The 57,262-nt window shown below is 46.9% G+C and carries 59 protein-coding genes and 2 tRNA genes (2 of these 61 only partly in view); 36 read left to right on the forward strand and 25 right to left on the reverse strand.

The genetic code is table 11. From position 1 onward, the window contains the following. The 3 genes from arcB to mtgA all read left to right on the forward strand — a co-directional run. Positions 1-1,341, forward strand: partial view of an aerobic respiration two-component sensor histidine kinase ArcB gene (gene arcB / locus JK154_RS14550; protein ID WP_211993281.1) — the 3' portion only. Its footprint begins 999 nt before the window's first position; 1,341 of the gene's 2,340 nt are visible here — the last part of the coding sequence; the start codon falls outside the window, past its left edge; it ends in the stop codon at positions 1,339-1,341. 218 nt (positions 1,342-1,559) lie between these two features. Further along, the gene (gene elbB, locus JK154_RS14555) at positions 1,560-2,213 is read left to right on the forward strand and encodes an isoprenoid biosynthesis glyoxalase ElbB (protein WP_211993282.1); all 654 of its coding nucleotides are present in this window, start codon (positions 1,560-1,562) and stop codon (positions 2,211-2,213) included. Then, positions 2,210-2,938, forward strand: coding sequence for a monofunctional biosynthetic peptidoglycan transglycosylase (mtgA, locus tag JK154_RS14560; RefSeq protein WP_211993283.1), 729 nt, complete (start codon positions 2,210-2,212; stop codon positions 2,936-2,938). Before elbB ends, mtgA begins: the two co-directional genes overlap by 4 nt. Before the next feature lie 18 nt (positions 2,939-2,956). On the opposite strand, the gene npr is transcribed toward mtgA, so the two are convergent. From npr to JK154_RS14615, 11 genes are all read right to left on the reverse strand, one after another. Next, the gene (gene npr / locus JK154_RS14565; RefSeq protein WP_211993284.1) at positions 2,957-3,229 is read right to left on the reverse strand and encodes a PTS phosphocarrier protein NPr; all 273 of its coding nucleotides are present in this window, start codon (positions 3,227-3,229) and stop codon (positions 2,957-2,959) included. Continuing rightward, a complete protein-coding gene (gene rapZ, locus JK154_RS14570; protein WP_211993285.1) occupies positions 3,226-4,080 on the reverse strand; it encodes an RNase adapter RapZ in 855 nt (284 codons plus the stop codon). The genes npr and rapZ overlap by 4 nt, the downstream gene beginning before the upstream one ends. A gap of 42 nt (positions 4,081-4,122) precedes the next feature. After that, a complete protein-coding gene (ptsN, locus tag JK154_RS14575) occupies positions 4,123-4,623 on the reverse strand; it encodes a PTS IIA-like nitrogen regulatory protein PtsN (protein WP_211993286.1) in 501 nt (166 codons plus the stop codon). 79 nt (positions 4,624-4,702) lie between these two features. Further along, positions 4,703-4,990, reverse strand: a complete 288-nt coding sequence (gene hpf, locus JK154_RS14580) for a ribosome hibernation promoting factor (RefSeq protein ID WP_211993287.1) — start codon at positions 4,988-4,990, stop codon at positions 4,703-4,705. Between the two features lie 22 nt (positions 4,991-5,012). After that, positions 5,013-6,449 carry an RNA polymerase factor sigma-54 gene (rpoN, locus tag JK154_RS14585; protein WP_211993288.1) on the reverse strand — a complete coding sequence of 479 codons (1,437 nt, stop codon included), beginning with the start codon at positions 6,447-6,449 and terminating at the stop codon, positions 5,013-5,015. Between the two features lie 294 nt (positions 6,450-6,743). After that, positions 6,744-7,469 carry an LPS export ABC transporter ATP-binding protein gene (gene lptB, locus JK154_RS14590; RefSeq protein ID WP_211993289.1) on the reverse strand — a complete coding sequence of 242 codons (726 nt, stop codon included), beginning with the start codon at positions 7,467-7,469 and terminating at the stop codon, positions 6,744-6,746. A gap of 6 nt (positions 7,470-7,475) precedes the next feature. After that, a complete protein-coding gene (gene lptA, locus JK154_RS14595) occupies positions 7,476-8,027 on the reverse strand; it encodes a lipopolysaccharide ABC transporter substrate-binding protein LptA (RefSeq protein WP_211993290.1) in 552 nt (183 codons plus the stop codon). After that, entirely contained in the window at positions 7,996-8,571 is a 576-nt protein-coding gene (gene lptC, locus JK154_RS14600) for an LPS export ABC transporter periplasmic protein LptC (RefSeq protein WP_211993291.1), read from the reverse strand. Before lptC ends, lptA begins: the two co-directional genes overlap by 32 nt. Beyond that, on the reverse strand, positions 8,568-9,134 hold the full coding sequence (gene kdsC / locus JK154_RS14605) for a 3-deoxy-manno-octulosonate-8-phosphatase KdsC (RefSeq protein ID WP_211993292.1): 567 nt from the start codon (positions 9,132-9,134) through the stop codon (positions 8,568-8,570). The genes lptC and kdsC overlap by 4 nt, the downstream gene beginning before the upstream one ends. Positions 9,135-9,150: 16 nt before the next feature. Further along, a complete protein-coding gene (gene kdsD, locus JK154_RS14610) occupies positions 9,151-10,137 on the reverse strand; it encodes an arabinose-5-phosphate isomerase KdsD (RefSeq protein WP_211993293.1) in 987 nt (328 codons plus the stop codon). 16 nt (positions 10,138-10,153) lie between these two features. After that, positions 10,154-11,131, reverse strand: a complete 978-nt coding sequence (locus JK154_RS14615; protein ID WP_211993294.1) for a calcium/sodium antiporter — start codon at positions 11,129-11,131, stop codon at positions 10,154-10,156. 226 nt (positions 11,132-11,357) lie between these two features. Between JK154_RS14615 and mlaF the strand changes: the two genes are divergently transcribed. The 7 genes from mlaF (at position 11,358) to murA (ending at position 16,166) form a co-directional block, all read left to right on the forward strand. Next, positions 11,358-12,173, forward strand: coding sequence for a phospholipid ABC transporter ATP-binding protein MlaF (gene mlaF / locus JK154_RS14620; protein WP_211993295.1), 816 nt, complete (start codon positions 11,358-11,360; stop codon positions 12,171-12,173). A gap of 7 nt (positions 12,174-12,180) precedes the next feature. Beyond that, positions 12,181-12,963, forward strand: a complete 783-nt coding sequence (gene mlaE, locus JK154_RS14625) for a lipid asymmetry maintenance ABC transporter permease subunit MlaE (RefSeq protein WP_211993296.1) — start codon at positions 12,181-12,183, stop codon at positions 12,961-12,963. Between the two features lie 4 nt (positions 12,964-12,967). Continuing rightward, a complete protein-coding gene (gene mlaD / locus JK154_RS14630; protein WP_211993297.1) occupies positions 12,968-13,519 on the forward strand; it encodes an outer membrane lipid asymmetry maintenance protein MlaD in 552 nt (183 codons plus the stop codon). A 17-nt stretch (positions 13,520-13,536) separates the two neighbouring features. Then, positions 13,537-14,166, forward strand: a complete 630-nt coding sequence (gene mlaC, locus JK154_RS14635) for a phospholipid-binding protein MlaC (protein WP_211993298.1) — start codon at positions 13,537-13,539, stop codon at positions 14,164-14,166. After that, positions 14,166-14,468 carry a lipid asymmetry maintenance protein MlaB gene (gene mlaB, locus JK154_RS14640; protein WP_211993299.1) on the forward strand — a complete coding sequence of 101 codons (303 nt, stop codon included), beginning with the start codon at positions 14,166-14,168 and terminating at the stop codon, positions 14,466-14,468. The genes mlaC and mlaB overlap by 1 nt, the downstream gene beginning before the upstream one ends. Before the next feature lie 127 nt (positions 14,469-14,595). Beyond that, positions 14,596-14,850, forward strand: a complete 255-nt coding sequence (gene ibaG / locus JK154_RS14645; RefSeq protein WP_211993300.1) for a BolA family iron metabolism protein IbaG — start codon at positions 14,596-14,598, stop codon at positions 14,848-14,850. A 53-nt stretch (positions 14,851-14,903) separates the two neighbouring features. Beyond that, positions 14,904-16,166, forward strand: a complete 1,263-nt coding sequence (gene murA, locus JK154_RS14650) for a UDP-N-acetylglucosamine 1-carboxyvinyltransferase (protein WP_211993301.1) — start codon at positions 14,904-14,906, stop codon at positions 16,164-16,166. Positions 16,167-16,843: 677 nt separating this feature from the next. Here murA and sfsB read toward each other — a convergent pair. Together sfsB and ispB are read right to left on the reverse strand one after the other, a co-directional pair. Beyond that, positions 16,844-17,173, reverse strand: a complete 330-nt coding sequence (sfsB, locus tag JK154_RS14655) for a DNA-binding transcriptional regulator SfsB (RefSeq protein ID WP_211993302.1) — start codon at positions 17,171-17,173, stop codon at positions 16,844-16,846. Between the two features lie 245 nt (positions 17,174-17,418). Beyond that, on the reverse strand, positions 17,419-18,390 hold the full coding sequence (ispB, locus tag JK154_RS14660; RefSeq protein ID WP_211993303.1) for an octaprenyl diphosphate synthase: 972 nt from the start codon (positions 18,388-18,390) through the stop codon (positions 17,419-17,421). A gap of 261 nt (positions 18,391-18,651) precedes the next feature. On the opposite strand from ispB, the gene rplU reads away from it, so the two are divergent. From rplU to cgtA, 4 genes are all read left to right on the forward strand, one after another. Beyond that, entirely contained in the window at positions 18,652-18,963 is a 312-nt protein-coding gene (gene rplU / locus JK154_RS14665) for a 50S ribosomal protein L21 (RefSeq protein WP_211993304.1), read from the forward strand. An 18-nt stretch (positions 18,964-18,981) separates the two neighbouring features. After that, positions 18,982-19,239: a 50S ribosomal protein L27 gene (rpmA, locus tag JK154_RS14670; protein WP_211993305.1), complete on the forward strand. Its 258-nt coding sequence runs from the start codon at positions 18,982-18,984 to the stop codon at positions 19,237-19,239. Positions 19,240-19,332: 93 nt separating this feature from the next. Then, positions 19,333-20,298 carry a DMT family transporter gene (locus JK154_RS14675; protein WP_211993306.1) on the forward strand — a complete coding sequence of 322 codons (966 nt, stop codon included), beginning with the start codon at positions 19,333-19,335 and terminating at the stop codon, positions 20,296-20,298. 16 nt (positions 20,299-20,314) lie between these two features. Next, positions 20,315-21,487, forward strand: coding sequence for an Obg family GTPase CgtA (gene cgtA / locus JK154_RS14680; protein ID WP_211993307.1), 1,173 nt, complete (start codon positions 20,315-20,317; stop codon positions 21,485-21,487). Positions 21,488-21,568: 81 nt separating this feature from the next. On the opposite strand, the gene pmrB is transcribed toward cgtA, so the two are convergent. From pmrB to dacB, 3 genes are read right to left on the reverse strand one after another with little or no spacing between them, the layout of a single operon-like run. Continuing rightward, positions 21,569-22,624: a two-component system sensor histidine kinase PmrB gene (pmrB, locus tag JK154_RS14685; protein ID WP_211993308.1), complete on the reverse strand. Its 1,056-nt coding sequence runs from the start codon at positions 22,622-22,624 to the stop codon at positions 21,569-21,571. After that, positions 22,621-23,283, reverse strand: a complete 663-nt coding sequence (gene pmrA / locus JK154_RS14690; protein ID WP_211993309.1) for a two-component system response regulator PmrA — start codon at positions 23,281-23,283, stop codon at positions 22,621-22,623. The genes pmrB and pmrA overlap by 4 nt, the downstream gene beginning before the upstream one ends. A 2-nt stretch (positions 23,284-23,285) precedes the next feature. Continuing rightward, complete coding sequence (gene dacB, locus JK154_RS14695; RefSeq protein ID WP_211993310.1) at positions 23,286-24,719, reverse strand: serine-type D-Ala-D-Ala carboxypeptidase; 1,434 nt, start codon at positions 24,717-24,719, stop codon at positions 23,286-23,288. A gap of 251 nt (positions 24,720-24,970) precedes the next feature. Between dacB and greA the strand changes: the two genes are divergently transcribed. Next, positions 24,971-25,447 (forward strand): transcription elongation factor GreA, encoded by a 477-nt coding sequence (gene greA, locus JK154_RS14700; protein ID WP_211993311.1) that lies wholly within the window; start codon positions 24,971-24,973, stop codon positions 25,445-25,447. 103 nt (positions 25,448-25,550) lie between these two features. Here greA and yhbY read toward each other — a convergent pair whose 3' ends face one another. Next, positions 25,551-25,844, reverse strand: coding sequence for a ribosome assembly RNA-binding protein YhbY (gene yhbY, locus JK154_RS14705; protein ID WP_211993312.1), 294 nt, complete (start codon positions 25,842-25,844; stop codon positions 25,551-25,553). Between the two features lie 127 nt (positions 25,845-25,971). Between yhbY and rlmE the strand changes: the two genes are divergently transcribed. The 18 genes from rlmE (at position 25,972) to mtr (ending at position 45,422) form a co-directional block, all read left to right on the forward strand. Continuing rightward, positions 25,972-26,601, forward strand: a complete 630-nt coding sequence (gene rlmE, locus JK154_RS14710) for a 23S rRNA (uridine(2552)-2'-O)-methyltransferase RlmE (protein ID WP_211993313.1) — start codon at positions 25,972-25,974, stop codon at positions 26,599-26,601. A 56-nt stretch (positions 26,602-26,657) separates the two neighbouring features. Continuing rightward, positions 26,658-28,586 carry an ATP-dependent zinc metalloprotease FtsH gene (gene ftsH, locus JK154_RS14715; RefSeq protein WP_211993314.1) on the forward strand — a complete coding sequence of 643 codons (1,929 nt, stop codon included), beginning with the start codon at positions 26,658-26,660 and terminating at the stop codon, positions 28,584-28,586. A gap of 252 nt (positions 28,587-28,838) precedes the next feature. Then, positions 28,839-29,687, forward strand: coding sequence for a dihydropteroate synthase (gene folP / locus JK154_RS14720; RefSeq protein ID WP_211993315.1), 849 nt, complete (start codon positions 28,839-28,841; stop codon positions 29,685-29,687). Next, a complete protein-coding gene (gene glmM, locus JK154_RS14725) occupies positions 29,680-31,017 on the forward strand; it encodes a phosphoglucosamine mutase (protein WP_211993316.1) in 1,338 nt (445 codons plus the stop codon). The genes folP and glmM overlap by 8 nt, the downstream gene beginning before the upstream one ends. 227 nt (positions 31,018-31,244) lie before the next feature. Then, positions 31,245-31,577: a preprotein translocase subunit SecG gene (gene secG / locus JK154_RS14730; protein WP_211993317.1), complete on the forward strand. Its 333-nt coding sequence runs from the start codon at positions 31,245-31,247 to the stop codon at positions 31,575-31,577. Positions 31,578-31,621: 44 nt separating this feature from the next. Beyond that, a tRNA-Leu gene (locus JK154_RS14735) sits at positions 31,622-31,708 on the forward strand. Positions 31,709-31,769: 61 nt separating this feature from the next. Next, positions 31,770-31,846, forward strand: a tRNA-Met gene (locus tag JK154_RS14740). A gap of 212 nt (positions 31,847-32,058) precedes the next feature. Next, positions 32,059-32,511: a ribosome maturation factor RimP gene (gene rimP, locus JK154_RS14745; RefSeq protein ID WP_211993318.1), complete on the forward strand. Its 453-nt coding sequence runs from the start codon at positions 32,059-32,061 to the stop codon at positions 32,509-32,511. Between the two features lie 27 nt (positions 32,512-32,538). After that, positions 32,539-34,026, forward strand: a complete 1,488-nt coding sequence (gene nusA / locus JK154_RS14750; RefSeq protein ID WP_211993319.1) for a transcription termination factor NusA — start codon at positions 32,539-32,541, stop codon at positions 34,024-34,026. A gap of 24 nt (positions 34,027-34,050) precedes the next feature. Next, entirely contained in the window at positions 34,051-36,738 is a 2,688-nt protein-coding gene (gene infB / locus JK154_RS14755; RefSeq protein ID WP_211993320.1) for a translation initiation factor IF-2, read from the forward strand. Between the two features lie 62 nt (positions 36,739-36,800). Continuing rightward, the gene (gene rbfA, locus JK154_RS14760) at positions 36,801-37,202 is read left to right on the forward strand and encodes a 30S ribosome-binding factor RbfA (RefSeq protein ID WP_211993321.1); all 402 of its coding nucleotides are present in this window, start codon (positions 36,801-36,803) and stop codon (positions 37,200-37,202) included. Continuing rightward, positions 37,202-38,146 carry a tRNA pseudouridine(55) synthase TruB gene (gene truB / locus JK154_RS14765; protein WP_211993322.1) on the forward strand — a complete coding sequence of 315 codons (945 nt, stop codon included), beginning with the start codon at positions 37,202-37,204 and terminating at the stop codon, positions 38,144-38,146. The genes rbfA and truB overlap by 1 nt, the downstream gene beginning before the upstream one ends. A 147-nt stretch (positions 38,147-38,293) precedes the next feature. Next, positions 38,294-38,563, forward strand: a complete 270-nt coding sequence (rpsO, locus tag JK154_RS14770) for a 30S ribosomal protein S15 (protein WP_211993323.1) — start codon at positions 38,294-38,296, stop codon at positions 38,561-38,563. A 241-nt stretch (positions 38,564-38,804) separates the two neighbouring features. Continuing rightward, positions 38,805-40,934, forward strand: coding sequence for a polyribonucleotide nucleotidyltransferase (pnp, locus tag JK154_RS14775; protein WP_211993324.1), 2,130 nt, complete (start codon positions 38,805-38,807; stop codon positions 40,932-40,934). 115 nt (positions 40,935-41,049) lie between these two features. Then, positions 41,050-41,934 (forward strand): lipoprotein NlpI, encoded by an 885-nt coding sequence (gene nlpI, locus JK154_RS14780; RefSeq protein ID WP_211993325.1) that lies wholly within the window; start codon positions 41,050-41,052, stop codon positions 41,932-41,934. A gap of 107 nt (positions 41,935-42,041) precedes the next feature. After that, positions 42,042-42,119: a protein YrbN gene (gene yrbN, locus JK154_RS14785; RefSeq protein ID WP_211993390.1), complete on the forward strand. Its 78-nt coding sequence runs from the start codon at positions 42,042-42,044 to the stop codon at positions 42,117-42,119. Next, positions 42,112-44,025, forward strand: a complete 1,914-nt coding sequence (locus JK154_RS14790; protein ID WP_211993326.1) for a DEAD/DEAH family ATP-dependent RNA helicase — start codon at positions 42,112-42,114, stop codon at positions 44,023-44,025. The genes yrbN and JK154_RS14790 overlap by 8 nt, the downstream gene beginning before the upstream one ends. Positions 44,026-44,180: 155 nt before the next feature. Further along, the gene (mtr, locus tag JK154_RS14795; protein WP_211993327.1) at positions 44,181-45,422 is read left to right on the forward strand and encodes a tryptophan permease; all 1,242 of its coding nucleotides are present in this window, start codon (positions 44,181-44,183) and stop codon (positions 45,420-45,422) included. A gap of 37 nt (positions 45,423-45,459) precedes the next feature. On the opposite strand, the gene JK154_RS14800 is transcribed toward mtr, so the two are convergent. The 3 genes from JK154_RS14800 to JK154_RS14810 form a co-directional block, all read right to left on the reverse strand. Further along, positions 45,460-46,464 carry a luciferase-like monooxygenase gene (locus JK154_RS14800; RefSeq protein WP_211993328.1) on the reverse strand — a complete coding sequence of 335 codons (1,005 nt, stop codon included), beginning with the start codon at positions 46,462-46,464 and terminating at the stop codon, positions 45,460-45,462. An 89-nt stretch (positions 46,465-46,553) separates the two neighbouring features. Further along, complete coding sequence (locus tag JK154_RS14805; RefSeq protein ID WP_211993329.1) at positions 46,554-47,438, reverse strand: U32 family peptidase; 885 nt, start codon at positions 47,436-47,438, stop codon at positions 46,554-46,556. Between the two features lie 8 nt (positions 47,439-47,446). Next, complete coding sequence (locus JK154_RS14810) at positions 47,447-48,442, reverse strand: peptidase U32 family protein (RefSeq protein WP_211993330.1); 996 nt, start codon at positions 48,440-48,442, stop codon at positions 47,447-47,449. Between the two features lie 275 nt (positions 48,443-48,717). Between JK154_RS14810 and JK154_RS14815 the strand changes: the two genes are divergently transcribed. Both JK154_RS14815 and JK154_RS14820 read left to right on the forward strand, forming a co-directional pair. After that, positions 48,718-49,242 (forward strand): SCP2 domain-containing protein, encoded by a 525-nt coding sequence (locus tag JK154_RS14815; protein ID WP_211993331.1) that lies wholly within the window; start codon positions 48,718-48,720, stop codon positions 49,240-49,242. Further along, on the forward strand, positions 49,236-49,736 hold the full coding sequence (locus tag JK154_RS14820; RefSeq protein ID WP_211993332.1) for an N-acetyltransferase: 501 nt from the start codon (positions 49,236-49,238) through the stop codon (positions 49,734-49,736). Before JK154_RS14815 ends, JK154_RS14820 begins: the two co-directional genes overlap by 7 nt. Here JK154_RS14820 and JK154_RS14825 read toward each other — a convergent pair. Continuing rightward, a complete protein-coding gene (locus JK154_RS14825) occupies positions 49,733-50,023 on the reverse strand; it encodes a GIY-YIG nuclease family protein (protein ID WP_211993333.1) in 291 nt (96 codons plus the stop codon). The two genes, JK154_RS14820 and JK154_RS14825, sit on opposite strands and share 4 nt — an antisense overlap. 53 nt (positions 50,024-50,076) lie before the next feature. Here JK154_RS14825 and JK154_RS14830 point away from each other — a divergent pair, with 53 nt between their 5' ends. Next, a complete protein-coding gene (locus JK154_RS14830) occupies positions 50,077-50,502 on the forward strand; it encodes a YhbP family protein (RefSeq protein ID WP_211993334.1) in 426 nt (141 codons plus the stop codon). Positions 50,503-50,640: 138 nt separating this feature from the next. On the opposite strand, the gene JK154_RS14835 is transcribed toward JK154_RS14830, so the two are convergent. The 4 genes from JK154_RS14835 to nrdD form a co-directional block, all read right to left on the reverse strand. Beyond that, on the reverse strand, positions 50,641-54,975 hold the full coding sequence (locus tag JK154_RS14835; RefSeq protein WP_211993335.1) for a hypothetical protein: 4,335 nt from the start codon (positions 54,973-54,975) through the stop codon (positions 50,641-50,643). A 320-nt stretch (positions 54,976-55,295) separates the two neighbouring features. Beyond that, positions 55,296-56,327 (reverse strand): AI-2E family transporter, encoded by a 1,032-nt coding sequence (locus JK154_RS14840; protein WP_211993336.1) that lies wholly within the window; start codon positions 56,325-56,327, stop codon positions 55,296-55,298. Between the two features lie 149 nt (positions 56,328-56,476). Next, the gene (gene nrdG, locus JK154_RS14845) at positions 56,477-56,941 is read right to left on the reverse strand and encodes an anaerobic ribonucleoside-triphosphate reductase-activating protein (RefSeq protein ID WP_211993337.1); all 465 of its coding nucleotides are present in this window, start codon (positions 56,939-56,941) and stop codon (positions 56,477-56,479) included. 7 nt (positions 56,942-56,948) lie between these two features. Next, positions 56,949-57,262 carry the 3' portion of an anaerobic ribonucleoside-triphosphate reductase gene (gene nrdD, locus JK154_RS14850; RefSeq protein WP_211993338.1) on the reverse strand. 1,822 nt of this gene lie beyond the right edge of the window, so only the last 314 of its 2,136 coding nucleotides appear in the window; its start codon lies beyond the right edge, outside the window; it ends in the stop codon at positions 56,949-56,951.

The raw sequence follows: 57,262 nt of genomic DNA on the forward strand, positions 1-57,262 counted from the left end.
ATTTTTAACGATATTATCGATATGGATAAGCTTGAACGGCATAAAGTGCAGCTGGACAATCAACCGATAGACTTCACCAGCTTTCTTGCGGAACTTGAGAACCTGTCTGGCCTTCAAGCCCAGCAAAAGGGACTCACGTTTGTTATGGAACCAACACCACCAATACCCTACAAAGTTATTACCGATGGTACGCGTTTGCGTCAAATCCTCTGGAATCTGATCAGTAATGCTGTGAAATTTACCCCGAAAGGTGGGCTGGTCACGGTGAGGGTTCACTATGAGTCAGAGCAGTGCCTCTGCTTTGAGGTCCAGGATTCTGGGATCGGTATTCCTGAGGAAGAGCAGGATAAAATTTTTGCCATGTATTATCAGGTCAAAGACAGTCATGGCGGGAAACCCGCTACAGGCACAGGGATTGGGCTTGCAGTATCGCGGCGGCTGGCAAGAAGTATGGGCGGCGATATTCAGGTGAAAAGCCTGCCTGGTGAAGGCTCGATATTTACGCTTAAAGTTCAGGCCCCGAGTGTGGCTGAAGAAGTGGAAGACACCCTGGATGATGATATGCCGCTACCCGCGTTGCATGTATTACTGGTAGAAGATATTGAACTAAATGTCGTGGTGGCGCGTTCGGTGTTAGAAAAACTGGGTAATAGTGTTGATATTGCCATGACCGGGAAAGAAGCTCTGGAAATGTTCTCTCCAGATGAGTATGACCTGGTCTTGCTGGATATTCAGTTGCCGGATATGACCGGTATGGATATCTCACGCGCTCTTAATCAGCGCTTTAAGAAAGAGTCGCTACCGCCATTGGTTGCACTCACCGCGAATGTTCTGAAAGATAAAAGAGAATATTTGGATGCGGGGATGGATGATGTTCTCAGTAAGCCACTGGCAGTTCCGGCATTGATGTCCATTATCAGGAAGTATTGGGACTCTTCGGACAGGGAAGACTCGCCTGTACTGATGAAAGTAGAAACAGAACAACAGCATGCACTACTCGATATTCCGATGCTGGAGCAATACCTTGAGTTAGTCGGTCCGAAGATCATCACCGACGGGGCTGCGATATTTGAAAAAATGATGCCGGGTTATCTGGATGTTCTCGATTCCAATATGACCGCCAGAGATAATAAAGGTGTGGTTGAAGAGGGGCATAAAATCAAAGGTGCAGCGGGATCGGTGGGACTGCGCCATCTGCAACAATTAGCACAACAGATTCAGTCACCGGATCTGCCAGCCTGGTCAGATAATGTTGGTGAATGGATAGAACAGCTCAGACATGAGTGGCAGCATGATGTAAATGTGCTACGAGCCTGGGTGTTTGCAGCCACGAAAAAATGACCCCGGCCTAGACCAGGGTGCGCGAATAGAGCGCCAACACCAGGGAAAACAACATGGTAGTTTATTCTGTGGCTGTAATGATGGGGTACAGCGGAAAATAACCCTTGTATCTCACCGTGTAATGATAGCAAAAATCAGGCGTATTGTTACGCATAGTTATGAATTATGTTACTTATTGTAAATAAAATATTAAAGTAAGCAGAGACGGGAAAGAACAGATGAAGAAAATCGGCGTAGTGTTGAGCGGTTGTGGTGTTTATGATGGCAGTGAAATTCATGAAGCGGTATTAACACTGCTGGCACTCGCTCATTCAGGTGCAGAGGCCGTTTGCTTTGCGCCAGATAAACCTCAGTCTGATGTTATTAATCATCTGAATGGTGAAACCGTTGAACAACAGCGCTCAGTATTGCAGGAGTCTGCGCGAATTACTCGAGGCGTAATTAAACCCTTACATGAAGCCAGCGCCGAGACACTGGATGGTTTGATCGTGCCGGGAGGTTTTGGCGCGGCTAAAAATCTCAGTACCTTTGCAAGCCAGGGCATTGACTGTACCGTGGACGATGACTTTTCCCGTTTAGTTCGTGATATGCATGCTCAGGGCAAACCATTGGGTTTTATGTGCATTGCACCGGTGATGTTGCCTAAAATTTTTGATGTGTCACTGCGTATCACCATTGGTACCGATCTGGATACCGCCGACTTGCTGGAAGAGATGGGAGCAGAGCATATTCCTTGCCCGGTTGATGACATTGTGGTTGATGAAGAACAAAAAGTGGTCACAACGCCGGCTTACATGCTGGCCACACGCATTGATGAAGCTGCATTGGGTATTAATAAGCTGGTCTCGCGAGTACTGGAATTAGCCGAATGACAAAGCGGCGCTTTACTCTGTTTGGGAGGTTAAAGCGCCTGTTCTGGCGTGGGATAGTGGCCATATGTGCGGTGTGGTTGTCTGGCATTGTTTTGTTTAGCCTGGTGCCTGTTCCCTTCTCCGCAGTGATGGTTGAACGACAGGTGAGTGCCTGGTTAGACGGTGATTTCAGCTATCGCGCCCATTCAGACTGGGTCAGTATGGATAACATCAGTCCATGGATGGGGTTGGCGGTGATTGCTGCCGAAGATCAAAAATTCCCTGACCACTGGGGGATTGACTTTGGTGCGATAAAAAAAGCGCTGGCTCATAATGAACGGAATGAAACGCATTTGCGGGGGGCTTCGACCATCTCGCAACAGACGGTAAAAAATCTATTGTTATGGGACGGGCGTAGTTGGGTCCGTAAAGTTCTTGAAGCGGGTTTAACATTGGTAACAGAAGCGGTCTGGAGTAAGCAGCGTATTTTGACCGTGTATTTGAATATCGCTGAATTTGGTGAAGGTATTTTTGGTGTCGAGGCGGCGGCACGACATTACTTCAACAAGTCTGCCCACCAGCTTACACCTGCCGAAGCGGCACTGTTAGCTGCTGTCTTGCCAAACCCGATACGCTTTAAGGCCAATGCTCCCTCTGGGTATATTCTCCAGCGCCAGCAGTGGATACTGCGGCAAATGCGTCAGCTGGGTGGGACATCATTTATGAGGCTGCATAATCTGGATTAAAATAATGATGAAGACTGACTAGTCTTCATCAAATCCGGCATTAAATAACGCTATCACGGCAGCCAGGGCTTGTTCTTCCTGTGGCCCACTGGCTTCAACTTCAAGCTGTCCCCCCTGAGAAGAGTCCAGCATGAGTAAAGCAATGACGCTACTGGCCTCGGCTTCCGTTCCCGCTTCATTACGGAGTAGAACTTCGGCATCGAAACTTTGTACCAGCTCGAATAGCTTCATGGCTGGACGGGCGTGCATGCCCAGTTTATTGGTTATCTTTACGGTCTGTCTGACACTCATGTTTTACGTTTTTCCAGAGTTCTGTGGCGCGACTGAACATTTTTACCCCGTGAGCGAAAATAGTCAGCGAGCTGCTCTGCAATATACACCGAACGGTGTTTACCCCCAGTACAACCAATAGCGACCGTCAGATAACTACGGTTGTTAGTTTCCAGCATGGGTAACCACAATTCGAGATAACTGCGAGTCTGGTAAATAAAATTATGTACTTCAGTATGGCGATCCAGGAATGCAGCAACAGGCCGATCAAGGCCTGTCATTGGCCGTAGTTTAGGATCCCAATGGGGGTTTGGCAGGAAACGCACATCAAAAACGTAATCCGCATCAATAGGGATCCCGTGTTTGAAACCAAAAGATTCAAAGACCATCGTTAACTCGCGTTCGCGTTTTCCCAGTAAGCGAGTACGCAGCATTTCAGCCAGTTCATGCACTGACATTTCAGAGGTGTCAATGATCAGGTCAGCACGAGATTTTAGAGGTTCGAGTAAATTGCTCTCTTCATCAATAGCACTTTCAAGAGAGAGATTTTTGCTGGACAACGGGTGCAGGCGACGCGTATCGCTATAACGACGGATTAGCGTGTTACGGTCCGCGTCTAAAAAGAGTAATTGTGGGGTAAAGGCATCCGGCAGATTACTCATTGCCTGGTCAAAAATTTCTGGTGATTCAGGCATATTACGCACATCAATGCTGATGGCTGCGGAGACTTCCCGGCCTGTCAGGGTTTTTGCCAAGTCAGGGAGTAGTACTACCGGCAGGTTATCAACACAATAAAAGCCCATATCCTCCAGCGCACGCAGAGCAACTGATTTCCCCGATCCTGAAGTACCGCTAACGATCATCAGTACCATATGCTCACTCTCCAGATTTAACTGTCTGATATATCAAAGATGCTAATCACTACTGGTTTCGACCGAACTGGCTGCGTTTTCAGTGATGATATTATAAATATCGCTGTCACTATTCGCTAACCGTAAGCGGCGACAGATATTTTTATCCGCCAGACGCTTGGCCACCAGGGATAGAATATGAAGATGTGTTTTCGTCTGTTCGGCTGGTACCAGTAGGGCGAATAACAGGTCTACGGGTTGGTTATCTATCGAGTCAAAAACGATGGGCGTTTCTAACTGAATGAAGACACCAACGGCCTTGGCTGCATCCTCTTCGATTTTGCCATGAGGGATAGCAATACCATTGCCAATACCAGTACTTCCCATGCGTTCACGGGTAAGAATTGCCTCAAATACAATTTGAGAGGGTAAACCGAGTTGCTTCGCTGCCAGTTCGCTGATGATTTCCAGCGCACGTTTTTTACTCTGGCAATGGACACCACTACGGGTACATTCCTGGTTAAGGACCGAGCTCAATTGCAAAATAGGATCGTTATTTGTCATAAGTTCACCTAAGCATTCTTATGCGAACGGCCCGTTACCGAAAGCAACGGGCCGATGGAGCACAGAGATGCCTGGATTATCAATGTTGTTTTAGTTTATCTTTATGTTTAGTTAACTGACGGGCTAATTTGTCGATCAGGCCATCAATCGCGGCGTACATCTCCTGGCCTTCTGCACTTGCGTGCAATTCCCCACCATTTACATGCAGCGTAGCATCCGCTATATGAGCTACCTTTTCTACCTTCAACACAATATAAACCTGGTTAATTCTCTCGAAGTATTGTTCCAGTTTGGCAAATTTTGTGTTCAAAAAATCACGTAATGCATCTGTGATTTCAACGTTTTGGCCGGTAATGTTTAGCTGCATATTGTTTTCCTTATCAATGGAGTCACACCAATTTTTTACGTTGGTTTGACGGTGGTATGGATAAAGACTCTCGATACTTCGCAACGGTGCGGCGAGCAACCATAATACCTTGATCAGACAGCAATGATGTAAGTTTACTGTCACTTAGCGGTTTAGCCGGGTTTTCTGCGGCAACCAGTTTCTTAACTAATGCCCTGATCGCTGTAGAAGACGCTTCGCCGCCCCCTTCTGTATTGACGTGGCTGGAGAAGAAATACTTAAGTTCAAAAATACCCCTGGGACTATGAAGGTATTTTTGAGTGGTGACACGAGAGATTGTCGACTCATGCATTTCAACAGCTTGAGCAATATCAGCCAATACCATTGGCTTCATGTACTCAGCGCCATATTCAAAAAACTCTTGCTGCTGCTCGACAATACAGCGACTGACACGCAGCAAGGTATCATTTCTACTTTCAAGGCTTTTTATCAGCCATCTCGCATCCTGTAAATGGCTGCGAATAAATTGTGAGTCACTATCGCTCCGGGCACTACTATTGCCCATGGCGGCATAGTGCTGGTTTATTTTCAGGCGAGGGATGCTCTCCGCATTGAGCTCTACCGTCCACTGTTGTTGGTGTTTGCGTACCAATACATCAGGGATAATATATTCAGGCTCGTCCATCTGCACTGATTGTCCGGGGCGCGGATCTAATGACTGAATTAATTCGATAGCACTTTTTAAAACATCTTCTTTCAACCGGGTGACTCGCATCAGATTGCGAAAATCATGGTTTGCTAACAGATCTAAATGACTGCCAATGATTTGTTGTGCTTCTGCCAGGAAGGGCGTCTCTTTTGTATACTGGGATAGCTGAACGAGTAGGCAGTCACGTAAATCACGAGCGGCTACACCGATGGGATCAAAGCGTTGAATGCGTTTCAGAACGGCTTCAACCTCTTCCAGACCAATTTCATGGTTACCTAAACTATCCAAAATGTCAGACAGTGAAACGGTGAGGTAGCCCGTGTCATCAACGGCATCAACAATCGCGGTGGCAATGGCGGTATCAGTATCGGAAAATGGCGTCAGATCCACCTGCCACATCAGATAATCCTGAAGTGACTGGGTTGTCTCCCCCTGATAAACCGGCAAATGCTCGTCGATATAGTCAGTTCCGGTACCGGAAGGGGTGCCAGCAGTGTAGATCTCGTCCCAGCTAGCATCCAGTGGCAGCTCTTCAGGCATCTCTTTTTTTTCAAGCGCCTCTCGGGTATCCAGGCTATCCGTTTCCACGGTGTCCTGAATATCAATCTCTTCGAGCAGGTCTGTTTGCTCAAGCAAAGGGTTACTTTCCAGTGCTTGCTGAAGTTCTTGTTGCAGTTCCAGCGTCGACAGCTGTAAAAGACGAATGGCCTGTTGTAGCTGCGGCGTCATCGCAAGCTGTTGGCTAAGCCGTAATTGCAAACCTTGCTTCATAATCAGTGCGAATATCCTTAGCTATATGTACAGGTCATCGCCCAAGCTGCCAGAAGGACTGGCATATCCACGCTCATTAGTGACTGAAGTACAGTCAGCTTTTGGGTATGGCTGCGTTCCACCTTATGCAACTTGAACGATTTTGCGTATACCCTAAACCGTTCTGCTCACCTTCGGCGCGAAATGAAGAACGCCGGCGATAATAGACAGGTTATGTGACTCGACGAACTGAATACAAGCAACACGTTGGCAGCATGACGTATGACGGGTATACATGAGTCATGCCTTATTCGGTTAGAGCCTGAATTCCTCTCCCAGGTAGACACGTTTAACCTGCTCATTTTCAAGAATTTCTGCAGGTGTGCCATGGGCAATCATGTGCCCCTGACTGACAATATAGGCCCGTTCACATACCGCCAATGTTTCACGCACATTATGGTCGGTTATCAGTACCCCGAGCCCACTGTCACGAAGGTGTTCAATAATACGTTTGATATCAAGTACAGAGATCGGGTCAACACCAGCAAAAGGCTCATCCAGTAAAATGAACTTTGGATTAGCAGCCAGGGCTCGTGCAATTTCAACACGACGGCGTTCGCCCCCAGACAGAGACTGCCCAAGGCTGTCACGCAGGTGCTGAATATGGAACTCTTCCATTAATTCGTTAGCCCGATCGTCACGCTGCTCTGGTGTTAAATCTTCGCGAATCTGCAATACCGCCATCAGATTATCAAAGACACTCAGACGACGGAAAATAGACGCTTCCTGTGGCAAGTAGCCAATGCCGCGACGCGCTCGTGCATGAAGCGGCAGTAAGCTGATATCTTCATCGTCAATAATAATATTGCCGGCATCGCGCGGCACGATACCCACGACCATATAGAAGGTTGTGGTTTTACCCGCCCCGTTAGGGCCGAGCAGACCAACAATCTCCCCGGAATTAACGGTCAGGCTGACATCTTCGACGACCCGACGTTTTTTGTAGGCTTTCGCAAGATTTTTTGCAATTAAGGTTGCCATAACGAATTAGTTACTCTTTTGCTGCGTCGACGGCTGACCCGTTTTATCTTGTAACTGGGAAGGAACAAGTACGGTGGTGACGCGTTTGCCTTTATCACTGAATGCCTGCATTTTCTGCTCTTTCACCAGATAGGTTATCTTGTCTCCTTTGACATTGCTATCAAGTTGCTCAAGATAAGCATTACCAGTCAGGGTGACAAAATCCTTAGCGAGTTCATAGTGAAGCTTGGCGGCCTGACCTTTAACGGGTTTACCGTTATCCTGCATCTGATAGAAGGTTGCAGGATTACCATAAGCATCAATAACTTCCTGCCCCTGGACACCAGCCGGGCGAGTGACCACGACTTTATCAGCATTGATTTTAATGGTGCCTTGCGTGGCAATCACGTTACCTGTGAAGGTCACGACATTGCCGTCCATATCCAGTGACTGCTGATCAGACTCTATATGAATCGGCTTATTGGTATCCCCCGTCAGTGCCCATGCCGAAAACGAGGAGGCGAAAAGCGTACTCATCAGTACAAGGCTAAGGCTGAGTTTGTTGCGTCTGGATTTCATAAGAGGTTTTAACCTTTTCAATCAGCTTGGCGGTTTTATGGCGTAAATTACCACGCATTTTCATTCCGCTGGAGTTAAAGCTGGTTCCATAAAGAGTCACCATGTCATCTGAGGAGATGTCCTGGGTGATTAAATTAATGCTTGCGTTATCGGTGGTAATCTTGCGTAACTGTGAGTCGGGTGTTAACGCATTGACTTCCACATTTCCATAAAGATAAAGCATACGATCATTGGTTAATTTTGCACGATCGGCACGGATCTCCCAGGTGGCCACTTTATTTTCATCATATTGTGTCATGACCGGTTTAGTGAACCATGAGAGAGACTCTGGTGCAAAATGTTCAACATTTTCCGTCACCAGTCGATAGTTCAGAGCACCATTAAGGTTATACACACGGGTCAAGGCATGCTCAGTGGTATAGGTTGGCTCATTGTTATCGACAATAACGGGCCCATCATTCTCTCTGTCAGCGACATTCATGCCAATTAACACAATGGCAACTATCGCAAGAAAAATAATAACCCAGCACTTGGTTCTACTCATATGGATAGCCCTTTGGCCTCGTCAAGCAGACCCTGTGACATCAAAATCAGGTCACACACTTCTCTCACCGCACCCCTTCCGCCATTAATCTGCGTTACGTAGTCTGCCTTAGGTAGCAAAAGAGGATGTGCATCAGCAACCGCAATACTGAATCCGACCTGCTCCATTACGGGCCAGTCAATGAGATCATCACCAATATAAGCGACTTGACTGGGTGTTACTGCCAGCTCTGAGAGTAACTGATGATAGGCAATTAGTTTATCGGACTGCCCCTGGAAAAGACGTGTAATTCCTAACGTGTTGCAGCGATCTTCCAGTAATTTTGCTTTGCGCCCGGTAATGATAGCCACTTCAATACCTGATGTGAGGATACAGCGTATACCATAGCCATCACGTACATTGAATGCTTTTAGCTCTTCGCCACTATTTCCCATATAGATAAGGCCATCTGACATTACCCCATCCACATCCAGAATCAGCAGGCGTATCTCGGCAGCTCGAGCCATAACCTGTGCGCTCACTGGCCCATAACAAGTATTCAGTAGCGCATCATCGTAATTCATCAATACAAATCCTTTATTAGACTACGCCTGCGCGTAGCATGTCATGCATATGTATTACGCCCAACAGATGGTCGCCGTCAGCAACCATAACCGAAGTGATATGACGGGACTCCATCAGGTTTAACGCGTCTACCGCCAGTGTACCAGGACGAACACGAATACCACCAGGTGTCATTACATCTGCAATACGCAGTGTATTGAGGTCGGCTCCCATATCGAATACCCGACGTAAATCACCATCAGTAAAAATACCTTCTATTTTCATCAGGTCATCACAGATGACGGTCATTCCCATATTTTTTCTGGTGATCTCTAGCAGGGCATCACGCAACGAGGCTTGTTTACTGACATGAGGGATATCCTCACCTGCGTGCATAATATCATTAACTCGCAATAACAGTTTACGCCCCAGAGCGCCACCTGGATGGGAAAGCGCGAAATCCTCGGCAGTAAAGCCACGGGCTTTTAACAGTGCCACCGCCAGTGCGTCACCCATCACCAGTGTGGCGGTAGTGCTTGACGTCGGGGCCAGTCCCAGTGGGCAAGCTTCCTGGGGTACATGAATACACAAGTGGATATCCGCCGCACGTCCCATGGCGCTGTCAGGCCGACCCGTCATGCAAATCAGTGGAACTTTCAGGCGTTTTAATACTGGAATCAAGGCCAGAATCTCATTGGATTCACCTGAATTGGATATTGCGATTACAATATCCTGAGGAGTCACCATCCCCAAATCACCATGGCTGGCTTCACCGGGATGCACAAAAAAAGCGGGTGTTCCGGTGCTGGCAAACGTCGCTGCCATTTTTTTACCAATATGGCCAGACTTACCCATCCCCATGACGACGACTTTGCCGGTGCAATAAAAGATTTTGTTGCAAACCTTTGAAAAATCGTCATTAATGTATTGATCCAACTGGGCCAGACTTTCACGTTCAATCTTGAGGACTTCTTTTCCTGCCTGTTGAAAGTCAAAATCCGTTGCTAAGTTTATCTGCAGCATAATTTTCTTTTCCGTTCTAGCTGATGACAGGCGGCGCAAAAAACCACAGCACCATAACCCATAGGACATACCCACATATTAACAGAGCACCAATCTGCTTGCCGACCTGACGGGGTTTACGCCAGCACAGTATGGCAAACACAGCACTTACTGTTAACATTAGCCAGTAATCCCGGGCAAAGGCGAGTGGATCAAAACTACCAGGTGCCACAAGTGCGGGGATCCCGAGAACAAAGACAATATTAAACACATTGGAACCGATGATATTACCGATCGCGATATCATTTTCACCTTTACGTACACCCGCTATGGTTGTGGCGAGCTCGGGAAGGCTGGTGCCAATGGCGATAATGGTCAGGCCGACGACCAAATCACTGATACCGAAATAATTGGCAAGAACAGTAGCGTTATCAATGACCATCTGAGTTGCAATTGGCATGGTCACTAAGGCGACACCTAACCATAAGAAAGCCACAGACAAGTTACCCTCTTGTGGTAGTTCTGAGGCTTGCTCGCGAGTCAGGCTATCAATACCTTCGCGTTCAGCAATACGCCCTATTTTAATGATAAATGCCAGATATAACACGGCTATTGCCAGCAGTAAGATGCCTTTTATTTGACTGAGTTCACCATCAAATAGAAACAGGCCAGCCAGCAAGCTGACTAACAACATTAAAGGTAGTTCTCGACGTAAAATATCGGAATGAACGGTAAAAGGGTGCAATATTGCTGCAAGGCCAAGGATCAGCATGATATTCGTGATATTTGATCCGATCGCTGTGCCAACAGCAAGATCAAGTTGTCCATGTAGTGCGGCAGCACTGGCGATAATGATTTCAGGAAGGGATGTTCCTATGCTGACTACCGTCATACCGATAATCAAAGGGGGGACGCCTATGCTGCGGCACAGTATGGCTGCCGAAAAAACCAAGCGATCGGCACCATAAACTACCAAAAGTAAGCCGATAATCAGTAAAGCCATCGCTAACAGCATGACAAATCCTTTATAAGGTATAGTCGCCAACCATGGACCAAGGAGGCATCTGCAATGCTTACACTGATCAGCATCACCTATTATTCCCAATTTTGACTTTATGCGATAGAAAAGTAAAACAAATGCCTGCTTTCGCTAACCTTGGCAGGTAATATTCTGTAAAAATAGTGGGTAGTGATGTCCTTTTCAGGCCATGCTTACTTCTAGACTTTAAAAAGGAAAGGCAATGAATCAGGCCGAGGCGAATCTTGTAGAGGTCCACGGGGTTAGTTTTAACCGTGGCAACCGACAGATTTTTGATGACATATCGCTGACTGTGCCTCGTGGTAAAATTACTGCGATTATGGGACCGTCTGGAATTGGGAAAACCACTCTGTTGCGTCTTATTGGTGGGCAAATTGCGCCAGATAGTGGCCAAATATTGTTTGATGGTGAAAATATTCCCACCATGTCACGGGCGCGACTATTCGCTGTACGTAAACGTATGAGTATGTTGTTCCAGTCGGGGGCATTGTTTACCGACCTGAATGTGTTTGAAAACGTGGCTTATCCATTACGTGAACATTTAAGACTGCCAGAACCTTTACTGCACAGTACGGTGATGATGAAACTGGAAGCTGTTGGTTTGCGGGGTGCCGCCCAATTAATGCCTTCTGAGCTTTCTGGTGGGATGGCCCGTCGTGCAGCCCTTGCGCGCGCTATCGCGCTCGAGCCTGATTTGGTGATGTTTGACGAGCCCTTCGCTGGGCAAGATCCAATAACGATGGGCGTGCTGGTTAAACTCATCTCTGAATTAAACAGCGCATTGGGTATCACCTGCGTAGTGGTCTCTCATGATGTACCGGAAGTTCTGAGTATCGCCGATTACGCTTATATCGTTGTTGATCGGCATATTGTTGCTCAAGGAAGTCCGGCCGAACTGCGGAGTAATCACGATCCACGAGTACGGCAATTTCTCGATGGTATTGCTGACGGGCCCGTACCATTCCGTTATCCTGCCGGTGACTATCAACAAGACCTTTTATTTGGAACAGGGAGTTAAGCTGCTCATGTTGCTAAATGTACTGGCATCTCTTGGGCGGCGAGGCCTCAAAACCTGCGCTGCTTTTGGACGAGCTGGGTTAATGTTATTCAATGCGTTAATAGGAAAGCCCGAATTTCGTAAACATGCCCCGTTACTGATGCGCCAGCTCTATTTTGTTGGTGTGCAGTCGATGCTGATTATTGTCGTTTCGGGCCTGTTTATTGGAATGGTTCTGGGGTTACAAGGCTATTTGGTACTGACAACATATGGTGCTGAATCCAGCCTGGGAATGCTGGTGGCCCTTTCCTTGTTGCGTGAACTTGGGCCTGTGGTTGCGGCACTGTTATTTGCCGGACGAGCTGGCTCCGCACTCACCGCAGAAATAGGTTTGATGCGAGCCACCGAACAGCTGTCCAGTATGGAAATGATGGCTGTTGACCCATTACGGCGAGTGGTGTCACCGCGTTTTTGGGCCGGAATCATCTCCTTACCACTACTGACACTTATTTTTGTGGCCGTTGGTGTTTGGGGGGGGGAACTGGTTGGTGTTAGCTGGAAAGGTATTGATACTGGTTTCTTCTGGTCTGCGATGCAAGATGCCGTATCCTGGCGCACGGACGTCGTTTACTGTGTGATTAAGAGCATTGTTTTCGCCATTACGGTAACTTGGATTGCACTGTTTAACGGGTATGATGCGATCCCCACTTCCGAAGGCATTAGCCGGGCAACGACACGTACGGTAGTGCACGCTTCACTGGCCGTTTTAGGCCTTGATTTTGTGCTAACAGCACTGATGTTTGGGAATTGAGTTCATGCAATCAAAAAAATTGGAAGTTTGGGTAGGTTTTTTCTTACTGGTGGCGCTGGCAGCGGTGATTTTTCTGTGTCTGAAAGTTGCCAATATCACCTCATTACGTAGTGAACCGACTTATAAGATATATGCAACATTTGACAACGTTGGTGGGTTAAAAGTGAGTTCGCCAGTACGGCTCGGTGGTGTGGTGATCGGTCGTGTGGATAGTATCCAGCTCGATCCCAAAACTTACCTGCCGCGTGTGACGCTGGATATTGAAAAACGCTACAACCAGATACCGGATACCAGTTCTCTGTCTATCCGTACCTCAGGTTTGTTGGGTGAGCAGTTCCTCGCATTAAATCTGGGCTTTGATGATCCAGAATTGGGTTCCAGCATTCTGAAAGATGGAGGAACCATTCAGGATACCAAATCGGCATTAGTTCTCGAAGACCTCATTGGACAGTTCTTGTATAAAAGCGGTAATGGTGGGAATGAATCTACTGGCCCGGACAGCAATGTGACTCCAGAGCACCATGACGTTGCCCCCCATGGGAATGCGGCGAATTAACTAAAGAGGAAAGTATTATGTTTAAGCGTCTCATAATGATTGCCATGCTGGCATTCACACCACTGGCTATGGCAGCGGACCAGACGAATCCTTATACGCTGATGAATGAAGCAGCGCAGAAAACGTTTGATCGTTTGAAAGTGGAACAACCTAAAATTCGTCAGGATCCTGATTACTTGCGCCAAATCGTCGCAGAAGAATTACTGCCTTATGTGCAAATCAAATATGCAGGTGCTTTGGTGTTAGGCCGTTATTACAAAGATGCCACCCCTGCCCAGCGTGAAGCTTACTTCAAGGCCTTTGGTGAGTACCTGAAGCAGGCTTATGGGCAGGCCCTGGCGCTTTATAATGGTCAGAGCTACCAGATAGCACCTGAGCAACCGCTAGGAAATGCCGACATTGTCGCTATTCGTGTCACGATTACTGACCCTAATGGCCGGCCTCCTATTCGCCTTGATTTCCAGTGGCGTAAAAACAGCCAGACTGGCAACTGGCAGGCGTATGACATGATCGCGGAAGGGGTTAGTATGATTACCACCAAACAAAGTGAGTGGAGCGATTTACTACGTACCAAGGGCATCGATGGTTTGACAGCCCAGTTGCAGGCTATTTCTCGCCAGCCTATAACCCTGGATGACAAAAAATAATGGCCGCGAGTTTAAGCTGGCAGCGCAATGCCCAGGTGTTAAGCCTGTCTGGTGAACTGAATAGCGAAAACCTGTCACCATTGTGGGAACAGCGCAAAGAAGTGGTTATGGGGGTCACGACATTTGACCTCAGTGCGTTAACCCGTGTGGATACGGCGGGCCTGGCGCTCTTGATTCACCTGGTCGCCGAGGCAAAAAAGCAGGGAAATGAGGTTGAGCTGTATCAGATTAGTGAGAATTTGCAGACGCTGGTACAGCTTTACAATTTACCTGAAAGCCTGATCCCACGCCGTACCGCGTAGTATTTTCATCACTTTATTATTAAAGTCCTTGAATACTTTTGTTCAAGGGCTTTTTTTGCTTATTTATGCCCGTCTCACTTTCCTCTAAGATGAGAACCCTTTTTCACTAATCGACGAATATATAGCCATGGAAAATCATGAAATCCAGGCCGTGCTGATGGATGCACTGCCCCTCGAAGAAGTTCACGTTTCTGGTGACGGTAGTCACTTCCAGGTGATAGCGGTGGGTGAGTTATTCGCCGAGTTAAGTCGCGTAAAAAAACAACAAGCAGTTTATGCCCCGTTAATGCCTTTCATTGCTGATAATCGTATGCATGCGGTTTCAATAAAGACTTATACTCCAGCAGAATGGGCTCGTGATCGTAAGCTCAGTGGTTTTTAATCCGTCAGCATAAGTTGATGGCCACTATTTTGATTTAAAAGAGAACAGTTGCAATGGATAAATTTCGTGTGCAGGGGCCTACCCAGCTCAGTGGAGAAGTGACCATTTCCGGGGCCAAAAATGCCGCGTTACCGATCCTCTTCGCCGCATTGTTAGCTGAAGAGCCTGTTGAAATTCAGAACGTACCCCATCTTAAAGATATTGATACCACAATGAAGTTACTTAGCCAGCTAGGTACTAAAGTGGAACGTAATGGCGCTATTTTTCTTGACGCCAGTAAGGTCAATATTTTCTGTGCCCCTTATGATCTGGTAAAGACCATGCGTGCCTCTATCTGGGCATTGGGGCCTTTAGTGGCACGTTTTGGACAGGGGCAGGTCTCCTTACCCGGAGGTTGTGCCATTGGTGCTCGGCCTGTAGATCTCCATATTTCGGGCCTTGAGCAGTTAGGTGCCGAAATTAAACTGGAAGAGGGCTATGTCAAAGCTTCCGTTGAAGGGCGTCTGAAAGGGGCACATATTGTAATGGATAAGGTGAGCGTTGGGGCCACTGTCACCATTATGAGTGCGGCAACTCTGGCGGAAGGAACGACGGTCATCGAGAATGCGGCCCGTGAACCTGAAATCGTCGATACTGCGAATTTCCTTAACACACTTGGGGCAAAAATCAGTGGTGCCGGGACTGACCGCATTACCATTGAAGGCGTCACCCGGTTAGGCGGGGGGGTCTATCGTGTATTGCCTGACCGTATTGAGACCGGGACCTTCCTGGTGGCTGCGGCAATTTCTGCGGGTAAAATTGTATGCCGCAATGCACAGCCTGATACGCTTGATGCTGTGCTGGCGAAGCTGCGTGAAGCGGGTGCAGACATTGAAACCGGTGATGACTGGATAAGCCTTGATATGCATGGCAAACGTCCAAAGTGTGTCAGTGTTCGCACGGCCCCACATCCAGGCTTCCCTACTGATATGCAGGCACAATTCACGTTGCTGAATCTGGTTGCGGAAGGGACTGGTGTCATCACTGAAACCATTTTTGAAAATCGTTTTATGCATGTGCCTGAACTGATTCGTATGGGGGCACACGCCGAGATTGAAAGTAATACCGTGATTTGTCGTGGTGTTGAAAAACTTTCTGGTGCCCAGGTGATGGCGACAGACTTACGCGCTTCAGCGAGTCTGGTGCTGGCCGGGTGCATTGCCGAAGGAACCACTATTGTTGATCGAATTTATCATATCGACCGTGGTTACGAATGCATTGAGGATAAACTCCAGGCCCTGGGTGCGAACATTGAGCGTATCAGCGGTAATGAATAATCCTGCATTGCAAGTTTGGGCTTGCCTGGACTGAATAATGGATATAGTAAAGAGGGGGAGTGTTTCACACTCCTCTTTTTTATGCCCGAACTGAGTATTATGCTGTTGTTATACACATTGATATTTTATTTTTATTGTCATCAGGGATGGGGCGTTCGTGAAAGGTGTTTTTATTCCCGGTTTAATTGCCTTTAAATATGTTTCTGATAACAGTATCGCGCTTACAGTTAATCATTAGTATGAGTGCTATGCATTTTATGACAGCGTAATATCTTCACAATGGATATATTGCATCTTGCTGTTTTTAAAGTTATTTTAATCTTCCTGAGTACATTTCGTGGCTGGATTCTGATACTGACTTTTTCAGTAATCAACATGTGATTATTTTTGTTAGTAAGTACAATATTATTATATTAATAAACAGACCAATAATAACTGACAGCTGTCTGCTGTGAATATATCCTATGAATAGGAACGATTTTTTATTTTCCTTATTTTTATAACATATAGTGATATATGTCCTGATTAAGGATAAATCATCGTGCATAAAAATATAATATTACCCAATCGCTTAGGGGGATAACAAAAGCATTGTTATCCCCCCTTAATGGGCGCATCGCACCGGCCTGTGACTGTTTAGCTTAAGGCTAGTAAATTGCGTTATTGTGCTGACTGACTCAGCGTGGTGTGTCGTCTTCGCGGGCTATTTCGCTGACGTTTTGGGCGTTCAGCATACTGAGAGTACGAACTTTGCGAATGTGCAGCGTTCTGTCAATAAACTCATTGGTTCGTGAGTCATGGTAGCGTGATGGCCAGATAAGCCATGGCCTGATCCCCAGTACATCGGCGATAATCAATTCACCTTTGGGCCAGGGGCGCGTTAGCGTATTGGCGAGTGTTGATGAGCTTAGTCCTGCTTTACGTGACTCAGCGGCCAGTGATGTCCCTTTTTTCCTTAAACCAGCCACAATATCTGCCGGGTGCCAGTCCACATGTTGACTTGTCATAACTTCTCCCTGTGAGTATCACTATACTTAAATATTGCCAAATAACGATGGCTGTCAGGGACAGTTATAACACGAAAACATCCAAATGCTTTTTGTAAATATCTGGAGTGATTAAATCTGTGGCATTTCACGCAAATTGCTATGCAATCGATGAAAATAAAGGGTGTTAGCGACGAAGATTGTAATAATTGAATTATTTATTGGAAGCTTTAACGCGCCATGAGGCGCGTTAAAGCGAGCAGGAATTAGTGGTCTCGTTGCACTGACATATGAGCCAGGGCAATCAATGCTTCACGGTAGGGGGTATCAGGAATAACAGCCAGGGCAGCAATCGCTTTGTCTGCTTCTTCTTCTGCACGCCGCTGTGTCCACTCCAGAGAGCCACAGGTTGCCATGGCCTCCAGTACAGGCTGCAGCAAATGCCGCCCGTTACCCTGTTCAATCGCCTCTCGGATCAGCTGAGATTGTTCAGGTGTACCATGACGCATTGCGTGGAGTAGCGGCAGTGTTGGTTTGCCCTCATTGAGGTCATCACCAATACTTTTTCCCAGTGTCTGTCCATCTGAGCTGTAGTCCAGTAAGTCATCAATTAACTGGAAAGCGGTCCCAAGATAACGCCCATAGTCCTGCAACGCCTTTTCTTGCTCTTCATTGGCACCTGCCAGGATGCCGGAACACTGGGATGCTGCTTCAAACAGTCGCGCCGTTTTACTGTAAATAACCCGTAAATAGCTCTCTTCGGTGATATCCGGATCATTGCAGTTCATGAGCTGTAAGACCTCACCTTCAGCAATGACATTAACCGCCTCGGACATCACCTCCAGAACTTTAAGGGACCCAAGCTTGGTCATCATCTGAAAGGCGCGGGTATAGATGAAATCCCCCACAAGCACACTGGCAGCATTACCAAAAGCCGCATTCGCGGTGGCCTTACCACGACGCATATCTGATTCGTCAACAACATCGTCATGTAGCAGTGTCGCAGTGTGTATAAACTCAATCAGTGCAGCTATGTTGATATGGGCTTTACCCTGGTAGCCCAGTGCTCGTGCCGCAATCACAGCAATCATTGGACGGATACGCTTACCGCCACCACTCACAATGTAGTAACCCAATTGATTAATCAGCGAAACGTCTGAGTTCAGCTGTTCCAGGATTGACGCATTTACGTCCGCCATATCTTGCGCGGCTAATTCGTTAATTTTTTCTAGGTTCATCGCAAAAGTCTGGTTTTCGTCCTATTTATTCCGTAATTATACGGCATAACAAGAGGGTGTAGGTGAGATACTGTAGTACAGATTGTACTTAAAATACGAGACAGATAAATGGGGTGGCACAGATTGTACTTTTTTTCTCTGTGGAATAAACAATCGCACTTGTCAAAGCGCCGGGATTTGCGTAATATTCGCGCCCTATTGTGAATATTTATAGCGCAGCCTGAATTCAATGTAAGGCGAGTGCGGAAAGCGGAGTTTTATATGTACGCGGTTTTCCAAAGTGGTGGTAAACAACACCGAGTAAGCGAAGGTCAGACCGTTCGCCTGGAAAAGCTAGACATCGCAACTGGCGAAGCTGTTGAGTTCGCAGAAGTTCTGATGATCGTAAACGGTGAAGAAGTCAAAATCGGCGTTCCTTTCGTTGATGGCGGCGTAATCAAAGCTGAAGTTGTTGCTCATGGTCGTGGCGAGAAAGTTAAAATCGTTAAGTTTCGTCGTCGTAAACACTACCGTAAGCAACAAGGCCATCGTCAGTGGTTCACTGATGTGAAAATCACTGGCATCAGCGCTTAATACAGAGGAGCAGATTAAATGGCACATAAAAAGGCTGGCGGCTCAACTCGTAACGGTCGCGATTCCGAAGCTAAACGTCTGGGCGTAAAACGTTTTGGCGGTGAAGCAGTATTAGCGGGCAGCATCATTGTTCGTCAACGTGGTACTAAATTCCACGCGGGCAGCAACGTAGGTTGTGGTCGTGACCACACTCTGTTCGCACTGGCTGACGGTAAAGTTAAGTTCGAAGTTAAAGGCCCGAAAAACCGCAAATATATCAGCATCGTTGCTGAGTAAGTTTCTCGCGTCCTGATAACGGATGTAAGCCCCGCAATACATTGCGGGGCTTTTTACATTCTGCATCCGAAAAATCATACAGGTATAACGAGCATGAAACAGCAGGCTGGGGTTGGCATTGTTTTAGCGTTAATTACAGCGATGTGTTGGGGTAGTTTACCGATAGCGATGAAGCAAGTGCTGGAAGTAATGGAACCCCCGACGGTCGTTTTTTATCGTTTTTCGATGGCGAGCATCGCGTTGGGCATCATCCTTGCGTTGCGTAAACAACTACCTCCTGTTCGTCTGTTTCGTAAGCCTCGCTGGCTGGTTATTCTGGTCCTTGCGACCGGTGGGTTACTTGGTAACTTCCTGTTGTTTAGTTCTTCTTTGCAATACCTTAGCCCAACAGCCTCCCAGGTAATTGGTCAGTTGTCCCCCGTTGGCATGATGGTGGCCAGCGTGGTGATTCTGAAAGAGAAAATGCGTGGGACGCAGATTGCTGGTGCGGTGATGTTGTTGTGCGGGCTGATTATGTTTTTTAATAACAGCCTGATAGAGATCTTCACCCGCATGACAGATTATACGCTGGGTGTCATCTTAGGTGTTCTTGCCGCGACGGTATGGGTGACCTACGGCGTTGCACAGAAAGTATTATTACGGCGTCTGGCCTCACAACAGATCCTCCTTTTGTTGTATATTTTATGTTCGGTGGCATTATTGCCGCTGGCGAAGCTGGATACCCTGTTCTTATTGAGCGACTGGCAGCTTGCGTGTTTATTTTTTTGTGGTTTGAATACCATTGTGGGTTATGGCGCGCTGGCAGAGGCGATGGCGCGCTGGCAGGCATCACAGGTTAGTGCTCTGATTACACTGACACCCCTGTTTACCCTGCTTTTTTCAGACCTGTTATCCCAGGGCTGGCCCGATTATTTTGCCATGCCTCAGCTTAACCTTTTAGGTTACGTTGGAGCGTTTGTCGTGGTGGCTGGTGCGATGTATTCCGCTATTGGTCACCGCCTTTGGGGACGCCGGCAGAGAGTCGAAGTTATGACCCCAGGACAACGTTCGGACGAATGATTTACGGAGAAGTAAAATGAAGTTTGTTGATGAAGCAACCATCCTGGTGGTAGCAGGTGACGGCGGTAATGGCTGTGTGAGCTTCCGTCGTGAAAAATATATCCCAAGGGGCGGACCTGACGGCGGTGATGGTGGTGATGGCGGTGATGTCTGGCTTGAGGCTGATGAAAACCTGAATACCCTGATTGATTACCGTTTTGAAAAATCATTCCGCGCTGAACGTGGACAAAATGGTCAAAGCCGTGACTGTACTGGTAAGCGTGGTAAAGATGTCACGGTAAAAGTGCCTGTAGGAACTCGTATCATCGATCAAGGCACCGGCGAAACCATGGGTGACATGACCTTGCATGGCCAGAGACTCATGGTGGGTAAAGGAGGCTGGCACGGGTTAGGTAACGCCCGCTTTAAGTCGTCTGTTAACCGTTCACCGCGTCAAAAAACCATGGGGACTCCTGGTGACCAGCGCGAGTTACAGCTGGAGCTGATGCTGTTAGCGGATGTTGGCATGCTGGGAATGCCAAATGCCGGTAAATCCACTTTTATTCGTGCGGTCTCTGCCGCTAAACCGAAAGTGGCTGACTATCCATTTACCACCCTGGTTCCTTCGCTGGGTGTGGTTCGCATGGATCACGAGAAGAGCTTTGTCGTCGCCGATATTCCAGGCCTGATTGAAGGTGCAGCTGACGGTGCAGGTTTAGGGATCCGTTTTCTTAAACACCTCGAACGTTGCCGTGTACTGCTTCATCTGATTGATATTGACCCTATTGATGGTTCTGATCCTGTAGAGAACGCACGGGTTATTATCGGTGAGCTGGAAAAATACAGCACGGATCTGGCGGCCAAACCTCGCTGGCTGGTCTTTAACAAAATCGACTTGATGGACAAAGCAGAAGCTGAAGAGAAAGCTAAAGCGATTGCTGAAGCATTAGGATGGGATGAAAAATATTATCTTATCTCTGCAGCAAGTCAGGTCGGGGTGAAAGACCTCTGCTGGGACGTTATGGCGTTTATTATCGCTAACCCTATCGTGTCTGCAAGTATCACTCAGCAACCTGAAAAAGTTGAGTTCATGTGGGACGATTACCATCGTCAGCAGCTCGACGAGATGGAAGCTGAAGCCGAAGATGACTGGGACGATGACTGGGATGAAGACGACGACGAAGGTGTCGAAATCATTTATCAGAAATAGTCGTCTGGATGAGAAGGGCCGGTTGAACCGGCCTTTTTATCTTTGGTAACGCGAATACGCAGGCATTTTTACTCCGCCGGCTTAAATCTTGCCCGGGAACCAACAGCTGGCTAGCAGGCCGCCACTTTGCTGGCAGTTATCCAGTGTCAGCGAGCCCTGATGTAAATGGATAATACGCTGAACGATATTAAGCCCTAGTCCACTGCCACCATAACGCCTGTCGAGACGCCGGAAAGGCTCTGTCAGATTCTGACGGTGCTGTTCGGCAATACCTGGCCCCTGATCGCTGATCCTGAGCACCACGCCTTCTGCTTGTTCTGATAACGACAGTTGAATAACGCTCTGTTCCGGGCCGTAACGGCAGGCATTCTCTAACAGGTTGCGAAGCATCAGACGTAGCAGTATCGCGTCTCCCTGTGTGTTACAGGCGCTTTTAGCGGGCCAGCTGATAGTTTGCTGGCGCTGAACCGCGAGCTCATCCATTTCCATCCGCAGTGGGCTAATAATATCGTCGCTCCAGTTCAGCGTCTGATAATGGCCACTGACTAAAGCTTGTCCGGCTCTGGCCAGCATGAGCAGTTGTTCAATGGTATGCATCAGTTGGTCTGTTCGCTGTAACAGCATTGGTGCTTGCATCACGCCCTGGTTTACCATCAGCTCCAGATGCAGTTTTATACCCGCAAGAGGGGTTCGTAGTTCATGGGCTGCATCAGCCGTAAACAGGCGCTCTTGTTGCAGTTGGTTGTCCAGTCGCGCCAGCAGCTGATTAAGCCCGCTGGTTACCGCGACAATCTCTTCCATCCGGGAAAACTCAGGGACAGGGGAAAGATTACTCGGTGAACGATGTGCCAAACTGGTTCGTAGATTTTCCAGTGGGCGAGTGATCCAAGTGATAGCCCAGAAAGAAAAAAAGAGAATACAGCTGACCATAACCGCGGAGGGAATAAGCAAAGAAGCGATGGCTTCGCGGATCTCTGTTTTGATCCTCGCATCACTCACTGAATTTGACAGTGCCTGGTTAACTAAAAAAGCGATTTGTTCCTGACTTTCATGCCACAACCACAGGATGCTGGCGATTTGAAAAAACAGTAGAATAAATGCCAGTATCGCAATCAGCCGCCAGCGCATGCTGTTCATGGCTGGCTTTCCAGACGGTAACCAATTCCCCGTATTGTTTTGATTCTCTCTTTACCCAGTTTCCGTCGCAGATTGTGAATATGTACCTCGAGCGTGTTGGAACCGGGATCGTCCTGCCAGCTATAGATATCTTGTTGCAGGGTTTCACGATGGACCGTTTGTCCCAGACGCATCATTAAACGGGTGAGGATTGAAAACTCTTTTGGTGTAATGTCGACAGCTTGATTATCCAGCACCACTTGTTGTGTCTGAAGATTGAGTGTCAGCCCATTATCTTGTAACAGGTTGTCACTTTGCCCTTGATGACGGCGAATGAGTGCCCTGGCACGCGCCTGCAGTTCGATTAAAGCAAAAGGCTTGACCAGATAGTCGTCAGCGCCGGAGTCCAGCCCATTTACGCGATCTTCGAGTGCATCTCGTGCCGTCAAGATTAAGACCGGGCTTTTGATGCCTTGCTGGCGCCAGTGACGAAGCAGAGTGGCACCATCCTGGTCCGGCAAACCTAAATCAAGAATGACCAGGCTGTATTCCGCGCTGCGAATAAACAGGTTAGCCTGGGCCGCCGTTGCGGCGAGATCCAGGACGTAGCCTTCGTGGGCGAGAGCAATAGCCAAGCCTTCTTGTAATAACAGGTCATCTTCGACGATCAACAATTTCATCGTTAATTATTCTGATAAATGTCTTTATAGAGTCGGCTTTCAAAGCGAACCAGAGGTATCCGGCGGTTACGCTGGTCTGCTGGTTCAACAGCATAGCCTGAAAGGTACTGTACGAATGCCAGTTTATTGCCACTAGCACTAGTAATAAAACCCGCCATATTGTACACCCCTTGTAAGGAGCCTGTTTTCGCTGAGACTTTCCCATCCACACCGGCCTGGTGCAGGCCCGCACGATACTGTAGTGACCCATCATACCCGGCTAATGGCAACATTGAGATAATATTGAGTTCACTGTCATTCTGAGCAATATATTGCAGGACTTGTAACATCGTTGCCGGTGCTATCAGGTTATGGCGTGACAGTCCTGAACCATCCACGACGATACTATTTCCCAAATCGATACCGGCTTTTTGGCGCAATAACTGTCGCACCGCATCTGCCCCTGATCGCCAGGTTCCCGGAACCCCAAAGTGTTGATGACCAATGGTTCTGAATACAGTATCTGCAATCATGTTATCTGATTTTTTTAACATGATTTTTAACAGGTCTTTCAGCGGGGGAGAGGCTTTGCTGGCGATAATGGTGCCCGGTTCATTCGGGTCGGTCTGGCGCAACAGGGTGCCGCTATAACGTATACCTGCTTGTTCCAGCTCCTTTTTAACAATAGCCCCGGCATAACCTGCACCATCTTGCACTGCGAAAGCCAGAGGCAATGGTTCATCCCGTTGTGGCATACAACCGGTCAGGGTATAGCGATTTAAATCACCTACGACAACATCCAGTTCACAGTACTGGGTAAGAGGCGAACCTTTTTCCAGGGTTTTAACCTGACTTAAAACGGTAATCGGGTAATAAGAGGCGATCCGTACATGGGCCAAATCGTTTGGCTGTGGGGCACTATACAAGGAGACGGAAAAACAGTTACGGTCGACTATAGCGGCTGAGGGCGGGGCGCTGAAACACTGGGTCATATCATTCCAGGGCCAGCCTGGGCCTTTATCATGGCTGGCGAAGACGGATGTATCGATAAGCAAATTCCCTTTAATTTGCTCTACCCCGGCTTTTTTCAGGGTAGTCACCATATTACGAATATCCTGACGCGTGAGCGTCGGATCACCACTGAATCTCACCACCAGGTCGCCATCTAAAATGTTATTCTGAATGGGCGCTTTGCTTTCAAGCGTCGTGGTAAAACGAAAATCAGGCCCTAACTGTAACAGTGCCGCTAATGCAGTTATCACTTTTTGGGTACTGGCTGGGAGTGCCATCTGCTGGCCGTGATAGTCAATAAGGGGTGAAGAATCACCTACTTTTTGTACCATTAAAGCCAAATTTGCCCCAGCAGGTAACTGTGACAAGTACTCTTCCACATTGGCAGCTTGAACGTTTAGCGCAATAATTGTGGCTAACCCAGTGATAATTCTAGAAAATCGCATAATCTCGTTGTAACGGCCTGTAAACATTATCCTCATACTACGGTGCATCCCAGTGCAAAGTAAACGATGACCCTGGGTTAACTCCAGGGTAAAATGGGGAACAATTTGAAATCTTCTGCTTGGCTGGGGTATTACCTCGGGCCGTTTTGTTTCATTTGTTGGCAGGGATGGGCATATGGACTCAGGCTACGCACTTGGATTGGCGTGGCGCGCTAACTAAATCGCACAGAACCGATTTTAAGAGGTATAAAATGCAAGCTATTCCGATGACTTTACGTGGTGCAGAAAAATTACGTGAAGAGCTAAATTTCCTGAAGTCGGTTCGTCGTCCGGAAATTATCGCCGCTATCGCCGAAGCGCGTGAACATGGTGATTTAAAAGAGAATGCTGAATATCACGCTGCGCGTGAACAGCAGGGTTTTTGTGAAGGGCGCATTCAGGATATTGAAGCGAAACTTTCCAACGCTCAAGTGATCGACATCACGAAAATGCCGAATAACGGTCGTGTTATTTTCGGGGCAACGGTGACAGTGTTAAATCTCGATACTGAAGAAGAGCTGACTTATCGTATTGTTGGTGATGATGAAGCTGATTTTAAACAGAATCTTATTTCTGTTAATTCACCAATAGCACGTGGGCTGGTGGCAAAGGAGTGTGATGATGTTGTTGTGATTCGCACACCAGGTGGTGATGTTGAGTTTGAAATTCTAAAAGTGGAATATTTATAATTTCAACTATGCTTGCTCAATAGCTTGCGTATTGTAAAGATAAGAAAAAGGCCGCTATGCGGCCTTTAATCAACGGGCAGAGCGTGGCATTTTGCACACGTCTTTATTTTGGCAGAGAAACTTTGCGATCTTTAGTCGGACGATAAAGAACAAGCGTTTTTCCGATAACCTGTACATTACAGGCCTTTGTTTCACGTACGATAGCGTCAACGATCAAGGCTTTTGTTTCGCGATCTTCAGTTGCGACCTTCACCTTGATTAATTCATGATGCTCAAGCGCTTGTTCTATTTCGGCCAGTACCCCTTCGGTCAGACCATTATTGCCAAGCATAACGACTGGTTTGAGTGGGTGAGCAAGACCTTTGAGGTGCTGTTTTTGTTTAGTACTAAGATTCATCGTATATTTTTGCTTACGTTGGGATTGAAAACGGTTCATTCTACCGCCATCTCCAGTGTATAGCCAAATTGGCTGTGATGATTTTTACACAGCCTGCCGCTCACGATGAACAACGTTGGATAATGAGATGACAGGTAAAAAGCGTTCTGCCAGCTCCAGTCGCTGGCTCCAGGAACACTTTAGCGATAAATATGTTCTTCAGGCACAGAAAAAGGGGCTTCGCTCCCGAGCCTGGTTTAAGCTTGATGAAATACAACAAAGTGACAAACTTTTTAAGCCAGGAATGACTATTGTTGATCTTGGTGCTGCTCCAGGCGGTTGGTCTCAGTATGTTGTGACTGAAATCGGGAGTCAGGGAAGAATCATCGCTTGCGATCTATTACCGATGGATCCTATTGTTGGTGTAGATTTCCTTCAAGGTGATTTTCGTGACGAGCTTGTGGTTAAAGCTCTGTTGGAACGCGTTGGTGATAGTAAGGTTCAGGTTGTCATGTCCGATATGGCACCGAATATGAGCGGGACACCAGCCGTCGATATCCCCCGCTCAATGTATCTGGTAGAGCTGGCACTTGAAATGTGCCGTGATGTGCTGGCTCCGGGTGGTAGTTTTGTAGTGAAAGTGTTCCAGGGCGAAGGATTCGATGAATACCTGCGAGAAATTCGCTCCCTGTTTACGAAAGTAAAAGTTCGTAAACCGGACTCTTCTCGTGCCCGCTCACGTGAAGTGTACATTGTAGCGACCGGGCGTAAACTATAGTACCCTGACGCTGTTTGTTAACACAGTTGTAATGTGAGGTTAATCCCTTGAGTGACATGGCGAAAAACCTAATACTCTGGCTGGTCATTGCTGTCGTGCTAATGACCGTATTTCAGAGCTTTGGGCCCAGCGAGTCGAATAGCCGTAGAGTGGACTATTCCACTTTCCTGTCGGAAGTGAATCAGGACCAGGTTCGCGAAGTACGCATCAACGGGCGTGAGATCAACGTTACTTTGAAAGACAGTAACCGATACACGACGTACATTCCCGTTAATGACCCTAAACTGCTTGATAACCTGTTAACCAAACAAGTTAAAGTTGTGGGTGAACCACCAGAAGAGCCAAGTTTATTGGCATCGATCTTCATTTCGTGGTTCCCAATGCTATTGCTGATAGGTGTTTGGATCTTCTTTATGCGTCAAATGCAGGGCGGTGGTGGCAAAGGTGCCATGTCGTTCGGTAAAAGTAAGGCGCGTATGCTTACTGAAGACCAAATCAAAACAACCTTCGCAGATGTTGCAGGTTGTGATGAAGCGAAAGAAGACGTAGTCGAATTGGTAGAGTATCTGCGTGAACCGAGCCGTTTCCAAAAATTGGGCGGTAAGATTCCGAAAGGTGTGCTGATGGTGGGCCCACCAGGTACTGGTAAGACATTGCTTGCGAAGGCAATAGCTGGCGAAGCCAAAGTCCCGTTCTTTACTATTTCCGGTTCTGATTTTGTTGAAATGTTCGTCGGTGTGGGCGCATCACGTGTGCGTGACATGTTTGAACAGGCCAAAAAAGCGGCACCTTGCATCATCTTCATCGATGAAATCGATGCAGTAGGTCGCCAGCGTGGTGCCGGTTTAGGTGGTGGACACGATGAGCGTGAACAGACCCTGAACCAGATGTTGGTTGAAATGGATGGTTTTGAAGGTAATGAAGGCATCATCGTCATTGCCGCAACTAACCGTCCTGACGTACTGGACCCTGCTTTATTGCGCCCAGGCCGTTTTGACCGCCAGGTAGTGGTCGGTTTACCTGATGTGCGTGGACGTGAGCAAATTTTGAAAGTGCATATGCGTCGTGTGCCTCTGGCAACTGACATTGATGCAGCCATTATTGCTCGTGGTACGCCGGGCTTCTCAGGGGCTGATTTAGCCAACCTGGTCAATGAAGCTGCACTGTTCGCCGCTCGTACCAATAAGCGCGTGGTATCGATGGTTGAATTCGAAAAAGCGAAAGACAAAATCATGATGGGGGCAGAACGTCGCTCCATGGTGATGACAGAAGCGCAAAAAGAATCCACCGCTTACCATGAAGCAGGGCACGCGATTATTGGTCGTTTAGTTCCGGAGCATGATCCGGTGCATAAAGTGACAATTATTCCACGTGGTCGGGCATTAGGTGTGACTTTCTTCTTACCGGAAGGTGACGCGATTAGTGCCAGTCGCCAGAAACTGGAAAGTCAGATCTCGACACTATACGGCGGCCGTCTGGCAGAAGAGATTATTTACGGTGTGGAACATGTTTCTACCGGGGCGTCCAACGATATTAAAGTTGCGACTAACCTGGCGCGGAACATGGTTACCCAATGGGGCTTCTCCGATAAACTCGGTCCTCTGCTGTATGCTGAGGAAGAGGGTGAAGTGTTCCTGGGCCGCTCCGTTGCTAAAGCCAAACATATGTCTGATGAAACCGCACGGATCATCGACCAGGAAGTGAAGTCACTGATTGAGCGTAACTACGGTCGTGCGCGTCAATTACTGAATGAAAATATGGATATCCTTCATTCTATGAAAGATGCATTGATGAAATATGAAACTATCGATGCTCCTCAGATTGACGACTTAATGGCTCGCCGTGAAGTTCGCCCACCTGCTGGCTGGGATGATGATGCGAAGGCAAAAGGTAACTCTGGCAATAGTAACAATGCTACGCCAAGTACGCCAAATGCCGAGCGTCCATCAGAAGCACCAGACTCTGATAATAAAGTGTCTGAGTAATTGTGACTCGCTCCAGAAGGCTTTTAGGCTGTTCGCCCTTCTGAAACGACAAAAACCCGGGACAGGTCCCCGGGTTTTTTTATACCAGTAATAAGGCTTTTTATCTGTCAGGTCTCCGGATTTCCCTGCCCACAGAGTCATGAAACCCCGTCAAATGACGCTAAGCACAACGACGTCATACCAAAAGCGGTGTAATATCAGCGTTATTCTCTAGCTTCCTGCTACCGCTACAAACATAGGGATACAAAACACATGTTATTACGTTCGCAGGGTGTCACGCTTGATATGCAGCATCCCCATGTGATGGGAATACTGAATGTGACACCTGACTCTTTCTCTGATGGTGGCCAACATAATGCTCTGATTGATGCCGTCAAACACGCCAATATGATGATTAATGCAGGGGCCACTATTATTGATGTGGGGGGCGAGTCAACACGTCCAGGTGCCGCTGAGGTCAGTGTTGATGAAGAGCTTTCGCGTGTCATCCCAGTCGTTGAGGCATTAGCCCAGCGTTTTGAAGTCTGGATCTCAGTTGATACTTCGCAAGGGGAGGTGATGAAAGCCTCCGCCAGGGCTGGTGCCCACCTGATCAATGATATTCGTTCATTACAACTTCCGGGTGCATTACAAGCTGCAGCAGAAACGGGTTTACCCGTTTGCCTTATGCATATGCAGGGTGAGCCACGTACCATGCAGCAAAAAATTCATTACGATGATGTCTTTAATGACGTGAATCGTTTTTTTATTGAGCATATCGCCCGTTGTGAAGCCGCAGGAATCACAAAAGATAAATTGTTGCTCGACCCAGGCTTTGGTTTCGGTAAAAATCTCACCCACAACTACCAGTTACTGGCTCGCCTATCTGAATTGCACTGTTATGGTTTACCCCTGTTGGTAGGCATGTCGCGTAAGTCGATGGTCGGTCAGTTATTGAATGTCGGCCCTGAACATCGGCTGAGTGGTAGCCTGGCTTGTGCAGTGATCGCTGCCATGCAGGGCGCTCAAATTTTGCGTGTTCACGATGTTAAAGAGACGGTAGAAGCAATCCGTGTGGTTGAAGCCACCCTGTCAGCGAAGGAAAACAGACGCTATGAGTAACCGTAAATATTTTGGCACCGATGGCATTCGTGGCCGTGTTGGTGAAGCCCCAATCACGCCTGATTTTATGTTGAAACTGGGTTGGGCCGCCGGGAAAGTTCTCGCTCGCCATGGTTCACGCAAGATCATTATTGGTAAAGATACACGTATTTCCGGTTATATGCTGGAGTCTGCCCTGGAAGCGGGGCTCGCTGCTGCCGGTTTATCAGCGTCATTTACTGGCCCTATGCCGACCCCGGCTATTGCTTACCTGACACGCACCTTCCGTGCAGAAGCGGGCATTGTTATCTCTGCATCGCATAACCCTTTCTATGACAATGGCATTAAGTTTTTCTCCATTGACGGGACGAAACTCCCTGATGAAGTGGAAGAAGCGATTGAAGCTGAAATGGAAAAAGAGCTGACCTGTGTGGACTCTGCCGAGCTGGGTAAAGCCAGTCGTATTGTTGATGCTGCCGGGCGCTACATTGAATTTTGTAAAGGGACTTTTCCAAACGAACTGAGCTTGAGTGGGCTTAAAATCGTCGTGGATTGCGCGAATGGAGCCACCTATCATATTGCACCAAATGTACTGCGTGAACTGGGTGCGACAGTTATTGCCGTAGGCTGTGAGCCGAATGGCCTGAACATCAACGAAAAATGTGGTGCCACCGATGTGGCGATGCTGCAAGCGCGCGTGCTGGCAGAAAAAGCCAATTTAGGTATTGCGCTGGATGGTGATGGCGACCGTATCATCATGGTCGATGAGCATGGTCACAAAGTGGATGGCGACCAAATTCTCTATATTATTGCCCGTGAAGCTTTACGTCAGGGGCAACTACGTGGTGGTGCCGTCGGTACTCTGATGAGCAATATGGGTCTGGAAGTCGCTCTGAAAGAACTGGGTATCCCTTTTGTTCGCGCGAAAGTAGGTGACCGCTATGTCCTGGAAAAAATGCAAGAGAAAGGCTGGCGTATCGGTGCAGAGAACTCCGGTCATGTGATTCTGCTGGACAGCACTACCACCGGTGATGGCATCGTAGCCGGTTTGCAGGTACTTACTGCAATCATTCGTAACAATATGAGCCTCAGTGATTTGTGCAGCGGTATGAAGCTATTCCCACAGATTCTGGTGAATGTCCGTTTTGCTGCTGGTTCCAGCGATCCACTGGAAAATGAGACAGTAAAACGCATTACTGAGGAAGTGGAGCAACACTTAGGGCGTCGTGGGCGTGTTCTGTTACGTAAGTCGGGAACTGAGCCATTGATTCGCGTCATGGTTGAGGGGGAAGACGAAGCGCAGGTAACTGAATTTGCCCATCGCATTGCGCAAGCAGTCAAAGATGCCTGAACAGCCATGATTTATGGATAACTGGCAGACGAGCCGTGCTGGTTATCCTGAATTCAAAGGTAATTTGGTGTTTTTTTCCGCAGTCAGTACAATGTTAATAAATTGCCCTTGCGCACATCTGCGACTTTGGTTAGTATTCTCACCCGCTTCACCGGGTAATTAAAAATTATCCGCTTTACTGATTTGAAGCATTGGCGCGCGGTAAACCCGCAAGGAACAGGTTGATTATGTACGAAGCTCTTTTAGTTATTTTCCTTATTGTAGCGTTAGGCCTTGTTGGTCTGATTATGTTGCAGCAGGGTAAAGGCGCTGATATGGGAGCCTCCTTTGGAGCAGGCGCATCCGCTACTTTATTCGGTTCAAACGGTTCTGGTAATTTCATGACCCGTATGACTGGTATCTTAGCAACACTGTTCTTTATTATCAGTCTGATTCTGGGTAACCTGAGCGCAAACAAATCAGGAACAGGAAGCGAGTGGGATAACTTAAGTCAGCCAGCACACACTGAGCAGACAACTCCTGCGGCACCTACCATGCCGAGCAGTGATATCCCGCAGTAAAATAAATACAGTAATGGTGGTTTAATTTACTGTGTTTTCAGAGTGCCGTGGTGGTGGAATTGGTAGACACGCTACCTTGAGGTGGTAGTGCCCGATTGGGCTTACGGGTTCAAGTCCCGTCCTCGGTACCAACAAGTCCTGGTAATTCTTGCATTTATAGCAATACTGGCGTAGTATTTGCCACGTTTCGGACGCGGGGTGGAGCAGCTTGGTAGCTCGTCGGGCTCATAACCCGAAGGTCGTCGGTTCAAATCCGGCCCCCGCAACCACTTTCCCTGAGAATTATTTTTCAAATATGCTGTGAGCATCAATATGATGTTTTCGCGAACAATTTAGAAAAAAGTTCTCCTGGACTGTGTCCGAGCCGCTTTGGCGGCGTACAGGGTTCAGTTATCTAAAGCCCCGATTTATCGGGGTTTTTTGTTATCTGATTTCAGAATAACTGGGCTTTATGCCCTTTTTTTATGTCTTGGGGGTGGGCTTGTCCACATTAGAGCAAAAATTAACAGAGATGATTTCAGCACCTGTTGCGGCGCTGGGTTACGAATTAGTCGGTATTGAGTTTATTCGTGGTCGCCAGTCAACGCTGCGTATCTATATCGATAGTGAAGATGGCATCAATGTTGATGATTGTGCTGATGTTAGTCACCAAGTCAGTGCGGTTTTCGATGTTGAAGACCCGATTACTGTCGCCTACAACCTTGAAGTGTCCTCACCAGGTCTTGACCGACCGTTATTTAGCGCTGAACACTATGAACGCTTTACTGGCGAAGAAGTGAGTGTTGTGTTGCGTATGGCCGTACAGAACCGTCGTAAATGGTCAGGTATCATTAAATCTGTAGACGGTGAAATGATTACGATGACGGTCGAAGGCAAAGACGAAGTGTTCGCCCTGAGCAATATCCAGAAAGCGAACCTGGTACCCCACTTTTAATAGTTTGGATTGAGGTGAAAACCCAGGATGAACAAAGAAATTTTGGCTGTTGTCGAAGCCGTTTCCAACGAAAAATCGTTACCACGCGAGAAGATTTTTGAAGCGCTGGAAAGTGCGCTGGCAACAGCGACAAAGAAGAAGTATGAACAAGAAATCGACGTTCGTGTCAGCATTGATCGCAAAAGCGGTGATTTTGACACTTTCCGTCGCTGGTTAGTTGTCGAAGAAGTGACCATGCCTACACGTGAAATCACGCTGGAAGCTGCCCGCTTTGAAGATCCTGCATTTAATCCAGGTGACTTTGTTGAAGACCAGATTGAGTCTGTCACCTTTGACCGTATCACTACCCAGACCGCGAAGCAGGTTATTGTCCAGAAGGTGCGTGAAGCTGAACGCGCGATGGTTGTTGATCAGTTCCGCGAGCATGAAGGCGAAATCATCACTGGCGTAGTGAAGAAAGTAAATCGTGAGAATATCTCTCTCGACTTGGGTAACAATGCTGAGGCCGTTATCCTGCGTGAAGATATGCTGCCACGTGAAAACTTCCGTCCGGGTGACCGTATCCGTGGCGTGTTGTACGCGGTACGTCCTGAAGCCCGTGGGGCTCAGTTGTTCGTCAGCCGTTCTAAACCAGAAATGCTGATTGAACTGTTCCGTATTGAAGTGCCAGAAATTGGCGAAGAAGTTATTGAAATAAAAGCCGCTGCACGGGATCCGGGTTCACGGGCTAAAATTGCCGTGAAGACCAACGATAAACGTATCGACCCGGTTGGTGCCTGTGTTGGTATGCGTGGCGCACGTGTTCAGGCCGTTTCTACGGAACTTGCAGGCGAGCGTATTGATATCGTGTTGTGGGATGATAATCCTGCACAATTTGTTATCAATGCAATGGCTCCGGCTGATGTCGCTTCTATCGTGGTTGATGAAGATAAGCACACGATGGATATTGCAGTAGAAGCCGGTAACCTGGCACAGGCGATCGGCCGTAATGGCCAAAACGTTCGTCTGGCGTCACAGCTGAGTGGCTGGGAACTCAACGTAATGACCGTTGACGACCTGCAGGCTAAACATCAGGCTGAAGCTCATGCGGCAATTGATATCTTCACTAAATATCTCGATATTGATGAAGATTTCGCGACCGTATTAGTTGAAGAAGGTTTTTCTTCACTCGAAGAGCTGGCCTATGTACCAGTGCAAGAGCTGCTTGAAGTCGACGGCCTTGATGAAGATACTGTAGAAGCATTACGCGAACGCGCTAAAAACGCACTCACCACAATTGCATTGGCACAGGAAGAGACTCTTGGTGATAAGAAGCCAGAAGAGGACTTGCTGGGTCTTGATGGAATGGAACGTCCTCTGGCCTTTAAACTGGCTGCTCGTGGTGTTAGCTCGCTGGAAGACCTTGCAGAGCAAGGTGTTGATGACCTGTCTGATATTGAAGGCTTAAGCAGTGAGAGAGCCGGCGAATTGATCATGGCAGCACGCAACATTTGCTGGTTTGGTGGCGAAGCGTAATAAACTGTAGCAGGAAGGAACAGCATGACAGATGTAACCGTAAAAGCGCTGGCTGCAGAGATTCAGACCTCCGTCGATCGCCTGGTACAGCAATTTGCTGATGCAGGGATCCCGAAGTCTGTTGATGATTCTGTTTCCGCGCAAGAGAAACAAACACTCCTGGCTCATCTGAACAGCGAACATGGTTCAGTACCAGACAAGTTAACGTTACAGCGCAAAACGCGCAGTACCTTAAATATTCCAGGTACCGGTGGGAAAAGTAAATCGGTACAAATCGAAGTCCGCAAGAAGCGCACCTTTGTAAAACGTGATCCGCAAGAGGCCGAACGTCTTGCCGCGGAAGAACAGGCGCAGCGTGAAGCGGAAGAGCAAGCCCATCGTGAGGCAGAGGAAGCTGCCAAACTTGTGGCACTAGAAAAAGCTAAGCGTGAAGCTGAAGAACAAGCCAGGCGCGAAGCCGCTGAAAAAGCGAAACGTGTAGCTGCGGAAAAAGATAAAGTGACTCATCAACAATCAGACGATATGACGAAAACCGCCCAAGCCGATAAAGCCCGCCGTGAAGCAGAAGCTGCTGAACTGAAACGTAAAGCCGAAGAAGAGGCGCGTCGCAAACTTGAAGAAGATGCGCGCCGCGTAGCAGAGGAAGCACGTAAAATGGCAGAAGCTAATGCTGGAGTATGGGCTGATCAAGAGAAAGTAGAAGACGATAAGTCTGACTATCATGTGACTACTTCTCAACATGCTCGCCAGGCTGAAGACGAAAATGACCGTGAAGTTGAAGGCGGGCGTGGTCGTACTCGTACCGCAGCTAAAGCACCGCGTCAGAAAAAAGCCGGTGGCAAACATGGTGAGTCTAAAGCTGACCGTGAAGAAGCGCGTGCAGCGGTTCGCGGCGGTAAAGGTAAGCGTAAGCCAAGCTCTCTGCAACAGAGCTTCACCAAACCTGCTCAGGCAGTAAACCGTGATGTTGTCATTGGTGAAACTGTGACAGTTGCTGAACTGGCAAACAAAATGGCCGTTAAAGGTTCTCAGGTCATCAAAGCGATGATGAAGCTGGGCGCGATGGCAACCATAAACCAGGTTATCGATCAGGAAACTGCACAGTTAGTTGCTGAAGAGATGGGTCACAAGGTTATTCTTCGTCGTGAAAACGAACTGGAAGAAGCCCTGATGAGTGACCGTGATACCGGTGCAGCAGCGGAGTCTCGTGCTCCAGTTGTTACCATCATGGGACACGTAGACCATGGTAAAACCTCACTGCTTGACTATATTCGTTCAACGAAAGTAGCCTCAGGCGAGGCGGGTGGTATTACTCAGCACATTGGTGCTTACCATGTAGAAACTGATAACGGCATGATTACCTTCCTGGATACCCCAGGACACGCCGCTTTTACCTCCATGCGTGCTCGTGGTGCTCAGGCAACGGATATCGTTGTTCTGGTGGTTGCAGCAGATGATGGCGTTATGCCACAGACTATCGAAGCTATTCAGCATGCGAAAGCGGCTCAGGTGCCGGTTGTTGTGGCGGTGAACAAAATCGATAAACCAGAAGCTGACCCGGATCGTGTTAAAAACGAACTGTCCCAGTACGGCATCATGCCGGAGGAGTGGGGCGGTGAAAGCCAGTTCGTCAATGTTTCTGCAAAAGCGGGTACCGGCATCGACGACCTGCTTGACGCTATTCTGTTGCAGTCTGAAGTTCTGGAACTGAAAGCAATCCGCAAAGGTATGGCAAGTGGCGTTGTTATCGAATCTTATCTCGATAAAGGTCGTGGCCCTGTTGCGACTGTTCTGGTGCGTGAAGGTACCTTGAACAAAGGCGACATTGTCCTGTGTGGTTTCGAGTACGGCCGTGTACGTGCTATGCGTGATGAACTGGGACGTGAAGTAACTGAAGCGGGTCCATCTATTCCCGTCGAGATTCTTGGACTTTCTGGTGTGCCTGCCGCAGGTGATGAAGTTACTGTCGTTCGTGACGAGAAGAAAGCTCGTGAAGTTGCCTTGTATCGTCAGGGTAAATTCCGTGAAGTTAAACTCGCACGTCAGCAGAAGTCTAAACTGGAAAATATGTTCGCCAACATGACTGAAGGCGAAGTATCTGAAGTGAACATCGTGCTGAAAGCAGATGTTCAGGGCTCTGTTGAAGCGATCAGCGATTCACTGCTGAAACTTTCAACCGATGAAGTTAAAGTTAAAATCATTGGTTCTGGTGTCGGTGGTATTACTGAGACTGATGCCACCCTGGCTGCGGCTTCTAATGCTATTCTGGTTGGCTTTAACGTCCGTGCTGATGCTTCTGCTCGTCGTGTTATTGAGTCAGAAAGCCTGGATCTGCGTTACTACTCTGTTATCTATCACTTGATTGATGAAGTGAAAGCAGCAATGAGCGGTATGCTGTCTCCGGAACTGAAACAACAGATCCTCGGCCTGGCAGAAGTTCGTGATGTATTTAAATCACCTAAATTTGGTGCCATCGCAGGTTGTATGGTGACCGAAGGGGTCGTGAAACGTCACAACCCAATCCGTGTTTTGCGTGACAACGTGGTTATCTATGAAGGTGAGCTGGAATCCCTGCGTCGCTTCAAAGATGATGCCAACGAAGTCCGTAATGGTATGGAATGTGGTATCGGTGTTAAAAACTACAATGATGTCCGTGTAGGCGACGTTATTGAAGTCTTCGAAATCATCGAGATCAAGCGTACCATTTCCTGATAGGCGCATCATAATCATTGTTGGGGGGCCGAGTGCCCCCCGTTTTGTCTGGAGAAATTATTATGGCGAAAGAATTTGGTCGCCCACAGCGTGTTTCTCAGGAACTGCAGAAAGAAATTGCCATCATCCTGCAACGTGAGATTAAAGATCCGCGTCTGGGCATGATGACCACAGTTTCTGGTGTTGAGGTCTCTCGCGATTTGGCATACGCCAAGGTATTCGTGACATTCCTGAACGATAAAGATGAAGAAGCAGTGAAAGAGGGCATCAAAGTTTTACAGGATGCTTCAGGCTATATTCGTTCTCTGCTAGGTAAGGCGATGCGCCTGCGTATTGTTCCTGAACTGACTTTCTTCTACGATAATTCATTAGTAGAAGGGATGAGAATGTCTAACCTGGTTTCTAATGTCATCCGTCATGATGATGAGCGTCGTGTAAACACGGACGACACCAAGGAGGATTGATGAGTCGTCCTCGTCGTCGTGGTCGTGATATACATGGTGTGTTGTTACTGGATAAACCGCAGGGTCTCTCTTCTAATGATGCCCTGCAAAAAGTAAAACGCATTTATAACGCTAACCGTGCAGGACACACGGGTGCGCTGGATCCTCTTGCGACCGGTATGTTACCCATCTGTCTTGGTGAAGCGACTAAGTTTTCCCAGTATCTGCTGGACTCTGATAAGCGTTATCGTGTGATTGCCCGTCTCGGTCAGCGAACTGATACGTCTGATGCGGATGGGCAGATCGTTGAAGAACGTCCGGTGACTTTTAGTTCTGAACAGCTTGCAACGGCACTGGATAGCTTTCGGGGGGAAACCCAGCAAATTCCTTCGATGTATTCTGCCCTGAAATATCAGGGAAAGCCGTTATATGAGTACGCGCGCCAGGGCATTGCTGTGCCGCGAGAGTCCCGGTCTATCATTGTTTATGAACTGTTGTTTTTGCGTCATGAAGGCAATGAGCTGGAGCTGGAGATCCATTGCTCTAAAGGAACGTACATTCGCACCATCATTGATGATCTTGGCGAAAAGCTAGGTTGTGGTGCACATGTGACGTTTTTAAGACGCCTGGCGGTCAGTAAGTATCCTGTTGAACGCATGGTGACACTTGAACAGCTAAATGATTTGCTGGTTCAGGCTGAAACGGAAGGTATTGCCCCTGCTGACTTGCTTGATCCTTTACTGATGCCGATGGATAGCCCGGCAGAGGACTTTCCGCGTGTGAATTTGTTACCCGATGTGGCCGTCTATTTTAAAAATGGCCAGCCGGTACGAGTTTCAGGTGCTCCGCAGGCAGGGTTAGTCCGTGTGACAGAAGGTGAAGAACAGAAATTTATCGGTATGGCCGAAATCATCGATGACGGGCGTGTTGCACCGCGTCGTCTGGTTGTCGAGTACCCTGTCTGAGTCGCACTCGCTTGCGATCATTGGTCGCGACAGGTAAAATAGTGCGGCTTGCTGCTCTGTCAGTATTTTTTCTTTCCGGGCAGTCACTGTGGTTGCTGAATTAGAGATCGGCATCCCCTTTTTTTATCTATTATTCTGGAGTTCAAAATGTCTCTAAGCGTTGAAGCTAAAGCTAAAATTGTTGCTGAGTTTGGTCGTGGTACTAACGACAGCGGTTCTACCGAAGTTCAGGTTGCCCTGTTAACTGCACAGATTAACCATCTGCAAGGTCACTTCTCAGAGCATAAAAAAGATCACCACAGCCGTCGTGGTCTGCTGCGTATGGTTTCTCAGCGTCGTAAACTGCTCGACTACCTGAAGCGTAAAGATGTCGCTCGCTACACCGATCTGATCGCTCGTTTAGGTCTGCGTCGCTAGTTCTAGCCAGTTTCATAAAAGGGGCCTTTCAGGGCCCCTTTTTTCAATCGAACGAAGCAATTCGGTTGAAACTATTGTATTGTTCATAAATGTGATCTTTATTGCAGAGGTTCGCGCGGCTAATGAGAGGCCTTATCCACAAGGGTGGTGAGGATTGTCATTAGTCGCGAGGATGTAATGAAGATCGGGTATTAACGGTAGTACGTCAATACGTACACCCGTCATGTTTGAGGATATTATTTTGCTAAATCCGATCGTTCGTAAATTCCAGTATGGTCAGCATACCGTCACGCTTGAGACTGGTATGATGGCTCGCCAGGCGACTGCTGCCGTTATGGTTAGCATGGATGACACTGCGGTACTCGTTACCGTTGTTGGCCAGAAAAAAGTAAAAACAGGTCAGGACTTTTTCCCGCTGACTGTTAACTATCAAGAGCGTACTTATGCAGCAGGGCGCATCCCGGGTAGCTTCTTCCGTCGTGAAGGCCGTCCAAGTGAAGGCGAAACTCTGATTGCACGTCTGATTGACCGTCCAGTACGTCCACTGTTCCCGGAAGGTTTCGTCAACGAAGTTCAGGTTATTGCTACCGTGGTTTCTGTAAACCCACAAGTTAACCCTGATATCGTTGCCATGATTGGTGCTTCTGCTGCCCTGAGCCTGTCTGGTCTGCCATTCAATGGCCCGATCGGTGCCGCTCGTGTAGGTTACATCAATGGTCAGTATCTGCTGAACCCGACGACTGATGAATTAAAAGAGTCTAAACTGGACTTGGTTGTTGCGGGCACCACCGGTGCAGTACTGATGGTAGAGTCTGAAGCTGAATTGCTGAGTGAAGATCAAATGTTGGGTGCTGTGGTGTTTGGCCATGAGCAACAGCAAGTGGTTATCGAAAACATCAATTCACTGGTTGCTGAAGCCGGTAAACCACGTTGGGACTGGAAACCAGAACCTGCTAACGACGTACTGAATGCACGCGTTGCTGCCCTGGCTGAAGCACGCCTGAGCGATGCTTACTTGATCACTGATAAGCAACAGCGCTATGAGCAAATCGGTGCGATTAAGTCTGATGTGACCACTGCCCTGCTGGCAGAAGACGAGACTTTAGACGACGGCGAGATCAGCGACATTCTGCATGCTATCGAGAAAAATGTCGTACGTAGCCGCGTATTGCGTGGTGAGCCGCGTATCGATGGTCGTGAAAAAGATATGATTCGTGGTCTTGATGTACGTACAGGTGTTCTGCCACGTGCTCACGGTTCTTCTCTGTTTACCCGTGGTGAAACGCAGGCGCTGGTTGCTGCGACCCTGGGTACAGCACGTGACGCACAGACTCTGGACGAATTGATGGGTGAGCGTACTGACACCTTCTTGTTCCACTATAACTTCCCTCCGTACTCTGTAGGTGAAACCGGTATGGTCGGTTCACCAAAGCGTCGTGAGATTGGTCATGGTCGCCTGGCCAAGCGTGGTGTACTGGCAGTTATGCCTGATGCAGCTAGCTTCCCTTACACCGTCCGTGTGGTTTCTGAAATCACCGAATCTAACGGTTCTTCTTCCATGGCTTCCGTGTGTGGTGCATCGTTAGCACTGATGGACGCGGGGGTACCTATCAAAGCGGCCGTTGCCGGTATTGCGATGGGTCTGGTAAAAGAAGGCGATAACTTTGTTGTTCTGTCTGACATTCTGGGTGATGAAGATCATCTGGGCGATATGGACTTTAAAGTGGCGGGTAGCCGTGAAGGTATCTCTGCTCTGCAGATGGATATCAAAATCGAAGGTATCACTCGTGAAATCATGCATGCTGCGCTGAACCAGGCGAAAGGTGCACGTTTACATATCCTGAGTGTAATGGAGCAGGCTATCAATGCCCCACGTGGGGATATTTCTGAATTTGCACCACGTATCCATACGATTAAGATCAATCCTGATAAGATCAAAGATGTTATCGGTAAAGGTGGCGCAGTTATCCGTGCCCTGACCGAAGAAACGGGTACTACTATTGAGATCGAAGATGATGGTACTGTGAAAATTGCAGCAACCGATGGCGAGAAAGCAAAACATGCAATTCGCCGCATTGAAGAGATCACTGCTGAAATCGAAGTGGGTCGTATTTATAACGGTAAAGTGACTCGTATCGTCGATTTCGGGGCTTTCGTTGCGATTGGCGGCGGTAAAGAGGGACTGGTTCATATCTCTCAGATTGCTGACAAACGTGTAGAAAAAGTAACTGATTATCTGCAAATGGGTCAGGAAGTTCCGGTTAAAGTACTGGAAGTAGACCGTCAGGGCCGTGTACGTTTAAGTATTAAAGAGGCCACAGAGCAATCTCCAGCTGAAGCTGTTGCACCTGCAGCTCCAGCAGCTGAGTAAGACTGACTCGCTGACTTGCTATAGTAAGTAGATAACGGTTTGTTACGGGGCAGGATGCCCCATTTTGCGAGCGGGGAATAGGACGTTCACCATTTGTTGTCTTCAGGAGTGGTTAATGAAGCCTTTTTTGCGCTGGTGTTTTGTTGCTACAGCTATCACACTGGCAGGATGCAGCACTTCTGCATGGCGTAAAAACGAGGTTCTCGCGGTACCGTTACAACCCTCGCTACAGCAAGAAGTCATCCTGGCAAGAATGGAACAAATTCTTGCCAGCCGTGCTTTAACGGATGATGAACGCGCACAGCTTTTATATGAGCGTGGAGTGTTGTATGATAGTCTGGGTTTGCGGGCACTTGCGCGAAATGATTTCTCACAAGCGTTGGCAATCCGACCTGATATGCCTGAAGTATTCAATTACTTAGGCATATATTTAACGCAGGCAGGCAATTTTGATGCTGCCTATGAAGCGTTTGATTCTGTACTTGAGCTTGATCCAACTTACAACTATGCGCACTTAAATCGTGGTATTGCCCTCTATTACGGAGGTCGTTATCACTTAGCGCAAGATGATCTGCAGGCGTTTTATCAAGACGATCCCAACGATCCCTTCCGTAGTCTGTGGCTCTATATTGCTGAACGCAATGTAGACGAAAAGCAGGCCAAAGAGGCGTTACAACAACGCCTGGAAAAATCGGATAAAGAGCAATGGGGATGGAACATTGTCGAGTTCTATCTGGGCAACATTAGCGAAGCAGAGCTAATGAAAAGGCTCCAGATGAACGCAACGGATAACACTTCGCTCGCTGAGCATCTCAGTGAAACCAACTTCTATTTAGGTAAGTACTACCTAAGTCTGGGGGAAAAGGACAGCGCCACGGCACTGTTCAAGTTAGCGGTTGCTAATAACGTACATAACTACGTTGAGCATCGTTATGCATTGTTGGAATTAGCGCTCTTGGGCCAGGAGCAAGACGACCTGGCAGAATCGGACCAGCAATAGCTGACGGACAACGACAGCCCATACACTTTTACTAAAGTCGTCACCCTGGCGGGTGAGGGCGTTTCTGTTCGTTAATTAATCAAATTTGAGCCGGTTCACACTTTTCAATGAAAATTGCAGTTAAATTTCACGATGAGTTATGTAGACTGGCCGCCATTTATGAGGCACATGTACTACATGACTGAATTAAACACGACTTTTTCCGATCTTGGACTGAAATCTTCCATTATTGATGCACTGAACGATCTGGGTTACGAAAAACCTTCCCCTATTCAGGCGGAATGTATCCCTCATCTTCTGAATGGTCGCGATGTTTTGGGTATGGCCCAAACAGGGAGCGGTAAAACTGCCGCGTTTTCTCTCCCTTTACTGAATAACCTCGATGCTGCCCTGAAAGCACCACAAATTCTGGTGCTCGCGCCAACGCGTGAACTGGCAGTACAGGTCGCGGAAGCGATGACTGACTTCTCCAAACATATGCAAGGCGTTAATGTCGTTGCTCTGTATGGTGGTCAGCGCTATGACGTACAGCTGCGTGCTTTGCGCCAGGGTCCACAAATTGTTGTTGGTACCCCGGGGCGTCTGCTGGATCACCTGAAACGTGGAACGCTGAATCTGTCCAGTCTGAAAGGCTTGGTACTGGATGAAGCTGACGAAATGTTGCGTATGGGCTTCATCGAAGACGTTGAAACCATTATGGCGCAGATCCCTGCGGAACATCAGACCGCACTTTTTTCTGCAACGATGCCGGAAGCGATTCGTCGTATTACTCGTCGTTTCATGAAAGAGCCGCAGGAAGTACGCATCCAGTCAAGCGTGACTACGCGCCCGGACATTAGCCAGAGCTACTGGTCTGTTTATGGCATGCGTAAGAACGAAGCGCTGGTTCGATTCCTTGAAGCCGAAGATTTTGATGCCGCAATCATCTTTGTGCGCACCAAGAATGCCACTCTGGAAGTTGCTGAAGCGCTTGAGCGCAGCGGCTATAACAGTGCAGCACTGAATGGTGACATGAACCAGGCGCTGCGTGAGCAGACCCTGGAACGTTTGAAAGATGGTCGTCTGGATATTCTGATTGCCACCGATGTTGCTGCACGTGGTCTGGATGTTGAACGTATTAGCCTGGTGGTTAACTACGATATCCCTATGGACTCTGAGTCTTACGTTCACCGTATCGGTCGTACCGGGCGTGCGGGGCGCGCAGGACGTGCTTTACTGTTTGTTGAAAACCGTGAACGTCGTCTGCTCCGTAACATCGAACGCACCATGAAGCTGACTATTCCAGAAGCAGAACTGCCGAATGCAGAGCTGCTCAGTGAGCGTCGCCTGGCCAAGTTTGCCGCTAAAGTACAGCAACAACTGGAAAGTAGCGATTTGGATCAGTACCGTGCACTGCTGGCTAAATTACAACCAGGTGAAGAAGAACTGGATATTGAAACCTTAGCCGCTGCTTTACTGAAAATGGCACAGGGTGAACGTCCTCTGATCCTGCCACCTGATGCACCGATGCGTCCACGCCGTGAATTCCGTGAGCGTGACGAGCGTTTTGAACGTCGTGGTGATCGCTCTGAGCGTTCTGATCGCGCTCCGCGTTCTGAAGACCGTCCGCGTCGTGAGCGTCGTGATGCCGGTGACATGGAACTTTACCGCATTGAAGTGGGCCGTGATGATGGTGTTGAAGTTCGCCATATCGTTGGTGCTATTGCCAACGAGGGTGATATCAGCAGCCGTTATATCGGTAATATCAAACTGTTTGCTTCACACTCTACCATTGAGCTGCCAAAAGGCATGCCAGGTGAAGTCCTGCAACACTTTACCCGTACTCGTATTCTCAATAAACCGATGAATATGCAGCTGATGGGTGATGCTCAACCACGTCCAGAGCGTTCAGGTGAACGTCGCGGAGGTGGTGCTGGCCGCGGTGGTTATGCGGGTGGCGGTGAGCGTCGTGAAGGTGGCCGTGGCCCACGTCGCGAAGGTGCTGGCGCAGGCGCTGGTCGTAGTTTTAGTGGCGAACGCCGTGAAGGTGGTCGTGGCCCACGTCGTGAAGACGGTGCAGCAACCGCACGTCGTCGTTTTGGTGATGCATAACTAGACTATAAACTGCTTGTTTTAACTGAATAAGCAGTGAAAAAGCCCTGACTCTGACCAGCAGGGCTTTTTTTTATCCTCATTGTACCTGTGTACTGGTACAATGAATCACTGTGTATATATAGTTTATTTACTTACTGGGTAAGGATCCCGACATGACAGATTTATCCCTGCGCAAGACTCCATCCATTTTTGGAGGGGTGATGATCATTGGGGGCACTATTATTGGTGCCGGTATGTTTTCATTGCCGGTGGTGATGTCAGGGGCATGGTTTTTCTGGTCAATGGTCGCGCTTGTTTTTACCTGGTTCTGTATGCTGCATTCCGGGCTGATGATTCTGGAAGCTAATCTCAATTACCGTATTGGCTCCAGCTTTGATACGGTCACTAAAGATCTACTGGGGCGAAGCTGGAATATAATTAACGGGTTATCAATTGCTTTTGTCCTCTATATTCTGACCTATGCTTATATCTCCGCCAGCGGTTCGATCATTCATCACACGTTGCAGCAGATGAATATTGGCCTGTCAGCACGGATGGGGGGGCTACTGTTTGCCCTGTTTGTCGCGTTTATTGTCTGGCTGAGTACTAAGGCGGTTAGCCGTATGACCGCAATTGTGCTGGGTGCTAAAATTATCACCTTTTTTATGACATTCGGTGGTTTGTTATGGCATATCGAGCCCACGACTTTGCTGAACAGCAATGCAATTAATCCGAGTTATCTCCCCTATTTGTTAATGACGCTGCCTTTCTGTCTCGCCTCATTTGGCTACCATGGCAATGTCCCCAGCCTGATGAAGTACTACGGTAAGAATCCACACCTTATCAGTCGCTGTTTACTCTGGGGAACCGTGATGGCGCTGGTGTTGTACACCGTTTGGTTACTGGGCAGTATGGGGAATATTCCACGAATTGAGTTTATCAGTATTGCTGAACGTGGCGGCAATATTGACGTATTGGTACAGGCATTGAGCCGTGTGTTGAATAGCAGAGCACTGGATTTATTGCTCCTCATTTTCTCAAACTTTGCTGTTGCCAGTTCTTTTCTCGGCGTAACACTGGGGCTGTTTGATTATCTTGCCGATCTGTTTGGGTTTGATGATTCAAAATTGGGGCGACTGAAGACGGGGATAGTGACCTTCACTCCACCGGTAGTGGGTGGGTTTATCTGGCCAAATGGTTTTCTCTATGCCATTGGCTATGCTGGCCTGGCTGCCACTATCTGGGCAGCAATTGTTCCGGCGTTACTGGCCAGAGCCTCACGCAAGAAGTTTGGTAGCCCATTGTATCGAGTCTGGGGCGGCAACCGTATGATTGCCCTTATACTTATTTTTGGCGTGGGTAACGCAGTGATTCAAATATTGTCGAGTCTCGATTTGTTGCCTGTTTACCGCTGAAAGGTTCCCCTCCCGGTTGGGGAGGGGCTACAGGGTGTTACAAACTCTCGTGTACATCCATGGCTAAATGATAAGAATGCAGGCGAGCATCATTATCGAATATTTGCCCATTGACCATAATTTCATCGGCCTGGGTTTCACGCAGTAACGAAATCAAGCCATGACGTACTTTCGCCTTATCGCCAACGAGTGACAAACTCAGCGCCTTATCAACACCATACTTTTCTCCACCACTCCAGATGGTATCCATATTTTCAACAGGTGGTGGAAGCAGGCCTGTCTCGCCACGACGTAGTCTGACAAAGGCTTGCTGCATAGAGGTAAACAGGAATTCGGCCTCGCGATTGCTGTCGGCCACCACAATATTAATACACACCATGGCATAGGGTTTTGCCAGGCGTTCTGAAGGCACAAATTGTGTCCGATAGAGCTGTAAGGCCTGGAACAACATATCCGGTGCAAAGTGTGAGGCGAAAGCAAAGGGCAGCCCTAACTGTGCTGCAAGTTGTGCACTGTAGAGACTTGAGCCCAGCAACCAAACCGGTACTTTTGCACCATAACCGGGGACAGGGCGCACCGCCGGGTTAGCCTCCCTGGCATCAAACCAGGAGACTAGCTCATTGACATCTCTAGGGAAGTTATCAATATCACCACTCATGTGGCGACGCAGTGCCTGCATCGTTCGCTGATCACTTCCCGGTGCCCTGCCAATGCCCAAATCAATACGCCCTGGATAGAGTGTCTCAAGCGTACCAAACTGTTCTGCGATGACCAGTGGTGCATGGTTTGGTAGCATGACACCACCGGAACCGAGTCGCAGGCTGGTGGTATTTGCCGCCAGGTAGCCAATAAGTACTGCGGTTGCCGCACTGGCGATCCCAACCATATTATGGTGTTCAGCCAGCCAGTAGCGATGGTATTGCCGTTTTTCTGCCAGATGCGCTAAGTTCAAGGAACGCTGAAAAGCATCACTGACATTCAGGCCCTGTGGTACAGGGGCTAAGTCAAGTACTGAAAAAGGCGTAGTATGAGATTCAGACATAGCGGCTCACTTATTTTATGAACAGTTGCTGGGATCTGTTTAGTATTGCCTAATTACAGTACTTTTTAAGTAACAATGTGAGCTATTCCTTAAGCTGATGTGACTAGCGAAAGCCCGGCAACCCGTCGCCAGTAACCATTGCACTCGCGCGATGCCGTCATTGGTAAGGGTGCTGCACCCTGCTCATTGGCGCGGAAAGCATTGAGAATATCCAGTGTCCCCATCCCCATAGGCGAAAGCCGTACCAGATCAACTAACCCTTGCATGGATGCCAGTTCATTACCCAGATTATAGACGTAGCCACTCATGGTCTGAATCCCATTGAGGACGAAGACCTGTTGTTGTTCCTGAGAAAAGACATCTCTCCCATTAGGATAATTAATGCAGCAGGTTTCACACTGATCTTTAGAACGATTTTCAGAACGGGCAGTAAAGCAGCGTGCCGACCAGGCAAGAGGCAAGTGACCATAGCTTAATACTTCTACTTCAAACTGATGGCGGATCCCGAGATCGTCACATTGCCGCAGAATATTATCCAGCCAGTCGCGGGAAAGTTCCACAGGCATACACCAACGTACCATTCCTTGCTTGAGTAGCAGGCGTAAGGCGACGGCGTTGTAACAGTTCAGGGCATGCCCGGCAACAAAGGGAAGTTTACGTTCCGCCGCCATATTCACGGCACCCATATCGTTGGCCTCAATCATAAACTCACCGTTGTCGATATAGCGTTTAAGTTCGGTAAGTTCTGATGGGGCCTGAATCAGTGCCAGAGTAGAAAAGACAACCTGTTTTCCGTGACTGGCAAGCATTTTAGCCATATCAAGCCAGTCATCCGCTTTGGTTGCTCGGCGCTTGCTGCACACCGCTTCCCCCAAATAAATAACATCAGCCTGACTGGTGATAGCCGCCTGATAGAATTTTTCTAGCTGCTCTGTGGGCCAATAGTAAAGCACCGGGCCTAATGAATATTTCATGTGGTTTCCTACTGCCAGTTACGATGATAAGCACCCAGAGTCGTCTGGGTCCCTTCTGACATTGCCCCCAGGGTTTCCATCCAGCTCTGTTGTACTTGATAGGAGGCTGGTGAAGCCAGACAGCGATCAATGGCCTGACGCCATACACTGGCAACTTGCGTGACATAAGCCGGACTGCGTTGGCGACCTTCGATTTTTACCGAAACAATACCGGCAGCGATGAGTTCTGGAAGCAGGGAGAGAGTATTAAGACTGGTGGGTTCTTCCAGGGCATGGTAAGGCTTACCATCAACCTGATAACGTCCTTTACACAAAGTAGGATAGCCCGCGTTCTCATCAGGCTGATAGCGGTCAATCAGGACATCATTGAGACGTGACTCCAGCCCCTCAGGGGTTTGCTGCCAACGTACAAACTTGGCCGGAGAGCAGGCCCCGACGGTATTGGGCGATTCACCTGTTAAGTAAGAAGAGAGATAGCAGCGGCCTTCCGCCATAATACACAGGCTACCAAAAGCAAAAACTTCCAACGGTACTGGCGTGACACGGGCTAGCTGCTTAACTTGGTGGATAGAGAGAACCCGTGGCAGGACCACCCGAGCGACATCAAAGTGGCGGTGATAAAAGTGAATAGCTTCTTCATTCGTCGCCGAGGCCTGTACCGAAACATGACGCTCAATATGTGGATAGCGTTCACTGGCATATTCCAGCATTGCAATATCCGCCAGGATAAGGGCATCAGCGCCTAACTGTGCGGCCATATCGACCCCATGTTGCCAGCGGGTATAGCCATCAGGATGAGCAAAAGTATTAATGGCAATGTGTAGCTTGCGTTTATGTTGGTGGGTATAACTCACCGCTTCCTGCAGCTTCTTCTCATTAAAATTGAGTCCAGCAAAATGGCGAGCATTGGTATCGTCTTTGAGGCCTATATAAACGGCATCGGCACCATTATCGATGGCCGCTTTCAGCGCCGGAAGGTTTCCGGCAGGGCAAAGCAACTCCATATTTAATCCTGACTCTGAGGTATCGCGCCAGTACGACGCTGTACCGCGCCAGTACGACGCTGTACCGCGCTAGTGCGCAAAAAATAATTGAGGAGGTGGGATTTTAGTTAACCTGCCACTAAGATATTTTGATTTAAGGCAGTTAAAAGCGCATTGTTTGGTCAATGTGCCGTGAGGCTTCGCCGATGACTACTCGCAGAATTGTTGATTTGGCGCGCTATCACAAATATCGGTTATGGCAAAATAGCGGCAAAATTTTGCACAGGTTAAATCACATGTTAAATAAACTGCATGCCCAATTAGTTAAAAATGGCCCTGTTTTTTTGCGTACGCCGGTGAAACTGCTCCCTTTTACCTTGAAGCAGCACGTGATTGAACAACTCCTGCAATGGCAATTTCGTCAGGCCCTCGAAGAGGGCGATCTGGATTTTTTGCAAGGGCGCTGGTTGAGTATTGAAGTCCCTGATCTCGGCCTACAGTGGCTGACGTCGCTGGACGATAATAAACTGGTGGTACGTAAGTCTGGCCCGGCGGATGTTACCTTCAGAGCAAATGCTAACTATCTGTTAATGATAGCGGCGCGTAAACAAGATCCTGATACCCTGTTTTTCCAGCGTCATTTAGTGATTGAAGGAGATACGGAACTTGGGCTATATGTTAAGAATCTAATGGATGCTATTGAATTGGATGCGATGCCAAAGCCTTTGCGTGTCGCGTTGTTCCAACTGGCAAATTTTGTGGAGACAGGGCTGAAATATCCCCAGACTCCAGACAGTAACGCAATAGGTGAACCATGCTAATTCGTGTAGAGATCCCCATAGACGCACCTAGCATCGATACACTTTTACGTCAGGTTTTCGGCGATGAAAGTGCTGATCGGGTGCGAAACCTCCGGGAAGATGGGTTGTTAACACTTGGCGTGGTCGCAACCGATGACGAAGGTCAGGTGGTTGGCTATGTCGCCTTTAGCCCTGTCATGGTGGCAGGAGAAGATCGACAATGGGTTGCACTTAGCCCACTGGCGGTCAAAACTGCATTACGCGGGCAGGGTATTGGTAAACAGTTAGTGTATGAGGGGCTGGACTCACTGAATGAGTTTGGCTATAGCGCGGTGGTGACTCTGGGAAGTGACGAACTGTATCAGCACTTGGGCTTCCAGCCGGCAGCACCTTATGGTATTCGCTGTGCCCAGGCAGAAATGGATACCACATTGCAAATTTACCCTCTGGCTGAGGATGCCCTGAATGGCGTTCACGGGCTGGTGGAGTATGCCGAATATTTTAAAGGGGTTTAATCGCTTTTTTGAAGGCCTGGTATCAGGTCTTCAAGCCTTGTTTCCCGACGAACCAAACGCTCTTTTTGTATTTTATTAAGCTGTTTGATGCGGTATTCGATACGCAGAGCCTGGGAATGGTCGCCCACTCTCTGACTAAATACCAGTATCAGTGTCCCCCTCCCACGCAATGCTTTGGCCCCTTTGCCCGCTTGATGCTCGGCCAGACGACGTTCAACGTTAGTCGTAATACCGGTATAGAGACGGTTGTCATGGCTGCGAATTAAATAAAGATACCAGGATGCCATAGTCTATGTACATAATTAGTCGGTGGTGAAGTCTCTTATTGTAGGTGTTTATTATGGAATCACTCAATACCATCGGTGTATGGATAAAAAAGCAGCATGTTCTGACTTACTGTGCAGGTACTGGGGAATCCCTCTGGTGCGCTAACGCCTTTTACATTTATGATGAAGACGAAGTCGCATTCTATTTACTTAGTGAACCCACGACCCGGCATGGACAACTGATAGGGAGGCGTGCAATAACCGCCGGTACAATTAATAGCCAGCCAAAAACTGTGGCGTTAATCCGTGGTCTGCAGTTTCGTGGTGAAATTAGCCTGCTTAATGAAGAAGAGTCTTTCTCCCCACGAGAGGTTTATAATAAGCGCTTTCCTGTTGCCAGAGTACTGCCTGCACCGATGTGGATTATTCGGTTGAATGAACTGAAAATGACCGATAACACCCTCGGTTTTGGGAAAAAACTACACTGGCAGCGTACATAATAAAGGAAAATATTCTCAGCCATTGTTTGGATTATAAAAATGGGTAGAGACCAGAATGCGATTGGAAAATAAAAGGTATCATCGGTCTCTGCCATGACTTTTGACTCATAAAAAGTTGAGTCATTTTTTAGCAACAATTTATGTTTTTCCCTCTTCTTCATTAGGTGGGATACCTGCCAACTCTCTAATTAATAAACTAATCGTATCCGGATTGTTCAGCAGGACAATGGAACGAAAAAATCCATCATCACGAAATATATCTTTAAGAATCTCTGGTTTTTTAAGGCTGGTCGATGTGAGACCTTTATAAAGTGGATTACTTTGAAAATAGATTTTAGATAAGTATTCAAATTTTATTCTATCCATACCACCTTCAGTGATAGATGTTTCTATATGCTTAATTGAATCATCGACATTATCAATTCGACCTTCCTCATTAACATTCAAATATAAATAGTCTTCCGGGCTACCCAGAGCATGAATGGCTTCATGCAGCATGGTTTCTGCTATTAAATTAGTAAAGAAAACACGATTTCTTCTTGGTGTTTCAGGCTGGGGAATGGACGGAACTTCCAGGAAGTCTTTGGTTTTTGTTGCAGGTGATTCCTCATGAATGTCAGCAATCACTGCAGTATTAATAAATATTCTGTCTAAAGGGTCATTTAGAATAGAAAACCCAAGCGTATTTTTACCTTCTGATGAAAGGGTTTCTTTATTCTTATCTACAGAGTTTTTCCTGGTGATGATGATGATATTTTCTTTATTATTATCATCAAAAATAAATGTCATTCGGTGTAGTTTCTTTTTCAGGCTGGAAATGAAAATGTTTCGTGCTTTTTCATCTGATATTTTCAATATATTGATGATATAGCTATCAAGCTTTTCACTGGATTCTTCAATTGTCGCTGTGGCATCTTTAATATATTTTAGGGCCTGTGTGAATGCTTTGCTGCAAATATCACCAACAACAGGATAGGTATGGGAATCCTCTAAGTTTTGTAAGTTCTTTATATCAAGACTATCAGGAGCAGTGATCATATGATCAATTTTATCTTTAAATATCTTCTCGGCATACTCAATAGACGTGACTACTTTCTTTCCGTTACGGTCAAAAAGTTCGTTTAAGCTGGATATATCATTTAGCTCACGACTGTTCTTTACTATTTCTTTCAGGTCATCAAGAGTAGCATCCCGGTAAACGGTATCTTGTTCCTGCCATTTTAAATACATATCAGAAATTTTTTTATTTATATCAAAAACACTTTCCTGAGTTTCTCTTGGTGTACTGAATATGATTTTTTTGCTATCAAAGTCTTTTATTATATTTACACCTGAAATGACTGAGTTAAGATCTATTTTTTGTTCAGGTGTTTTTCCATAAATGATAAAAAAAGCAGGTGTAAAAGAAATTTCATGATCTTTATTGAGGCGTACATGGAAAAAATCATCACCTTCATATTTATAATAAAACTCGTCTTCCGAATTGTTTTTTTTATAGATTCCAGGAATTTCTTTATGAGGGGAAAGAATATCTTGATAGTTATTAATTGTGATTCTGTGGTTATTGTGTTGCGTTAAGAGGTAACGTATTCTTTCTGTTTCAAAATACTCAGTGTTACACATTGAAAGAGGTTGTCTTTTTGCAATGCAGTGGTGTGATTTCCTGAACAACTCTGACCATTTTGGTTTGGTTTTTGGTATCGAGTAATATGTTCTGCTACCAATATTTTTATAAATAAAAATGTTTGAAAAGTCATCTGTCTCATCACCAAGTATGTATCTTCCATCATATTTAGAATGTGCCTTTATAAAATCATGTTTATAGTAAATATAGCTGTTATCATTTATTGTGATGGCTCCTTCTATATCTTCTGATTTTTTAAAGTGAACGGTTGTTACATCTTTTCGACTGATGGTATTTAGCCTGTTAGACTGGAATTTAAAACTGTTTATTTTGCTCGTTACGGTGTTGTCAAGAAAGAATACACCATCCTGATTAATCTCTTCTATTATATTAATAGGTTCTTTATGAAAACAACAAATACCATCAAATAATGACTCTTTTATATGAAATTGATTGTCGACTAACTCAAGAGCCAGCAAGGTGTGTTCCCCTTCTATATAATGAGAAGTATCAATTGACCGGCTTAACTTATAATATTTGTTATTTATTTTAAGATATTCATTAAAATCTTTGTCAAATTGAATGTCTCTTCCCGGAGTGAGCGGGCTGACATCCTGATGCTTTATATGATTGCTAATCAGCATGTTGTTTATTTTATTATTATTCTTTAAGAAAGAATCTAAATCATCACTGGCTGCAGGTGATTTAGATTCCTCAAAAAACCATGCTTCGCCTCTATGGGCGATAGGCAGGAATTTATCATTATCTTTGATAACATATCTAAAAATAGTATCAGTTAATTGTATTTCGGTCGTTTTATACAAGCTGCCATCTATTAATGTATAGATATCTCCATTGTACCTGAGAATAATACCATCACCGTAAATATCCGGGGAGCTATTCTTGAAAAAAAAGATATTCTCAGTATCTTTCCAGGATTCTTTAGCTAGTTCAAATGTTTCTCTTATATATTCATTAGATTTTATATTATTATCAACAGTCCATTTTTTTTCACTATCATAAAAAATGAAGCCATTTTTTTTTGAATCGAATAAGTGATTAAATTTTCTTTCGGTTTTAATTTTTTCGCCATGCGATGTGTTAATTATAAGCTCGCTTTTTTTAAATTCCAGTGGAGCAATAATATTTTTTATTTTTTCCCTGTTAGTATCTTTTGATATGGAGTTAACATCTTTTGTTTTTATAGATGAAATAACATCTTTTGACAGGCCTGTAAGCTGTGAATTGAGGTCAAGGATATTGTTTATATCAATATCTTTGCCATCTAAAGCGTCGCTTAATGACTCAAGGAGCGATGCAACAAGTTTAACGAGAAATTTTGCTCGGTTATAGCCGGGTACCCAGGAAAGCAAACTGTCGATTACAGACTCTATATCTCTTAATTCCTCATACAAAGCAGTATTATTGGCACAGAATTGAGATGCAAACTCAGACTGGAAAACGATCTTGCCCTCTTTTACCAGATTAGATATAGGATTGTTTAGTGTTCTACTAATAATTCTTAAACTTGTTGATAGGTTTAGATCTTCTCTTTCCAGATAGCAATCGGTAAGGCTAATTTTTGTAACTGTCTGCGGTTCTTCATGGGGATTGACTGGGGTGAGGGTTGTTCTTGGTAAAGTATCTAAATGCTGTTTTTGGGGAACAATGTATCCATGAGACTCCGGGAGATTATTCTTGACCATCTCATCATGATTAAATATTGGATCTAACCGCGGGGTATTCGTCTGTGCTGACGTTTTTGGTGTGGTTGGGATCGTGAGATATGTAGAGGTTTTCCGCCTGGCTGGAATCGTGGGCGGTGTTGCAGTTTTTTTCTTGAACGGGTATGCCCTCTGTTTGCTGACATTATTCTTTAATAATGGGGGTTCTATCTGTCTCATTTCGAGCCAGTCAGGAGGGGGGCAAAAACAGTATCTCCCTGTTATCTTTAATATCATATTGTGAGGAATTCTAAGGCAACCTCTCTTGGCTTGTGCCTGGCGATGAGCCCTTTGGCAACGAGCATTAAATGTGTCAGTCAGGCAAATCGAAGATTGTTTTTTTGTATAAGAATAAGATGTTTTAAGTATTTCTTTCCTTAGCTGTTTGTTGATTGGGGGGCAGGGTGAACGTTCATTTTTTCTTGATGCTTTTTTTAATTTTATATTCTTCCCTTGTTTGAAATAAATATCATTGGAGCCCTGCCCTCTCTTTATTTTTTCAGTGTATTTAACATCATGATAAAAAATATCATCTGTTTTTTTTGATATTGGATTGGAAGCGTAAACCGGAGCATGAGCATGAAAAGGGTTGTGACCCTCATAAGATGTCAGTGAGGATGGTATTGGGTTTCTAAAAACGGAGGCATCTGAAGAATGACTGTCTTTCTCATGACCTGAACGATGACAATAATAAATACCGCCGCCAACGATGGCACTGCTAATTAGCATGCCACCTAATATTATCTCCATTTTATTTGTCTTGTTGCTGGATGGGGTTCTGGGTGAACTGATACTATTTTTATCATTAATTAAATTATATATGTTTTCTGAGTCATGAGAAAGCGCTCGACCTTGTGATAGAATCCTTTCAAGCTCTGTATCATTAAAAGCAGGTGGATCTGTTTTTTTGAATATTTTATTTTTTATACTTATAATATGATTAGCTACAGACGTTAATCCTGATGGTTCATTTTTATTTTTTTCTGTTAATAATGTACTGTTTATAATTATTGATATTTTATTAATTGAACTATTTTTGTTGTGTGAATGGTTTTTTTGCGAAATGCTTACCGGTAATTCTTTAGAGCATTCTCTGGAATAATGGGGGATTTGACTAACAGGCATAGTTGATTCCTTATTATGTGTTCTGGTTCTTGGGCTGAGTTATAATTAATGTTTTTTTTGTATTTTTAAATATCATAAAACAGTTTTATTTTTTCTTTAGTATTCAGGGCGGTTTAACCATATGTGCGGAATAAATTAATACAGCTGTTACTTTTGAGAATGGGGTTATATATGCCTGATAATTATCAGCGTATTACTGGCGTTGAGAAAATATGATCGAGGATGTTGTTAATTATATTGATTATAGTTTCCTGAGAGATTTAATCGGGGTATTCAAAATCGAATAAACCGGTTAAATCTCTGCAGGGTAGCAATGCTGATTATTGACTCATATCACTCAGCAAAACTGCAATGCCTTTGCCCGCTTCTGTTTGTTCCAGGGCAATTTTCACCACAATGGTTAAAGGAACTGAAAGCAACATACCAACGGGGCCCAGTAGCCAGCCCCAAAAAATTAGTGATAAGAAGACGACCAGGGTAGAGAGCCCTAACCCTTTGCCCATCATGCGTGGTTCGATGATGTTGCCAATGACCAGATTGATCAGTAAATAACCAGCGACTACTACCAGCATCTCATAGAAACCATTAAATACCAGGACCTGAATAATCGGCGGAATGGCAGCAATGACTGAACCAATATTCGGAATGTAGTTCAGCGCAAATGCCAGTAAACCCCAAATAAATGCGAAGCGTATATCCAGGGCTGCCAGCATCGCCCACACCACAATCCCGGTAACAATACTGATGCCGGTTTTGAGCACGAGATAATGGCTGACGCTATCCAGTGCCCGTTGAATGGCTTGCATTCCCTCTTCAGGTCGTGACATTAACGGAGGTAGCTTACGGGGCAATTGTGGCACTTCAATGAGCATGAAAACCACGGTCAGGAGTAACAAAAAAATGGATGTCATGGCATTAGAGAGCTGAGTCAGTAATTGGGTTACCAATGACATTAACGCGTTAGGATCAACGTATCGTGAGAGATCATCAATAGAGACTGAGATCCCTGCCCGCTGTAACCAGGGCTCCAAATTCTGCAATGGGACGATCAATGAAGATCGGTACTGAGGCAGGGTACGCGCCAGTTCATTTAATGAGGTGCCAAGATAAGCCAGCAATAGTACCAGAGCAAAAATAATCACTATGACAACCAGGCAGATAGCGATAATTCTCGGTATGTGGAAACGTTCTAGTCGACGAATAAAAGGATTCAGTATGACAGCAATAAAGAGAGCCAGAATAAAAGGGACGATGATCTCTTCAGCGGCTTTGATGCCCACTAAAATAATGACCAACATACCGAGCATAACCACTGCCTTCATGGCATTGCGGGTGGTGATTGACTTTGTCATCACAGCGCCTTCTGAGTAGCCGGCAGTGAAAGGCTCACTGCCGATAGAACCATCATCTGTTGATTATGCAGGTTTAAACCCATCAGACAATGTCAGATATTCAGATAAAAAAATGCGGTGACACCGGGCCCGGATAACAGACGAGTAAACTAGCGCAAATAATGGATAACCTGATTGCTGCTACCGCGCCAGATTAGCGCTGGATCGCGTAGTGCTTGTATGTATTTGCCATCAACCAGCACATTAATCAGTGCTGTCACTTTCTGTTGCTCAGGGGTGAGTTCAGCCAGCAAGTAACCCGTCCAGAGCCAGATATCTTTTCCTGGGCATTCAGCCCTGACCCGTTCTACCAGTTTCAGGACGGCAGACACGTTCTGTGGATGCAGTGGATCCCCCCCGGACAGCGTCAGCCCCTGACGACAAATCCTTGGATCGTTTAAATCCGCAATCACCTGGTCTTCCATTTCCTGGGTGAAGTGATGACCGGAATTAATGCGCCAGGTACTCTTGTTATAACAACCTGGGCAGGCATGCACACAGCCTGAAACGAACAATGTGCAGCGTGTTCCGGGACCGTTAACCACGTCAACGGGATAATACTGGTGGATGTTCATCCTTTATTTAGCCCAGTTGTCCGTTATTAAGGTGTTTTACTCTGCGCTTGACCTCTTCCTGCTTGCCTGCATTAAACGGACGGGCATCAGGGCTGCCCAGGTAGCCGCAAACCCGGCGGGTAACCGAAACCCTGGCCGCATCATGATTACCACATTTCGGGCAAGTGAAACCCTTGCTGGTGCAGGTAAACTCCCCGGTGAATCCACAGTCGTAGCATTCATCAATCGGTGTATTCGTACCGTAGTAGGGGACTTGGTGGTAACTGTAATCCCAGACATCTTCCAGCGCTTTTAAATTGTGCTGCAGATTCGGGTATTCTC

Source organism: Citrobacter sp. JGM124 (genome assembly GCF_018257795.1).
Classification (GTDB): domain Bacteria; phylum Pseudomonadota; class Gammaproteobacteria; order Enterobacterales; family Enterobacteriaceae; genus JGM124.

Bases quoted from the DNA above. Each gene is read 5' to 3' on its own strand.
- mlaF (WP_211993295.1), top strand. From the start codon at position 11,358: ATGAATCAGGCCGAGGCGAATCTTGTAGAGGTCCACGGGGTTAGTTTT.
- JK154_RS14820 (WP_211993332.1), top strand. From the start codon at position 49,236: ATGCTAATTCGTGTAGAGATCCCCATAGACGCACCTAGCATCGATACA.
- ispB (WP_211993303.1), bottom strand. From the start codon at position 18,390: ATGAACCTAGAAAAAATTAACGAATTAGCCGCGCAAGATATGGCGGAC.
- pmrA (WP_211993309.1), bottom strand. From the start codon at position 23,283: ATGAAATTGTTGATCGTCGAAGATGACCTGTTATTACAAGAAGGCTTG.
- rbfA (WP_211993321.1), top strand. From the start codon at position 36,801: ATGGCGAAAGAATTTGGTCGCCCACAGCGTGTTTCTCAGGAACTGCAG.
- rpsO (WP_211993323.1), top strand. From the start codon at position 38,294: ATGTCTCTAAGCGTTGAAGCTAAAGCTAAAATTGTTGCTGAGTTTGGT.
- glmM (WP_211993316.1), top strand. From the start codon at position 29,680: ATGAGTAACCGTAAATATTTTGGCACCGATGGCATTCGTGGCCGTGTT.
- JK154_RS14815 (WP_211993331.1), top strand. From the start codon at position 48,718: ATGTTAAATAAACTGCATGCCCAATTAGTTAAAAATGGCCCTGTTTTT.
- rpoN (WP_211993288.1), bottom strand. From the start codon at position 6,449: ATGAAGCAAGGTTTGCAATTACGGCTTAGCCAACAGCTTGCGATGACG.
- mlaC (WP_211993298.1), top strand. From the start codon at position 13,537: ATGTTTAAGCGTCTCATAATGATTGCCATGCTGGCATTCACACCACTG.
- nlpI (WP_211993325.1), top strand. From the start codon at position 41,050: ATGAAGCCTTTTTTGCGCTGGTGTTTTGTTGCTACAGCTATCACACTG.
- sfsB (WP_211993302.1), bottom strand. From the start codon at position 17,173: ATGACAAGTCAACATGTGGACTGGCACCCGGCAGATATTGTGGCTGGT.
- JK154_RS14675 (WP_211993306.1), top strand. From the start codon at position 19,333: ATGAAACAGCAGGCTGGGGTTGGCATTGTTTTAGCGTTAATTACAGCG.
- lptA (WP_211993290.1), bottom strand. From the start codon at position 8,027: ATGAAATCCAGACGCAACAAACTCAGCCTTAGCCTTGTACTGATGAGT.
- yhbY (WP_211993312.1), bottom strand. From the start codon at position 25,844: ATGAATCTTAGTACTAAACAAAAACAGCACCTCAAAGGTCTTGCTCAC.
- JK154_RS14790 (WP_211993326.1), top strand. From the start codon at position 42,112: ATGACTGAATTAAACACGACTTTTTCCGATCTTGGACTGAAATCTTCC.
- JK154_RS14810 (WP_211993330.1), bottom strand. From the start codon at position 48,442: ATGGAGTTGCTTTGCCCTGCCGGAAACCTTCCGGCGCTGAAAGCGGCC.
- elbB (WP_211993282.1), top strand. From the start codon at position 1,560: ATGAAGAAAATCGGCGTAGTGTTGAGCGGTTGTGGTGTTTATGATGGC.
- rpmA (WP_211993305.1), top strand. From the start codon at position 18,982: ATGGCACATAAAAAGGCTGGCGGCTCAACTCGTAACGGTCGCGATTCC.
- yrbN (WP_211993390.1), top strand. From the start codon at position 42,042: ATGAAAATTGCAGTTAAATTTCACGATGAGTTATGTAGACTGGCCGCC.
- dacB (WP_211993310.1), bottom strand. From the start codon at position 24,719: ATGCGATTTTCTAGAATTATCACTGGGTTAGCCACAATTATTGCGCTA.
- hpf (WP_211993287.1), bottom strand. From the start codon at position 4,990: ATGCAGCTAAACATTACCGGCCAAAACGTTGAAATCACAGATGCATTA.
- rplU (WP_211993304.1), top strand. From the start codon at position 18,652: ATGTACGCGGTTTTCCAAAGTGGTGGTAAACAACACCGAGTAAGCGAA.
- nrdG (WP_211993337.1), bottom strand. From the start codon at position 56,941: ATGAACATCCACCAGTATTATCCCGTTGACGTGGTTAACGGTCCCGGA.
- nusA (WP_211993319.1), top strand. From the start codon at position 32,539: ATGAACAAAGAAATTTTGGCTGTTGTCGAAGCCGTTTCCAACGAAAAA.
- cgtA (WP_211993307.1), top strand. From the start codon at position 20,315: ATGAAGTTTGTTGATGAAGCAACCATCCTGGTGGTAGCAGGTGACGGC.
- JK154_RS14825 (WP_211993333.1), bottom strand. From the start codon at position 50,023: ATGGCATCCTGGTATCTTTATTTAATTCGCAGCCATGACAACCGTCTC.
- mtgA (WP_211993283.1), top strand. From the start codon at position 2,210: ATGACAAAGCGGCGCTTTACTCTGTTTGGGAGGTTAAAGCGCCTGTTC.
- mlaE (WP_211993296.1), top strand. From the start codon at position 12,181: ATGTTGCTAAATGTACTGGCATCTCTTGGGCGGCGAGGCCTCAAAACC.
- secG (WP_211993317.1), top strand. From the start codon at position 31,245: ATGTACGAAGCTCTTTTAGTTATTTTCCTTATTGTAGCGTTAGGCCTT.
- JK154_RS14835 (WP_211993335.1), bottom strand. From the start codon at position 54,975: ATGCCTGTTAGTCAAATCCCCCATTATTCCAGAGAATGCTCTAAAGAA.
- greA (WP_211993311.1), top strand. From the start codon at position 24,971: ATGCAAGCTATTCCGATGACTTTACGTGGTGCAGAAAAATTACGTGAA.
- ftsH (WP_211993314.1), top strand. From the start codon at position 26,658: ATGGCGAAAAACCTAATACTCTGGCTGGTCATTGCTGTCGTGCTAATG.
- pmrB (WP_211993308.1), bottom strand. From the start codon at position 22,624: ATGAACAGCATGCGCTGGCGGCTGATTGCGATACTGGCATTTATTCTA.
- kdsC (WP_211993292.1), bottom strand. From the start codon at position 9,134: ATGAATTACGATGATGCGCTACTGAATACTTGTTATGGGCCAGTGAGC.
- mlaB (WP_211993299.1), top strand. From the start codon at position 14,166: ATGGCCGCGAGTTTAAGCTGGCAGCGCAATGCCCAGGTGTTAAGCCTG.
- mtr (WP_211993327.1), top strand. From the start codon at position 44,181: ATGACAGATTTATCCCTGCGCAAGACTCCATCCATTTTTGGAGGGGTG.
- rlmE (WP_211993313.1), top strand. From the start codon at position 25,972: ATGACAGGTAAAAAGCGTTCTGCCAGCTCCAGTCGCTGGCTCCAGGAA.
- lptC (WP_211993291.1), bottom strand. From the start codon at position 8,571: ATGAGTAGAACCAAGTGCTGGGTTATTATTTTTCTTGCGATAGTTGCC.
- lptB (WP_211993289.1), bottom strand. From the start codon at position 7,469: ATGGCAACCTTAATTGCAAAAAATCTTGCGAAAGCCTACAAAAAACGT.
- JK154_RS14800 (WP_211993328.1), bottom strand. From the start codon at position 46,464: ATGTCTGAATCTCATACTACGCCTTTTTCAGTACTTGACTTAGCCCCT.
- folP (WP_211993315.1), top strand. From the start codon at position 28,839: ATGTTATTACGTTCGCAGGGTGTCACGCTTGATATGCAGCATCCCCAT.
- JK154_RS14840 (WP_211993336.1), bottom strand. From the start codon at position 56,327: ATGACAAAGTCAATCACCACCCGCAATGCCATGAAGGCAGTGGTTATG.
- infB (WP_211993320.1), top strand. From the start codon at position 34,051: ATGACAGATGTAACCGTAAAAGCGCTGGCTGCAGAGATTCAGACCTCC.
- truB (WP_211993322.1), top strand. From the start codon at position 37,202: ATGAGTCGTCCTCGTCGTCGTGGTCGTGATATACATGGTGTGTTGTTA.
- npr (WP_211993284.1), bottom strand. From the start codon at position 3,229: ATGAGTGTCAGACAGACCGTAAAGATAACCAATAAACTGGGCATGCAC.
- JK154_RS14615 (WP_211993294.1), bottom strand. From the start codon at position 11,131: ATGCTGTTAGCGATGGCTTTACTGATTATCGGCTTACTTTTGGTAGTT.
- mlaD (WP_211993297.1), top strand. From the start codon at position 12,968: ATGCAATCAAAAAAATTGGAAGTTTGGGTAGGTTTTTTCTTACTGGTG.
- JK154_RS14830 (WP_211993334.1), top strand. From the start codon at position 50,077: ATGGAATCACTCAATACCATCGGTGTATGGATAAAAAAGCAGCATGTT.
- ibaG (WP_211993300.1), top strand. From the start codon at position 14,596: ATGGAAAATCATGAAATCCAGGCCGTGCTGATGGATGCACTGCCCCTC.
- kdsD (WP_211993293.1), bottom strand. From the start codon at position 10,137: ATGCTGCAGATAAACTTAGCAACGGATTTTGACTTTCAACAGGCAGGA.
- rapZ (WP_211993285.1), bottom strand. From the start codon at position 4,080: ATGGTACTGATGATCGTTAGCGGTACTTCAGGATCGGGGAAATCAGTT.
- ptsN (WP_211993286.1), bottom strand. From the start codon at position 4,623: ATGACAAATAACGATCCTATTTTGCAATTGAGCTCGGTCCTTAACCAG.
- murA (WP_211993301.1), top strand. From the start codon at position 14,904: ATGGATAAATTTCGTGTGCAGGGGCCTACCCAGCTCAGTGGAGAAGTG.
- JK154_RS14805 (WP_211993329.1), bottom strand. From the start codon at position 47,438: ATGAAATATTCATTAGGCCCGGTGCTTTACTATTGGCCCACAGAGCAG.